Origin of the sequence: Sulfitobacter sp. F26204 (genome assembly GCF_026410305.1) — a bacterium.
Taxonomy (GTDB): domain Bacteria; phylum Pseudomonadota; class Alphaproteobacteria; order Rhodobacterales; family Rhodobacteraceae; genus Sulfitobacter.
The window spans coordinates 57338-115008 of sequence record NZ_JAPMLQ010000010.1 but is presented as its reverse complement, the minus strand read 5'-3'; the positions used below and the strand labels follow the sequence as shown (position 1 = coordinate 115008).

Genomic DNA, 57671 nt, shown 5'->3' with positions numbered 1-57671 from the left:
TGCCCAGAAATGAACTTGGGCCTTACCAGCTGCAAGCAGCGATCAGCGGCACACATGCACAAAGCGTTTCTTGGGAGCAGACCGATTGGGATGAAATTTCCACGCTCTATGAACTACTATACGTCCACCATCCTTCGCCAGTCGTGCGCATTAACCAAGCAGTTGCCGCATCCTACGCGCATTCGCCCGAGGTTGCATTGGACATGCTCAAAGAGCTTCGCGCATCGCCGAAAGTCAAAGACTACCAGCCGTATCACGCGGCTCTCGGAGACGTGTTAGCACGGGTGGGAGATTTTCATCAAGCAAGCACATGCTATCAACGTGCAGCTGAGCTTTCTGACAATGCGAAAGAAAAGGCGTTCTTGAACAATAAGTCAACTCAAGCACACCTTGCATCTGACGGATAGCAGCCATTGGCGCAGTCGCAGCGAATTCACACTATGTCCGCATCTTACCAGTTCATGCACAGTGCAGCGAATGTCCGGTTCGGCCTTGGTGCAGGGAAAGAGCACCTCAGCCCCCTGCCCCTCCGCGCTTACAACGGCGCTCTGATCCACTAGAAAAGATGAAGCCACATCAACAAAAGGCCCGGGTAGTTACGATAACTGGAAAGTATCGTTACCGCTCAGGAGCCCGGTTTCTCCGAAGCCGCACTGGAGTTGCATGAGGAATCTTTTTGAGAGCAGCATCAGATTCGTAACCAAAGCGACGAAGTTCTCGAAACACACCTGAATGCGAAACCAATAATATGTTCTCTCCGCTTGGAAGATCATTCAAAGCGTGTTGGATACGATCTCGAAAATCAGCGTCAGTCTCACCGTTTTTAGGGTGCGCTTCTTGACCCCTGTGAGATTTTGAAACGCCTTCATAAACACCCCATGACCGTTCTGCCCATGCGGGATCGATGTTTATCTTGTAACCACCCACGGCTTGAAACGGCGATATCGTCTGAAGGCAGCGTTTCAGATGGCTGCAAACGATCACATCAATCTGAAGCGTTTTCAGCGCGGCAACAGCTTGGATGGCCTCTTGCCTGCCTAAATCTGAAAGAGGGATGTCAGATTGGCCCATTGTCAGGTCCGCTCTATTCCAAGGCGTTTGCGCGTGTCTTAAGAAAATCAGCGTTGACGGCGGTGTCATTCGCGGCTTCCAAACATTCGTGTCATTTAGAGCAAGAGGGCTTTGATAACATCGTGTTCAGACCCAAACTCTTCAATCATCATCGCCAGAAGTTCGTCCTTAAAATGGCGGGCTTCGACAGATAGAGCCTTATAAACTTTCGTATTCAGCCCTTCATCTCCAGGCAATTTAAGCTGTGTTCGGATTGGCTCTTCGTTCAAATCGGATAGAAAGCGGGCATAGCGTGATAGAGGCTTTTCCATTGCGGGGCCAAACACCGCCTGCATGCGAGCGATCGTTGATAGTGCAAAAAGCTCTTCCAGCTTCCGGCGCTTCGCAACAACGTCTATATCTTTGGTCTGGCTCACCGCTGCGACACCGGCGAGATACAGGAGCATGCGTGAAAACCTTAACTTTACCAATCGGATTGCGCGCGGCTTATCCGCGGCGGCTGTTTTGTGCTCGAAATCAACACAAATCGTGCGCCAGTAGCGGATCACATCATTCAACAGAAATAGACACAGTTTATGTTCGTCCAGATCATCGGCGACATAGCGCTTTATAAGCTGTGTGCGTGTTTGTTTGAACAAGCCCTGGTTGAAGGTCCACTCCCCTTCCAGCAAAAACAGCATCCGTCGTGTAATGAAAATATTGGTATCGTCGTCACCTCCGATCGTCTCGAGGAGCTCTTCAATGTTCAGCGGTGTTTCAAAGACCCCACCGTGAGCGGGCATCACAAGGCCTTCTTCGTGTAACCGTGCTCTGTAAAGGTCTTGAGCGGCTCGGGCATCGTTCGCAGTTATGTTGCCATTGAACAAAAAGAACAGATCAATGTCAGAACCGCTTGTACATTCGCGGCGCGCGACACTGCCATTCACTCCAATCAAATAGCTTGGATTGTCCTTAAACATCGCTTTGGCGATGGTTCGCATAAGCTCCAGCTGACGTTCAGACTCACTTTTGCAAGCCGCTAATATCTGCGACGCGTCGCCGTTCTTCATCAAACTATCCCTTAACGAGTTCGTCGAGTTTTACGGACTGGCGAGAGCGGGTCTGTTTGTAACGTGCATTTATGTGGTGCAAGCCAACAAGCTCTATGCTGTCATCCACAAAAAACTTGCGATCATTTATATTTACATCAGCATCGAGCCAAGACTTTGGCAAATGCGACCGTAAATCATCTTCATGTTCAAGCACAACACTCAGGTAAGCAAACAGCTCTGGGTGCGACGCTCGGAAGCCCTTTTCAGTTTTTAGAAAATCATTTTTGCTGAACCTATCGATATTAGCCACCATGTAAGATTGGGCCACGGTATCGAGTAGCCGCCCGATTGGAGCGTTAATCACCAGATTGTAGACGTTGTTCTTCAAGTCCCAAAAGTCATCAAAATCATTTGTAGGGAGACGTCCAGATGTGGCCCACCGCCTAACAGCAGCGCTTGCACTACCAAATGCCGACCGTGGTCCTGCAAACGCCCGGCACCGCGTGATGCCTTCTAACGTGTCGATATTGATCGGGGATGAAAACAGAAAGGAATAACGACCGACATCTTCCCCATCTATTAGAGCCAGCACCTCTTCAGTATCGACTTCAAACTCACTCAAAATGTCCAGAATATGCGATCCAAACCGCGTCGTTCCCTTCACGATGTCACGTGTCGTCCGGTGATGGTTTGTGCCAAAATATTCTTCGAACACCGGCTCTAAGGTATGTGACAATGGGCCGTGACCAACATCGTGCAACAAAGCCGCACATATGAGCGTCTTACGCTCGGCCTCACCCATCTCAATCTCAAGCGCATAGGTTTCTGCCAGTTTGGCCACACCGATAGAATGCTCCAGACGATTGTGCCTGCGCCTATGAGGATCGCGACCTGACCCCTTTTTTACGTAGTCAATCGCACCTAAAAACCCGATACCTGCTAACCGTTTCAAAGGTTGCGTCGTCAAAAGAGCCACTGCCACATTGTCTGAAAGGTGAACGTCGTCGTCAGACCGCATCGTAGGCGACGCAAAAGCAGTATGCATCAACGCAGGCGCGCAGAGCCATGCTCTCTGCGTCTCACCTTCATGTTGATGTTTGCATTGCATTTGCGCCATCGCTGCGATTTTCCTACCAGTTCTAGTACAACATAAGCTGAAAGTCTTGACGATGCGATGGGCATCTCAGGATTCTTTTATCTGTCTATCTCGCAATTTCGTACCGAAGATTCGCATTCGACGCAAAATTCGCCACCGAACGAAACGATCAACCGCCATAAGCCGTGTCCATACTGGGCAGATAGAGTTCAACCACTCCACGTCGGCCCGCGATCCGGCCCAGTTGGATTACGACATCGATGCTGGACGCGCAGTAACGGCGCACTTCCTCAAACGTCATGTTGATTCCCACGGACATGATCATGAGCGCCAATCTATCGATCGCCTTGGGCGCGGTATCCGCATGTATGGTCGTGAACGATCCTCCGTGGCCGGTGTTGATCGCGTCCAAAAAGGTTTTACTTTCCTCTCCGCGTATCTCGCCAAGGATAATCCGATCAGGTCGCATTCTGAGCGTGCCTTCAAGCAGTTTGGCCGGTGTCGTCTCCCCTGATCCGCTCCTGCTGGCCTTCAGACATACCGAGTTTCTTTGCTCAGGGAACAGTTCATAGGCGTCCTCGATTGTTACAATACGCTCAGATGCCGGAACCAGTTCCAGCAAACCCCGAGCGAACGTTGTCTTGCCAGTTGACGTGCCGCCTGACACCAAGATGTTCAACCTATCTTCGACACAAACAGACATCGCGGCGGAAATATCACCAAGTCCCGCGAACTGCGACACCCGCTCAGCACGCTCCCGGCGCAAGGCATCAAGATCAACGAGTTTGCCGTGCAGCAATACTGCTTTCTCAAGCGAGATTTTTTTCTGACTATAGGATCGAAGCGTAATTGCGGTACCGCCCTCGATAACAGGGGAGGAAACAACCTGCGCCCGGAGCGGCCGATCCTCGAAGATGACCTTGCCCGAGAATATCGGCTTTTTCTCAGAAAATTGGGCCCCAACGGCAGAGGCGATCGACATCCCGAGATTATTTGCTTCCTCGGCAGCAAACATGTGATCTTTGTATTCAACCATGAATTCCCCGCCCTGACGCTCCAGCCAGACGCATCCATTCGGATTCACCGCGACTTCAACAACCTCCGGATCCTGCAAAACACCCGCGATAGGTTCCAGATAGCTTTGCAGAAATGACGTCGGGCCTGGCATCAGAAAAATTCCAGATCACGGTCCACCATCACAGTGATCTGTGCGCCCTGTTCAACGGCAATAATCGGTGGGAGACTCGCATATTCGTTTACGATGTTCGCTGTCGCACTGGTAAAGTTGTCCGCTACATTCTCTGCCGTTTCAGAACTCACTTCATTCGAGCTCGAACTGGCAGCAATCCCCGGGGCAGCGCCGATGAGCGAAATCAATGCAGCACCACCAAACCGTTGCCCAAAACGCGTGTTAACGCGCCCAGTGATCCCCGAACGCCCTTGATCATCTCCTCCGAAGGCTGAAATTTGTACGGATTGCCCATCTGGCGTAACAATGCGGGTCCAGCCAACCAAGATACGCGCTTGGCCTAATGAAACCTCAGAGCTGTATTGACCAATCAGCAGCGAGCCCGGAGGTATCAATTCCCGCGTCCCATCAAATGAGTAGACAGGATAGCTTACCATTGCCGTCACTGCCCCCGGAAGGCTCGAATCGACAGCATTCTCGAGCGTCGCTTGGATCATTGTCCCCTGCAGCACTGTATTGGCCGGATTTGCGATCAACTCAGCTTGGGTCACAGGAGCCGCTACCCCGCCATTTGAGACAAACTCCCTGTTTCTCTGATCTGGAGATTGTGGGCCAGCATCTGGTGATCCCGCCGCCGTAGGTTGACCCCCAGCATCACTGGACGATCCTTCATCAAAGACGACAGAGGCTGATTTGACTCTCGCTTCCATAAGAGCGCGTTGCGCTTCACGCGCTGCACGCAACTCCGATAGTCTTTCTTGCTCTCTCTGGTTTGCTGTCCGCTGCTCTTCGGCTGCAATCGCCGCCGCCGCCTCATCTTCACGCCGCTGACGATCCGCCTCCACCTGAAGACGCAGCCGCTCAAGTTCCACATCCTGTGCATTTGATGCACCCGCCGCCACCAAGGCCGCCAGGTCAGCATTCTGCTTTTGAAGCTCCTCAAGTAGGGTCTTTTGGTTGGCTCTTTGCTTTGCCGCGTCAGCCTCTGATTGAGCCAGTTTATTTTGGAAGCTGGATTCTAGCTGTTCAACGGCTTCAGCGTTCTGAGCCTGCGCACGTTGTAAGGCATCGGCCAATTGTTGCGCCATACTGTTGGATTCTGCCGCTGCCTCATCCGCAATGCCTCTCAATTGAGCTTGCAGCGCCGCCACCTGCCCTGCAAGTTCAGCATTGCGACCTTCCAGCGCTGCCCGTTGTTGATCGAGTTGATCAGTCAGCGGACCGATATCGAACGCTGGTTGTTGAGTATCAGTCGCCTCTCCGGGCTCGACACGCCCAATACGGCTTCCATCCTGCTCATCCTGAAACTCCTGACTTTCAGAAGTCTCCAGTACCGACGACAGCTGAGGTGCAATGATCGGATAGCCTATAAACCCAATTACTGCGGCCAAAATCAGCCCCAAGCCCACTTTTCCTGCACGTCCTATACCAGCTTTGTCTTCTGCTTTGATTTCATAGTCGGGTTCGGTCTCCATCTCAGAACTCCTTGCTGCTCAAAACAGAAACGACCGCTGGATCACCAGTAGATCCACCAGCGACACGCCTGATACAGACAACACGTTCGCCGATCCGTACGGAATATTCTGACTGGAGACCGGACACTTTGATGATCGACCCGCTTGTTGTGGAGTTGACCGTGGTTTCAAATCCCGCTCCATTTATGCCAAACACGCTTGGGCGAACGTCGCGCGGCATCTCAAAATAGGTGTGTCTCCCATCGTTCCAAACGCGAAGCGGGCGAAAGGGTGCCTCTCCCGCAAATTGGTACCCGGTATCTCTCGCCCCTGTTGCAACGACGCGTGGGGCGCTTTTTTCTTCAGGATACTCAATCACCACTCGAAACGTGTGGGTTTTGGTACGTCCTTCGGTTAGCAGGAACGATAAGGTCCGCCTATTTGTATAGATGGTCATATTGCTCGAAGCGCGCGCGACCACCGGCTTTACCGACACCGTGTTTCGGTTTGAAAGCACTTCGATTTCGTAGCTTTCTGAATCCCCAAGCAAAACTTGGCTGATACGCTCCCCTCTTCCCAGTTCAATCGCTGTATTGACCCTTAGGTGCGTATCAACGCGGATTACATCAATGGGGCTGAAGGTCACCTGCCGGACCCGGGCATCAGCTCCAAGGGATCGTGGCGCACGTTCAGCATAGGACGCAGAGGCACCCAGCATCAGGCCGATCATGACGACAGCAGCAAATTGTTCGTTAATATTCATCTTCAATTTTCCCCAAGAGTTTCGGCGTCAACCCGGTACGTCGAGACCACAAATCCCAGAGGGTTCTCCCAGACACGTTGAAGCTGGCGTTCCCGTCGCGGCTCAAACTCGAACCCAATGGTTGCAACAAACGCACGGGTGACAATCTGCTGACGTGTCCTGCGCAATGTCTTCTCAAAACGAACCTGTGCTACGAGCGGCTCCAGAAAGTTGATCGCTTTAACTGTGATGGTGACCTCGGCCCCCTGCCCGTAGATACGCGGCGGATAGTCCTGGTTGTTACTGCTGTCGGTCCACAGATTGCGCAGCGCCCTTTCAGCTGAACCGGTTGACCTGCGCTGAACGCTTTCCAGTCGTTGTTGGATGCCAGCAAGTATAAAGCTTTCGCGGTCCGTGACATAAGCGACAAGCAGAGCCTGTTTAATCGCTTCTTCATCCTGAATGCCTGTCGGCTGGACCTGAACGATGCGCTCCGCCTGTCCAGTTGTCTTGTCGACCAGGACTGTAAACACCTCTGTCGTTCTAAGCGGCATTAGCACCACCAGCGCAAGCCCGAGCAGAAATGCCAATGCAACCGCAATCCATGCAACAGTCCAGGCACGCCGCGCACTGCGGCGTGGTTCTAGAATCAAATCAATGTCAAAACCATGTTCACTCACGACACGCGCTCTTTCTTTTCTTTCGCATTCATTTCCGCTGCATTCTTTGAGCAAGGGAAATCACTGTGTTGGTACTGGCAAACCCTGCCCGCCGCGGGGCTGTTGCATCCCGAGCCAAGGGCTTACCCATCGCACGCTCTGCAGCTCCCCTTGCAAACCGCGTCCCAGAATCTGTTGCCGATGCCGCGCCAACACCAAGTGCTTTACCTTGCGCGTAGGTTGAAAACGCGATTGCCCCAAGCCCGATTCCAGTTTGCGCCAAGGATTGCGCTATCGATGGGACCATCAACATCAGCCCGGCACCAAGCATCATCACCACAATAAAGCTCACCATATCGCCAATCGTCTCAGCATTCGAAAGATCGGCGGGCGTAACAGCACCGGCAGTGGCTATCGTGAAACCAGCCATAGCCGCAGCAAGCATCGGGACCAGAGCGAAGCCAAGTGCAAGCTTTACGTAAGCTTCGAAGAATGGCGCACTTTGCTTAAACATGGTGGAAACAATGGCAAGTGGCGCAATGATGATAAGCACCCCGATCATCAACTTCGCAGCGGCAATCACAATAATGCTAATGGTTGCCATCAGTGCAGAGATGAGAAACATGACGACCCCTGCAATCGCACCTGCTAGGTACGATCCATTCTGGCTAATCGCATTGCCCACATCGAGGCTACGGCCATAGAGTTCGTCGAGCCCTTGGTAAAGATCCCCAACCGTTCCTCCCGTAACTGCACCCAAGACGGTAGCCCCAAATCGAGAAGGGGCTTCCGTTATGGCGTCATAAACTGCAAAGAAATTGCCAAAACTGCTCAGAAAAATCGCGACTAAGACAACACGCAGAATTAGGCTAATCCCGTTGGGCACCGTCATTGGGACTGCCTGAATGGCAAGGTTGGCACCTGTTAGGGCGACAACCAATACCGCAGCAACCTGAAAGACCGGCGCAACCGAACCAGCAACGGCATCAAACGCATCCGCTCCTATGCTGGCCACAGTGGCGTCAACTCCGCTCAGAACATCGTCGATAACAGCCATGTACTATTCCCCAGCACAGGTCTTGGCGACATAGTCCCGATGCCTTGCCGAGGTCAGATTTTCTTGTTCCAGCTTGAACTCGAGCAACTCTTGGAACTGTTCTTCGCTCATTGTCGCTGCCGTCGCGCCAAACATTTGAACCGCAAACTCGTCAAAAGTTGTCTGACCAGTGATGCAACCGCAGTCGCCGCGCGCCATTTGCTCCTGCCTGAGAAAAGTGAAGTAGGCCTGCCGAGCGGCAGCCCAGGCAAAGGGCTTGGACTGCAAGATGCCAACCCGGTCCGGCTCTCGTTCACACCCCTCCCGGTTTGGGTCGACAAAGAACAATAGTTGACGGCTTTGCATCTCCTTCATGATATTCAACAGTCTTGGCGCATCGCTATCATCGACAGCGCTGACTGCACTCTCTTGAAGCTCTAACGGCGTTAAACTCTTCAGTTCATCCGCAGCCAGTGACGACCCAAATTGTATTCCAACGAGCAATGTAAAAATAGCGCGAGACATCATTCTGCCGCTCCCGAAAAATCAAAGAACGCACGTTCCTTTGCTTGCTCAGCGGCCCAGTTGATCCCGTTTTGACCCGACGCCAGACCTTGCGCGGCGTTGAGCCGCCACATCTGCCCAAGCATGAAATTGGTCTCAGCAGCCATCCGCGTGTTGAGGTCGATGGATTCCTTCATCGTCGATTGGTTGGCAATCTGACCCACCAACCCGTCAATTCTCTCGAGGCTTTGCGCGGCCTCCTCATAGGAGAGTTGCGCTGCTGCGATGGCAGTTGCATTTGCCGCAGCCGTCTCAGCGATCAACCCATCCGCCGCATTGTCGGACGATGAAAGCCCCTGCAGCCGCTCTTGCGTAAACCCCGCACTTGCCATCGTTTCACGCATCGCATCGGCTGCACGGCGCTCCCCCATTGTCACATCACCATCAAGCAAATTGTCGAGCAGACCATCAAAGTCGCCGATAGACAGTGCGTTTCTAAAACCGCTTAGATCGGTAATCTTGGCTGCCCGGCTGCGGATGTCCTCAACTGAATTGTAAAGGGACGCGATCTCGTTCAATCCCGTGATGGAACCCAGAATGTTCTCAAGATTGGTAAGTTGCTCGATTTGCAACTCAACCTGCCTTTTGAGCTCTTCAATCTGTGCAATCTGGTTTTCTGCGTCGCGCAATGCGGCCTGAAGTTGCTCCACATTCTTTGCAAGATTGGTCCCGTCTATGACCGGGACACCCTGCGCCTGCGCCGAGATTGGCAACAACATGATGCCCAAGGCCATGATTGCTGCATTGATGCTAGCCTTCATCAGAGAACTCCCAGAATGTTGTGTATTGAAGGTCTTGCGCGGCAGAGTTCATTCCGGCTGCCGCTTCGACTTTGACGTGGGCCGCCCGCATCCGCAGGGTCAGAGCCATCAGCCGCGCACGCTCCGCCATCATGTAGGTATTGTGATCAACAGCCTGTTTGGCCGAATTTGGCTTGGCCTGACGCAGCAACTCGGAAACCCGACGCATTGCCTGATCCACCTGCCCGCTTTGATAGGCCCCATATCCGTTAGAGGCGTCGGCCCAATTCCCCCAGGCAGCGTTTGCACCGTCAATGCCGTTGAGGGAGCCTGTCATGTCCGCCCCTGTGATAATGCTCAGATATTCGTCATAGTAGCCCCGGATCCGGCGCACGTAATTTTGCGTTTCCTCAAACGGCGGTATGCCACCATATTTGTTCACATTGCCGGGCCCCGCGTTATAGGCCGCAAGGGCATGGTCTATCCGGCCATAGGTATTGAGCTGGGTGGCAATGTAGCGCGCACCTCCGTCCAGGTTTTGCCATGGGTCTCTTGGATCTACGCCGAGATCGGCGGCCGTACCCGGCATAAGCTGACAAAAGCCACGCGCACCGACATGGCTTACGGCAGCATTATTGAACCGGCTTTCCTGTTTGATCAAAGACTGAAACAGAATGCGCCAGGTGGTCGGCGTTAGTCCAACCCTTCGCACACCCGCATGGTTCTCGTACCGCGCCGCAGTGGTGATAATCATCTGCTCGACAGATGCATTGTCGCCAAACAACCGCTGCTGGTCCGGATGATCTTCCTCTATTGGAAATGTCGCGGCAGCACCTGGCATACCGCCGCCACCTGTCTCGAAACCGGAGATGTCAGTTGTGCCTGTTGTCTGTTCCAGAAACCGTTCAAAAGCGTCGAGCTGATCTTGTTCCAGCGTGCTCTGCTCATCCCGAGTGGTCAGCTTCGTCCCTTGTTCAGTGAAGTCACGCGCGCGCTCTGAAAGCCGCGAGATGGCGTTTGAAAGGCGGGTGCCATCCACAATCGGCACCCCCTGCCCCCAAACAGGACTGGCCAGCACAATCAGCAGACCGAATTTTGTGAGACCAATCCCTTTCATCTCAAAAATCCACAAACCCACAGTCGTCAGCCGATGCGACAGCTGCAAACCCGCCGTACAACGACACGCTGGTTCCGTCTCTTGTCACAAACGTGTCACTGATATCCGTCCTGCCAAAACAATCCGACCGTTTGCCCGTGCTGACCCCAGAGCAGCCCGCAACAACCGAGGCCAACAGAATTCCTGTGATCCACTTCATGCCATATGTCTCCAAAACTCGGTCTCCTTGCGCCAATTGTGAGGTGCGCGCTCTTCGCCGGTGCGCCCACCACCCAAAACTGTCAGCGCGCTTCCGAGGCCACCCAGATCCATGTCGACAAAGACGCTGTCACTTCCCGAGCGCACCAATGCGATCCGCATCGCACCGGCACCGCGTGATAGAAAATCTGCTTCGCGGTCGTTGAGCCGCAAGATTCTGTAATCCTCCGGGTTCGCACGCGCGTTTGGATACAGCACTTGCGTGGTCACGCTTTCCGCGATGATCTGCCCCACGGAGCTCTTTTCAAGGTGGCCCGGTGTTTGCGTCAGCATGATCACGACGCAGTTCTTCTTGCGCATCGTTACAAGCCAATCATGAAGGCGCTTCTCAAACATCTCGTCGTTCAGCATCTTCCACGCTTCGTCGATGACAATCATGGTCGGCTTGCGATCCTCGATCACCCGCTCAATCCGGCGGAAGAGATAGGCCAGAAGCGCCGAACGTTCTGTGCTAAGATCTAGAATTTCGGACATATCGAGACCGACAACCTCCTCACCGATTTCAATGGGCTGGTCTGCCTGCTTTGAAAAAAGCCAGCTGTAGCGACCCCCCAACGTCCATTCACGCACGCGCGCAAGCAGATCTCCGTCGTCATCAGTGGAGGTGACAAGGCTCTCCAACCCCCCAAATGTGCGCAAGCCTTCTTGCGCAGAGGTGATCTGGCGCACGGCGTTATTGATCGCGACGGTCTGCGTCGTCGTCAGTGGCTTGTTGCGGGCCAGAATGTCCGTCAGCCAATCGGTTAGCCAAGCGGCTCCGCGCTCGTCCGTCTCCGTCTGAAAGGGATTGAAGCCTGTCGCTTCACCCACTTTGATCGAACTATAGGCCCCGCCCATCGCCCGCACCGCCATCTCAAGACCCTGATCTTTGTCAAAGACCAAAACCCTCGCCCCAACGCGGCGCGCCTGCGCCATTAGAAACGCCGTTCCAATGGTCTTGCCTGATCCTGTTCGACCGAGCACCAAGGTGTGACCCGCACTTGGCTCTTCCAGCCGCTTGCCCGCTTCATGAAAATTGAAACGGTACATGCCCGATGAAATTGTGGGAAAGACGGTGATGACCTCTCCCCAAGGGGATTGATCTTTGACACGGCCGGGCCGTGCTTTGTGAAACGCTGCCATCTCGGAAAAATTGTCTGAGGATAATAGAGCCGTGCGCACCCGATGCGACCAATTGCCGGGGGCCTGTGCGAAGAACAGCGCGGATATCACACCTTTAAACGCCCAATAGTTCGCCCGTTCGCGGATCATTGTCGCCCCGGTTTCCTGCGCCGCACGCCAGACTTCGGAAGCCGCGATCTCAAGCTCTTTCGGGCTGTCGGCTGTGACCATCACGGACAGGTGGTGAATGCCGTACACCTGTCGCCCTGAAGCCACGTTGTCTGCCGAAAGCTCCAGGTCCTGCTGTTGCGAGCGGGCGGCATCGTCAGTCGCCTTCATCTGCCGTGCCACCAGCTTCATTTTCTCAACAACCGCGTTGTTGCGCTGCGGCGTGAAACTGTTGGTGATCACAATATCAAAGGGCAGTTCCAACGCGTCAAGCATGGTCGGCCAAGTGTTGGGGCTATAGGCCTGAACCCCGAACAAGGCACCAAACCGCTTTTCCTGACCATTGTCGATTTCAACGAGCTTGCCCTTGAAGGTGAACTCGCTGTTGACCCCGGCAGTAGAGAGAAACTGACCAGGCACAGCATGTCGAGGCTGATAGCTTTGGCCCTGAACAGCGCCCAAGAGCCCCAACCATTCCCCATCTCCCACACGCAACCGCCTGAACCCGACGCCCTGATGCATTCCTTCGAGCAACCGCATGGCTTCATTGAGCTTGTCTTTGCGCTCGATAAGTTCGGCGCGAAACTGCGCGTTCTCTTTCTTGGGCGAGAAGAACTTCGACAGGCCCAGTTTATCAGAGATGCTGGGTCGCAACAGCAAAGAGATCATGATCACGCGCCGTTTGAGATTGCGTGATGTGACATCTGACAGCCAACGTCGATCCACCTCGGTCGTAAACGCATCTTCATCAACAGGATCAAGATCGACCTTTTCCGGGATGGTGATCTTGTTGACGTAAAACCCGAATTGTTCTCCGAACTGCCCAACCTGACGGGCAAAGGCCTCGGCCTGCGTATCCACTTCACCATCATCAGATGTGAAGCTGTCGAGGCCCTCCACCACAGCCGAAGCCATCAGATCCCCTTGCCGCGTCAGAATGATCTCATCTGTAAGTGCTGACATATATGGCAGATGCCGCGCCGCCGGCTCTTCCTTGCTGGCCGCTTTTCCAATCAACTGAGCGGTATTTGATCCCGCCATCGACAGCGTGGGGCCATAGCTGTCCCCGCCCCGAATGGCGCGGTTCGTCGTGGGCGGCGTGGCCGTGTAGACGGTCGCCAAAATCTCGAACAATGCCGGATTGCGGTCCGCAATCACCCACAAGACCGGATAGGCTGCAGGGATCAGAAGCAGGAATTTCCACTCATCCAACCCGACAAAGGGGATGACAGCCGTCATCATCAGCCCAATGAAATATCCAATGGGCAACCCAAAGAACTTGGGAGGTCTTGTCAGTCCAAGAAAGATGGGTGTTTCGCGCATGGGCAATCACTTTGTCAAATTGGTTACGCCCTGCTCGCCTACGTCGAAAGCAGGGCGCGGGGGTTCTTACGGGGCGGCGAAACCGTCAATGATTGTCGCGGCGGAAAACACCAAAACGATGCCAAGGAAAATTGCCAAGAAGAGCGGCCAGTTGAGACGCCCGGTGAACATCATATATCCAGCAGCGACCAGGCCCAGGATGCCGACAAGCCGGCCAATTGGTCCGGTGAGTGCATCGACGACCGTTTGCAGCATGTTTTCCAACGGATCGAGGTTTTGTGCGAGCGCGGGCTGTGCAATCAAGACAAAGAGGGGGATCAGAGCCAATAGAGGCTTAAATCTTTTCATTATAAGTTCTCCTGAGGAATCGTTGCGCGATAAAGCGCAAACACTTTGACGACGTGTTCTTGCGTTTCGCGATAGGGCGGAATGCCGCCATAACGAGTGACGGCTTCAGGACCCGCGTTGTAGGCGGCAAGCGCCAGTTGAGCGGATCGAAATTTCAACATCTGGGCCAGAAGGTAGCGGGCCGACCCATGCAGGTTTTCTTCGGCATCATGCGGGTCAACCCGCAACACACGTGCAGTGCCGGGCATCAGTTGGCCCAGACCGATGGCCCCGGCAGGGGACACAGCTGATTGTCTGAAATTGGACTCAATACCAATGTTGGCCCGAAAGAGCGCGAGCCACTGCAGTCCAGACATGTCGACGACCGCGATCCCTGGATGATCGAGATATTGTGCAGCAACCCTGCGCACCATCGTCTCAACTTCTGCACTTCCCCGTCTTGGGGCGGTTAGGCGTGGCAATGTTATTGGGTTTGACTGGGCAGCGGCCTGTGAGGCGGGCCGATCAAGGTCCAGCACCCCTGACACGAATGGGCTGGATACTCTTGTGGTGTTTGAGAACTCACCTTTTTCAAGGTCTATAACATCGGCGCAGCCGATTGAAGCTGTTGAGAGGGCGGCGATCACACAAAGCGCAATGATCCAAAGAGTGTTAGCCGTTGTCCTCCGCAATTTCCCAAACCTCTTTTTGGCCTGCGGCAAGGGGGATATTCACAACGGTAAAGCCAAGTTCAACAGCAAGAGATACCAGACCGGATACAGTAACGATGTATTTTGGACTTGCGTCCCCTGCGACGACAACCAGTGCCCGCAAAGGCGCACCATCATCACCCGCCGTACACACGAAAAGCCGCCAAAGCCCCCGCCATACACCTTTATCCTTCTGTGCACCCTCGATGCATTCGACTTCCAACGTTCCCCCAGCCAAAACGTCCTCGCGGACCCCGGCCATCTTGCGCACAGACGATCTGTCTCTCATTTTCGACTCCCCAGAGCAGCAGCCAAAGCCACTTGTCTGGGTCATCTAACACCACCGTTCCAACCATCGCTAGCACTTCGCGCATAACAATAGTTTACGTACGCATCGTTAGGATACATATTTAACCTAGTCAATGCCATTTCAGGTTGTATGCTGAAATCAGACCACCAGGAGGCTGATTTCTTGTCTCTCTGTGACCTCAAATCCTTACGACGTTGGGAAATATCACCCCCATGACCATTCGCCACACTATCGAAAATCCATGAGTGCGCCGCCGGGTTCATTCACTCTATCCACGAAATTATCTGCCACAGGTGTGGCAGCTTCTTGCTTGTTTTCGCGATTCGACTTGGCCCTTCGACGCTCGGCATATGGCCTGTTGCTAAGTGTCTGCACCTTCCCAGTCGCCGCGGTCGCCCAGACTGTTTTTTGTCTGCCCCCTGCGGTCCCCCTTTTCCCAAACGATCCGCAGATGCTGAGTGAGTTCAGAGCAGAGCTCTCGGCCGAGTTCACCCAATATTTCACTGACGCTCAAGACTATCTCAACTGCCTGCAACATGCCCATGGCGTAACGCGCCTCGAGATTGAAGACGCAATTCGTGACTACACCACTCTCTTGGACACGCCCCCAGGGCAGTAATTGACCACCCGCTGCCCCACATCGCTCAAATCGGAGACCTGAATGACTGACTTTCTCAAAACCCGCTGCCTGCTCTTGGTGCTCGCCCTGTCCAGCCTTGTCGCAATAGCGCCGCGACCCGCCCAAGCCTACCAAGTTGATTGTGCGATCTTGTTGTGTTTGTCTGGCGGCTGGCCCGCCTCTGCACCCTGTGCGCATGCGCGCGCCGTATTCATACGCAGGATCACGCCTTGGCCTATTGAGCCGCCTCTTCAAATCTGGCGATGCCCGATGCGCACGGTGCTGAACACGCCGCAGAAATTGACACCAAGCGAGGCCTTCTTGCGCTATGCTTTTGAAAATGTTCCGGCGCAATCGATCCCGAACGACACGTTGCCGACGTTGATATCCCTTGGTGCAGGGTCCCAAGACAGGTCGGCACCAAATGATGTTGCAGACCAGACAGCCGCAATGCTGTTGCTGGTCCAGAGTATCTCTGACGACAACGGAACAGCCGATATCGATATTTCAGGTGCTGCATTTGATTTTGTAAGGAGCATCAAAGTATGGCGCGTGGATCATTATCAACACCGTGCGCAAGGCAGCGAGGGCGATTGCCAAGAGACCGACCGCACGTTCTTGGGCACCTACGGCCGACAAGGCGACTTCAATTGGGCAAGATCAAGCGCCCATCATGTGCCAGGGTGGATGGCCCTTTCGACAAGTTGTTACAGCGGCATGGGACTATATCGTGCTGTCGGCATTGAATGGCATGATTACGAGGGCCGACACGGCTATGAGTTGGTCCGGTACTAACCTCGCGCCTATGATCCAGATGATGCTATGTTTGCGCCATAAAACAGGCGGCGGTCGGAAGCTTGCCGTCGACAAACCCGCTTGTGTCCAGGTGCAACACCGGTGACGCACCTGGCGCAATTTCAAACAGGTGGTCAATCACCGCATCTTCGCCCCTGAAGCTGATCGGGGCTGCCACAATGTCCAATGTGTCGGGATCGACGAGAAGAAAGGTTTCGCCAGCCTTGTCAAACAGTGCGCGGTAAAGCGGACGCCCTGTCTTCTCATGCCCGATTAAACCATAGGAAATTGTGAACGGCTCTCCTTGGCTGCGCCACGCATCCACGCCTTCATTGGTGACCAAATTGAGGGGTACACTCGGTACAGGCACATCGTTCATAATACTTCACGGTCTTATGCTTCGGCGTTAAACAAAAGTGTTCATAGACTTTTGCAAAAATGCTGCAAGAACAATCGTAGGGAAGTGCGAGGTGTCACTTTTCAACCACGGGTTTGTAACGGGTTGGGTTCGATGCCACTGGTGTTACGCGCGCGTCAGATCAATTGAGTTATCCGCAATCACAACCGTCAAAGGCTCGGGACAAGCCAAAACCGCTACGACGGTCGGCCAGATTCAGGGGCGGCCTCTCTTCTCAAACCACTTGCGACAAAACCCAACAAACGCCCGGTCCGGGTTTTTTGGTGCGTCAAGACCACCATCGCTCATCCAGGCCTTCCACTCGCCTTCGAGATGGTAGATGTCCCACCCCGGTGCCGCGTCGCGCGCCTCTTCATAAGTCGCAGCTTCCAGTACGATGCGCGCCGCCGCCTCGACCACCTGAACTTCTTTGTACATCGTCCCCCGATTCACAAAGACGAGCAGATCCGTATCTCCTTTGAAAGAGACCGAATAGTCGGGAAGATGATCATGTTCGACCAAATGCCGCAAGGACCGTCTAAACTCTTTCAGCGAGGATTTTGACCCGGATTTCTTATGCAGCAGATCCAAGTTGATGGACCACGTCGGTTGGCGACCACAGTGTTTGCGGGCAATCTCATAGACCCGGCGTTCAATCGGTTTGCGCAGCCTGAAGTAGTCCTTATGCAGCGTCAGCACTTCCTGCGCGCGGATCGCATTGAACACCCACTCGGAAAGTTTAAGCTCACACCACAGCAAGCGCCCATCATTGCCGTGCTTGCGTCTGATAGAGGCCGCATCGATCAGGCCGAATGTATCGTATTGTTCCTCGTCGCCGGTTTGAATGTTTGTGCTGATCCGCGTGCCCGCCAAACGGTCCACCGCCTGCACAAGAGCTTGATAGTCTTTGCCAGACGTTCCCCGGTTGGCAAACACCAGCAGATCACGGGAGTTCAGGCGGACGCGCCGAGACACCTCTTCTCCATCCCGCAGCTTATGCATGATCTGGGAAATACAATAAATCAGGATGTCCTTGTCATAGATCGTCGCCAACCCCTTCACACTGGGTGTGATCTCTACCCAATGACCGTTATGCTCGTAGCGTCGAACAGCTGTTTCAGGCTTCTTGGAGAGTGAATAAAACGGATGCTCCATCTGCGGCATCACATCCTTCAGCACTGCATCCGCCACATCGCAGATGAACAGGTCATCTTGCGGGTGGCGCTCCGGTAGGAGCTGCAAATTTGGATTCGGGGTATTAGACACCATGTGGATAACTATTCGGGGTTTCACACACCTGTCAAGAGATTCGGGGTATTAGACACTTGGAGACCTGCATTCCGGCTAAATGTCGCTTTACACTATAAAATATGCAATCGGCTGGTTCGGGGTTTTACACACCGCGGCTGGGTATTCGGGGTTTCACACACCATTGCCTGATTATTAAGGGCCGAGGCCATCTTTCGGGGTATCACACACGCTCCTCTGGTTCGGGGTTTTACACACCAAGTCGGGCTGGTTCGGGGTTTCACCCACCGATGCTGGAACATTTGCCCGATAACGGTCTAAAATTGAGGCATCAGAAACCGAATCGAACAACCAAACGATGGGCAACCCCCTCAACGTGTCTGCAGATCCACCGAGCCCGATTCGGGGTAACACACACTATGGTTCGGGGTATCAGACACCTCCATTCGGGGTAACACACACCGCTTGTCCAATTTTATTATTACGCACCAATGACTTATCTAGATTTTCAGTGCCTTAACACACTATATAACACATATATAACACAGCAAACCGACGGGCTAATTCGCTCAAATAACCACTTAGAAGTTAGGAACGTTGAAAATGCTTAGAAAAAGGAAGCAGAGGGTCGCGTACCGGATTGGATCAAGTAAATAACTGTCATATTTCTGCCCTGAGGCCCAAAGTTCTCGCGACAGACAAGTTCAAACATGAAAAGTAGTTTCTGTGTCCATCATTCCATTGGGCCAGATTGCCCAAACAAGTGAGCCTCGTGAAGCATTTCTTCGGTTGGCATCTAAGGATTGCCCGATGAGCGTTTCATGGCCCCTGCCCCGCAAGTCGGGGCACCTTGCTCTAGGCCTGCGCCGATAAATCGGCTCCACCCCAGAACACCGCACGATACATCTCCGCTGTTCCAATAGTCGTTTGACCATCTCAGCAAACTGAGCTGCCCAATCTCCTTTGGCTCATGCAGACCTGCATGTACGTCGATCTTCCTCAGGAGGGTTACGATCAAATGGGGCGCTGCGCGGTCCCTGCGGGACCTTGCTGGGGAATGAAGATGGGCCGGGTGCTCCAAGGTCTGGAAGACGGGGGCTGAATCCGGCGGACGGAAGGAAAGTAAAAGCAGGCTTCTTTGGGGGGTGATCCTGACATTTCGGGATCGAACCAACCAATAAAGGAAGCATCATGACAACCCAAATGACATCCCAACAGATTGAAATCGGAAAACTGGAACAGCATCCCGCCAACGTGCGTGCTCAATCCGTCGAGGCTTATGAACCCGAGAATATTGTACATCTTAAGGCCAGCATTGTGACGCTCGGCCTCATCCAGCCTCTGGTTGTGCAGAAGATCGGGTCGAAATACGGTGTTTTGGGCGGCGGTCGTCGTCGCGCCGCTCTACAAGAACTGGCTGCTGATACCTCTGAGAAGGCATTTACAAGCAAAACGAAGGTCGAATGTCGGGTCGTGCCCGCCGATTGCGATCTGACAACTGCCATCTCCCTGGCTGAGAACATCACCCAGGCCCCAATGTCGCCGATTGACCAGTTTGAAGCCTTTGCGCGGATGATGAAGACCGACAATCAGTCGATCGCCAGTATCGCGATGACCTTCGGTACGACAGAGACTGCCGTCAAAGAACGCCTCCGGTACGGGCTTGTTCATTCCAGCATCCGCGAAGCAGTCCGGGCCAAGACACTCACTCTGGATGCCATGAAGGCATTTGCCGATCATCCCTCCCCGGAAGTCCAGTTCGAAGTCTTTGAGGCGTTGACCCAGGACGGGGCGCGGCCGCATGCACATCAGATCAAGTCCACTTTGCGCGCCCGTGGGATTCAAGTGGGTGACGCGTTGGGTGCGTTCATCCGGGACGACTATGAAGCCAAAGGAGGAGGAGTTGCCGCGGACTTGCTCGACGAGCATTCGGTCCTTGAAGATATGGATCTGGCCAAAAAGGTTTTGGTCGAAAAACTTCAGGTGGCCGCCGAAGCCGAGCGTGACCGCCTTGGGTTTGCCTGGGCAGATGCAGCGGGTGAGCATGATTACCAGATGTTCAGTAGCTATGGCCGCGTCTATCCAGCAACAATCGTGCCGGACGCAGCAGGTCAAGCGCGACTTGGGGAGATCGCAACGCTGGTTTCTGCTCTGGAAGATCGCCAGTCTGCCGAAGAGATCAGCCAAGACGAGGCGGACGAGATCTATGATGAAATCGATACGCTAACCGAAGAGGCGGATGAGCTGCAAACCGGGTATCTGCCGGATGACCTCAAGAACGCCGGAGTGTTTGCGACCTGGAACCACAGCAATGTCCATCTGACGGTTGGTCTGATCCGCCCAGAAGATCAAGCCTGCGCAAATGCGACTTCTGGAGGTGACGGAAACATAGCGCCAAAGGATGTGACCAAGAGCGACGCCATTACCTATTCTGCAGCACTTTCCTCTGACCTGCAGATGGAACGGGCGATGGCTCTGGGAGCCGCCTTGGCATCCCATCCTGAAACCGCCACGGATTTTGCCCTGTTCAAGATCATCAACGATGTGCTCTGCGCTGGTGCTCGTACCTACGCCATCGACTTGACGGTAACTGCTCAGCATCGCACTCACGCCAAGCTCGATGAGATTGACCGAACCGCGCAGGAGCAAATGGACGTGATCCGCGAAACGCTGGATCTAAGCTGGGCCGATGAAACCCGCTCACCTGCCGAGCAATTTGCCAAGTTCCGTGCGCTTGATGGCTCCAAGAAGGCCGCACTTGTCGCGTTCGCTGTCGGGCTGACGGTCAAACCCTGTTTTGCGCGCAACCGGACCGCAGACGTCCTGATGTACGACCTTGAAGCAGAAATCATGCCCGATATCCGCGCGCACTGGGCCCCGAATGCAGCGCTCTTCGGTCGTTTCAAAAAGGCACAGCTTTTGCATATGCTGAATGCAGACCTCGGTCTGACCCAAGAAGCACTCAATCTTGCCGGCTCCAGCAAGAACGACGTGGTCACCTTTTGCGATCAGCTCTTTGCAGAGCCTTTTGCAACCCTGACCGACGCACAGCGCACGGCCGTGGCCACATGGTGCCCGCCTGATATGCAAACCGTCACGCCGGTTGCAACAGTTGAGACCAGCGATGTCCCAGATCACGTCGAAGATCACGCCAAAGCCGCCTGATCACTGGCAAGGCCCAAAGGAGCGTTGTTTCTTTGGGTCTTGCCCCAGCACATCAAAAACAAATCCCCAAATACAGATCTTCGGAGATACAAATGGCCCTGCTCGAATTCGCGACCCCTGAGGTCGCCAAGATTATCAAACACGCACAAAGCTGTACCAGATATATGCGCAAATGGGACGGTGAGGTAACGCAACCCGGCCTGATCCTTTCCGTCGCTCAGGGCGTTTTCCTGATGTCCAATGGGCTGGATGCGACCTCGATCAAGGAAGTCGGCGCGCCGGACACCAATGGAATGCAGGTTTATGCGCACGGGAAGAACCCGCAAGTTGATCCCAACTGGGTTGCTGAGGTGACGGCAATTTTTCGTGGCTATACCGGCATCTATCACCTCGACACTATTCAGGCGGCGCAACAGATCATCACGCGCGGGGACCCGACCTTGATGCTCTGCGTGTCCAACCACGTGATCGATGTGTTTGATCCCAGAAAGCAAACGCCCTTGATCGGTCAGATCTACAAGACGCCATCCGGTCTCGGAGGTGTGTTCCACGTCAAAATTCTGGATCTCACAGCGACCCATGCATGGGTTCGAAATCACGGAAACAGTGACGATTTTGACGATGCTCTGCCCTACCGCGTCCCGCTCGATAAGATCTATCCAATTGAGATGAAAGGAGCTGCGTGATGGGGTGGCTTTTTTATACCGACCAGCGCATCCGGGGTCATGCTCAAGAAAAGGCAGAAATTACACGGATTTGCACTTTTGAGAACGATACATTGTGCCAGATGCCCCTTAGACTGAGCAAAGTAGGGTCTGTCTGGTATGTCGCTGTCAGATCTTTACCAAGACCGGGAACGTCGTTCACGCAAACCCAATATGTTGCAGGCCCGGACGGGGCATATACATTCGCGGCTGTGTTTCTGACCGGCTATGATCAGGGGTGCTTTGGTTACAAGGATATGGATGAGACCATGGGCCCCGTGCAGGCACGCGCACCCCTTGGGCTTATCGCGTGTCTGTCAGAAATCTCTGACCCGAAGTCCTATGCGCACGGTTGGCGGCAAAAATGCAAAGACTGGGCCGCGATCCCAAACTACCAAGAGGGTGATGAAATACATCTCGCGGCACCTGTCACCATCACCGATGGATCAACCGTTCAGGACGTCCGACGCACGCATTACAAGCGCCGCGGACGGCGGATGACCTGTTTTGCAGACATCAAGTCGGGGACCTTGGTGCGGCTTTCCAAAGAGAGCCTGGCAGGGTCGGTGTTGATCAAAGGGGCCGTGTCGACTGGCTCAGATGTGTTGGCCGAGTTTTATGCCCGTCAACGAGAGAGGTGATCTCGGCGCATTAGATTACAGAATTTTTTCCAAGCCGCCGGACCTCTCCAAAAGAGGAAAGGCGGCTTTCTCTTTGGTGAATTTCAAACCCCGAAAGGAAAAATTCCATGTCAGACCCCAACGCATCCGCAACATCTGAAGCTCTGAGCGTTCTATCCTTGCGCCAATTGCTTCAAGCCACGGCACTTTTGGTGACGCGGGGAAGTCTACGCAGCGCTGACCTTGCCAAAACAATGCGCGTCCACTTCGGCGGCAGTGACGCTGCCGGGCACTGGGACTGGCGCATGGCCTATGACGTGATGCAAGCAGCGGCAAATTTGGCGCTTAAGGACGCCATGTCCCCAACGCCGCCGCGCGCATTGGCGCAGCTGGCACAGGGCCTGCTCACCGAAACGCGGCGCTCTGAGGATCAGATCCGTTTGCAGCAATTCTCAACCCCCCTGCCCTATGCCGCTCTTGTCGCACATGCGGCCTGTGTCAGAAAAAGTGACCTCGTCCTCGAGCCGTCAGCTGGCACAGGTAGTCTGGCGGCCATGGCCGTCCGTCACGGAGCGGACATTCTGCTCAACGAGATAGATCCATTTCGGGCAGCACTGCTGGAAGCAATCTTTGATTTGACGCCGAGCATTCATGACGGCGAGCATATTGATGACCTGTTGCTCGATCCCCGCAAGCCAAGCGTCGTCTTGATGAACCCGCCGTTTTCTTCTTCCATTGATCGCAGCAATGATCCACATACCGCCGCCAAACACCTTGTCGCCGCATCAAAACGGCTGGCCCCCGGGGGCAGGCTGGTGGCGATCATGCCGGCACGGTTCACAGCACAAAGCGTGCCAGCCTACTGGACGCGGCTCACGGGGATCCTCACGCCAAGGCTCGCTTTGAACATTCCAGGGTCGGTGTACCGAAAGATGGGCACAACGGTCGATACGCAAGTTCTGATTTGCGACAAGGTGGCGTTAGATGATCACGTCTTTGAGCAGCGCTCAGCCGACACCCTCGAAGAAGCCTTTGCCCTGCTCGATAAGACCCTACCTGAGCGCAGCGATGTTCAGCCGGGACCTTCCGCCGGAACCCGATCACCAATTCTGACCATCAACAGCGACGCTTTGCGGCGCATCGGCACTTCGAGCAAGGCGTCGGGTCTGTCGACTGGGGTCATGATCGGGCCAAAACACGCGCTTGCGCCGGTCGCCTATGACGTTTTGGCCGCACCACGAGAAAACCCGCCAGTCTCCGATATCTATGCACGTTATGCACCGCAAAGGATCGACATTGCGCAGGCCCGTTCTCACCCGACGCCACTGGTGGAAAGTCTGGCCATGGCCTCTGTTGCACCGCCCGCACCCGCCGCGCGACAAATCGCAGAGCTCCAATTGCCAAAGCGCATCACGTCCGAGGGAGTGTTGTCGGACGCCCAACTGGAAACAATCATCATGGCCAATGACGCGCATGAGCGTAATCTGCCCGGCAAGTTTACCATCAACGACAACAACACCCAGTTGGTGCGCAAGGACGATGATCCCCAAGCGACGGCCTACCGCTTGGGGTATTTCCTTGGTGACGGAACGGGGTGCGGCAAAGGCCGCCAGGTCGCAGGTCTCATCCTAGCAGGATGGCTGCAGGGCCGCCGCCGTGCGGTTTGGGTTTCCAAATCTGCTACATTGATCGAAGATGCGGTTCGAGATTGGCATGATCTGGGCGGCTCACCCGCGGATATTCAATCCCTGTCCAAGTGGAAACCTGAGCAGGACATTTCTATGGCGGCAGGAATTCTCTTTGTCACTTACGCCACCTTGCGCTCTGCGGGCAAAGGCGGGAACACGCGGCTCGATCAAATCCTTAAATGGCTCGGACCTGATTTTGACGGTGTCATCAGCTTTGATGAAGCACATGCCATGCAAAATGCGGCCGGTTCCGAGGAAGGGCGCGGTACAAAGCCCTCCCAACAAGGCCTTGCGGGATTGCGATTGCAGTTAGCCCTGCCCCGCGCGCGCATATTCTACGTTTCGGCAACGGGTGCTACAAATGTTCACAATCTTGCCTATGCGTCACGTTTGGGTCTCTGGGGACAAGGCGCTGATTATCCGTTTCCAAGCCGCGAGAGCTTTGTCTCAGCCATGGAAGCTGGCGGGGTTGCTGCTATGGAAGTTGTCGCGCGTGATCTCAAAGCTCTGGGGCTATATACCGCCCGTGCCTTGAGTTTTGATGGTGTTGAGTATGATGTTCTTGAACATGCTTTGAGCGCAGCGCAAATCAAAGTGTATGACGCCTATGCGCGTGCCTTCAAAACCATCCATCAGAACTTGGATGCCGCTCTTGAGGCCACAGGTGTGGTTGATGCGAGTGGCAAAACCCAGGCCTCCAGCGCCAAGGCCGCCGCGCGGTCACGTTTCGAGAGCACCAAACAGCGGTTTTTCAACCACCTTTTGATGGGGATGAAAGCACCCTCCATCATTGCGGCCGTCCAACAAGATGTGGAGGACGGTTGGGCGGCTGTTGTTCAGATCGTTTCTACCGGAGAAAGCCTGCTCAAGCGGCGCCTTGACGGTATGGATCCCGAAGATGAGCTGGTCGAAGGCGCGCTTACGCCGCGTGATTACGTATTGGGATATCTCGAGCAAGCCTTCCCTATCCATACACAAAAGCTTGTTGAGATCGATGGAAATGTGATTGCCGAACCCCTCAGAGATGCCAACGGCGATCTCGTTGTGTCGCGCGAGGCGCTTGGGCTGCGCGAGGAGGCGATGGTGGAGCTCATGTCATTGGCACCTATCCCAGCCGCCCTTGATCAAATCCTTTGGGCCTTTGGGGCAGATAGCGTTGCAGAGGTTACCGGCCGTTCTTTGCGACCCCTTAAAGGCACGGATGGGACGCTCTACATCGAGAACCGCAGCGCAAGCGCCAATTCTTCTGAAACCGGTGCGTTCATGGGAGCCGAGAAGAACATTTTGATATTCTCGGATGCGGGCGGCACTGGACGGTCATACCACGCAGCGGAAAACGCTACGAACCAGAAACGGCGCAGGCACTATCTGCTTGAACCGGGCTGGCGCGCCGATGCCGCCATTCAGGGGCTGGGACGGACCCATCGCTCTGCACAGGTGAGTGCGCCTTTCTTTCGTGTTTGCACCTCCGATGTGCACGGCGAGAAGCGCTTCACTGCAACCATTGCCCGCCGCCTGGATAATCTGGGCGCATTGACCAAAGGTCAGCGGGAAACCGGTGGTCAGGGGATGTTTCGCGAAGAAGACAACCTTGAAAGCCCGATCGCTCGGCACGCGCTGCGTGGCCTTTATGCCGATTTGGCCCATGATAGAGCATCGTCGATGCGCTATGAAACCTTTACGGAGTGGACGGCACTCAATCTGATGGATGGTGAGGGGGTTTTGCTTGATGATCTTCCGCCGATTCAACGGTTTCTCAACCGCGTTCTCGCGCTGCCCATCCATATGCAGAACGCATTGTTTGAAGAGTTCATGGAGCGCATTGCAACGCAGACCGCACGTGCGCGCGAAGCCGGAACGCTCGATCTGGGAGTTGAAACGCTGCGCGGTGACCAGATTGTCCAGACGTCAGGTGAGGATCTCTGGACCTGCCCCCAATCCCACGCTGTCACGCGGATTATCGGTCTTGAGGTCACCAATCCGGTTCATGTGCGCAGATCAGGCGAGGCACTCGAGCGGGCCGGGCGTCGCGTACCGATGATCAACCACGCGTCGGGCCGTGTTGCCCTGATCGATGGGGCACCAATGCAAATCTATGACGAGGATGTTGTCACGCTGATGCGCAAGACAGTACGACCAACGGGATCGAAGTTGATTTTGGAAGAGGCGTTTGAGAAATCTGCTTGGGAAGAAGTCGACGTTGGCGAATTTGCACGTCTTTGGGATGATGAGGCCGACGCGCTGCCCCGCGAGGAGACAACCAAACTCTTTTTGCTCACCGGCCTGTTGTTGCCGATCTGGAAAGATATTCCAACCCGCAATGAGCGTATTTACCGGGTGTCTCCGCGTGGAGGTGGCGCGATGATTGGCCGGACGTTGAGTGAGGATGGGGCCGCGGCCCTTCGTGCACGTTTCATGAAAGGGACGCCGCAGACCCCGAATGAGATGCTGACAGTTGCACTTGGGTCGACCACTCCTGTTGATCTGGGTCACGGGCTTTATCTGCGGCGTCGCCGCGTTGCGGGCGAGACACGTCTTGAAATCGAGGGTGCCGATGGACCAACCACCGCCACCCTCAAGTCGATGGGTTGTTTTACTGAAATCATTGCTTTCCAGTTGCGGTTATTTGTACCGCACGGTGAGGGGGCAGATACCTCGGCGATCCTGGCCCGCATAACGGGCCAGAGCAGTGACAATTTAAGAGCAGATGCAGCCTGAGGCATGCTCTGGGCTGAGAACCTGTCCGAATACGTGCCGTGTGGGGGTGGGCCAGCGTGTCATCGCCCACATACGGGGATGCATCTGACGGTGCGCAAGAAAGTTAAAGCAAGCTTTTTTAGTTTTGGGTTCCATGAGGGACCTGAAAGAGAAACCGTGCGGCAGATCGAAGTTCGGCTGGCGCGCACCAATGAAGGATACTTCCCATGTTCGCAGGAACTCTCACCCAAACTACAGTCCGTGACATTGTCTCGTTTAACGGCAAATTGCATGCGCGGGACTTCGATATTGCCATTACGCTCAACCCGGTTGCGAAGACATCCCCCAAATCTCCTGATTTCGAAGTGACAGCGATCAATCGCACCCGTCGCACAATTCGGATTGGATCGGCGTGGGACCAGATCAGTGACAAAACCGGGAACCGCTACATCTCGTTGCAAGTTGATGTCGGAAATGGTCCGTTTCGGGTGAATGCAGTGCAGACCGAAGAGGCACGCAAAGCCAAGAGCAACGACTTTGACATCATTCCATTTGTTGCAAACAGTGTGATGAAGTCTGGTTCGATCAGCGGTGAGTTGACTGCGATGGATGCAGATAACGCATTTGCGGGCTATGTGGCCAATATGATGTTCGATCTGAACTTCATGTTGATCGAGAATGAGTACAAGACGGCTGAAAAGCACCCAGACTATCGCATTGAAATCAGCTCTCCAAACGGGACAGCGATCCGCGTTGGGTCGGCCTGGCTTGCCACGAGCGAAAAGACCGGCAACGATTACATCTCGCTTCTGATCAACACGCCTGATGGGGATTTGCGGGTCAATGCAGTCCAGAATGAAGAACAGCGTGGCGGGGATACATTCTCAATCATTCCTTTTGTTGAAGCGGGTGAGACTGTTGGCTCGACAGCTGGTGGGTTGGCTTTGGTCGCGTAAGTACAGTTAAAATGTAGGGCGGGGCGCTTGAGGCTTCTCGAGCGCCCCTTTTTATGTCAAAAGTGTGCCTTTTGACGACTAAATACGACGAAATTTGGATTATTGCGGATTTTTCAGGAATATGCTTGCTAAATCAGGAATATTTGTTGATATTCAGGATAACGGCAGAAATTGCCGGATTATTCCAAGGAATCTACGATGGAACACTTCTCGGTCATTCAAAGCATTATCAGATCTGGATTGGCCGGTGATCAAGACGGATTAGACAAACAGGTGCAGCGGTTGTTGACGCGGCTTGAGAAAGCCGGACAAACCAAAGAGGCCACAACGGTGCGCAGACTGTTACAGTCTGCGACGGACACGAAAGAGTTAACCCCTAGTCGTGTTGAGGTTTCTCGGGCGATGATCACAGGCGAAGTGCTGACGCCGGATACGAACCCTCCCATCGACCGTGAAACAGGTGCGCAGCTCTGCACAATTGAGTTCCCCGGAGCACAGCGGACGGCCCCAATTTACGAGGTGGATGTCAGGGAAACAATTCAGGGACTGCTGGACGAGTGGACCCATCCGGAAGCACTTCGCTGCGTCGAGGTGGATCCCACACGTTCTTTACTTATCTTTGGCCCCCCAGGATCAGGTAAAACGATGACGGCATACCACATCGCGCAAAATCTGAACCTGCCTCTCGTGATGGCTCGCATTGACGGTTTGATTTCATCGTTTTTGGGTACGACGGCGCGCAATATTGCCAATTTGTTCGAATTTGCCAACCGATACGCGTGTGTGCTGTTGCTAGACGAGTTTGATGCATTGGCGAAGCAGCGTGACGACCCGCAAGAAATTGGCGAGATCAAGCGTGTCGTAAACACGCTTTTGCAAAACCTCGACCTGCGGCGTGATCATGGAGTGACAATCGCGATCACCAATCATGATCGATTGCTCGATCCTGCAGTCTGGCGGCGTTTTGAGACACATGTCCATATCGGGGAACCGAACATGGAAGCCAGTATCCGACTGGTGAAACGGTTTTTACTGCCGATCAAACCCGATGAAGCGACCGTGAGCATTATCGCCTACTGTCTTCAGGGCAGGTCTGGGGCGGATCTTCAACGCATTTGCACATCAATCAAACGTACCTTGGCGTTAAGCGGTAAGGAACATAGCGGGCCGGGTATTTTTCAGGCCCTGAGTGCCGTCCTAGCGCGCCTCCCTTCTCATGACCATGCCCCCGCAAAGCTACTGGCAACCGATCCGGACGCGTTTGTGAGCTTGATTACGAACGACAATCACTTCGCCATTAGTCAGCTGGAGATTGCGGCGGCCACTGGGATAAGCAAATCCAAGATCAGTGAGCTTAAGAAGTCCAATCGTCATGTTGCTGTGATGGAGGCGTCTCATGCCAAATAATCCCGTTCAGATCATCCTCAACGATGCCGATTTTTTGCGCGCCCCGGATCCAGGTCAGGGCGGTGGCAATAAAGACTTCTTTGAAAAAGCAGACGTTGAGTTTGATCGCCATAAAAAGCAACTGCTGCAGTCGATTGACGGCATCATTGCAGCCATTCAGGCCAGCCCCTACGGGCCAGCCGCATATCTGAAAGTCCAGATGCGGGAAGCTGCGTTGGCAAAATCGTACCGCCCAGTGTCCTGGCTCTTCCAGAAAGACCAGTTTCCCTGTGTCGGTGCAGACGCCGTGGGAACGCTCTACTTCAGGGCACCCCTTGTTTATCTTGCCGGTCTTAGGCGGCGGATCGAAGAGGCGGAATACACCGTCACAATCAACGTGTCCAAGAACACCGGCCAGCCCTACCCTGCAACATCGATTGCGCGGTCCGAAGCGGGTGCGATCGACAGCATTGAAATCGCTCCGGTTTCAGGGAAGCGACATTTTTCCACATCGGCAGCCATGCAGATGTTCGAAGACCCTCGCACAGTATCTGGGTATCATGTGGAGCTTTTCGAAACGCCCGCCCGCAATGTCATTGCCGATGATCCGCTTGGGTATGGCGCATTGCTGACAAGCCTTCAGAAGATCCTGCTCAGCTTTGGATCCGGGGCCCGCACACTTTTGGCCTCCAAGGTCGGGCGCACACCCGTCCTTGAATTTCAGCTGACGCGCGGGGATGAACCTGCATTGGTCGACAACCGTCTGGGACTGTCGGGTCGTGACGTCTCCTCTATTGCGCGTGGCGGGCCGGTGGATATGTCACCGGAACGTCATGATAACGCGCTGGCAACGTTGGCCCATCATCCATTGGTACGTGCTATCCGGCCTCCGCTCCAACTCCAGCTTGGCGCTCAGGACGCACATTTGCCGCAAGACACTGCGACAGCATCCGGAAGTCAGGTCACGATCCCGATGCCCGTCGAAGGCGCGCCTTACCCGATTGTGGGTATCGTAGATTCGGGTGTATCCAACGTTCTTGCAGCGTGGCGCAAGGGCCGGTTTGATTTCTTGAGCGAGGATGAGTTCGACGAGAAACACGGCACAAGTGTCGCGGGGATTCTCACTCTTGGTCAGACCCTAAATGATCCAAAAGTCGCCTCTGAAGCGAGCGGATGCGTGATCTACGATGTGCCCCTGTTTCCTAAGGGTCCTTTTATGGACAAATACCTGAACGGCTTTTCTGATTTTCTCGAAGAACTGGAGCAGGCTGTTGCCGAGGCAAGTCAGGACCACGGCGTTAAGATATTCAATCTCTCCATCAACGTCACCTCTGATGTGGATCGGCACAGATATGGCCTTTATGCAGCGCGGCTTGACCAGATTGCTGACACATATGGGGTGATCTTCGTGAACTCCGCGGGGAACCTGCCGGTGGGCCAATCGCGTGCGCCTTGGCAAAAAAAGCCCAGCGATGTTGTCGCCTATTTTGCATCACGCACGCAGGCCGATACGATTTTCCAGCCTGCGGAAAGCGTGCGTTCAATTTCGGTGGGCGCATTGAATCCGCCAAACACATCGCAAGTGCCGGGTGCACCGGCCATCTATTCAACACGCGGACCAGGTCTGCAGGTCGGCGTAAAACCGGATGTTGCAACATATGGAGGTGCTGGTGGTGTTGGTCCTGGAAATGCGACCGGACTGACAACGATAACGCACACGGGCGTGTCACAAGATGTGGCAGGCACAAGCTATGCAGCACCGCTGATTTCAAGAACCCTTGCAGGACTGGACCGCGAAACCCAAGGAGGGCTGGGGACCGAAGCATTACGGGCGATGCTCTTGCACCATACGGACACACCCGAACCCCTGACCAAGCGTGGCATGAAGGACATAAGCCGCCAGTTTGCAGGTTACGGACAGCCGTCAAGTGTTGCGAGTATGCTGGAGACCGATGATCACGAAGTGACCATGGTTTTCCAAAGCAGGCTTACTGTGGGTGCGCGCAAGCCCGCAATATTGCGTTTTCCGTTTTCGTGGCCACAAAGCCTTGTAGGCGCAGGCAGTGTCTGCTCGGGTCTGGTTAAGATGACCCTTGTGTATTCGCCGCCACTGGACCCCGCCTTTGGAGCAGAATTTGTACGTGTTAATCTCGAGGCCACGCTTCGCCAACGACAGATCAAGAAAAACCAGAATGGCCAGTATGGCTACACGAGTCAGATTGATGCGCGTTACCTGCCCAAATCTTCAGGTCTTGGTGTTCCGGAGAAAGCGCTGATCGCACATGGTCTCAAATGGTGGCCTTCAAAGCAATACGGAAGCAACCTCATCGAGCGTGGTGATACCTCTGACTGGCGTCTGGAGGTCAGCAGCCTGGTGCGGGCTGAGGCGGAATTCCCAGTTGAGGGGGTCCCTTTTGCAGTTCTAGTGACGATTAGGGACCCCGATGGCACAAAACCCATTTTTGCGGAAATGCGGCAGTCGCTGCAGGCCAGCAGGGCAAATGCGCAAGACATCAAAGCTGCGGTACGGCTGCGTCCACGTGGGCGGTAGCAAGGGAGGATATTTGCTATGGAGACGGTCAGCGTATCTGGTGCACGCAAAGGTATTACATTGTACAATGAAGATACGTCCCTAAACAGGGACCGCTTTTACCGCGTTTGCCTTTCGCACGGACTTCTGGGTGGTGACGTTGTTGAGCGCCAATGGGGGCGGCTAGGAACTTGGGGCCGATGCCGGCTGGATTGTTATGAGGATCGCACCTCCGCCTTGCGTGCAATTCATGCGCTGATTGATGCCAAGTTGCGTCGTGGCTATCATCTTCGTTGAAATATGAGAGCTTGCGCCGGTGTCAGTCCGTAAGACATCGAATTGAGACCTTGCAGGCAGCTGTATCATCCTGCGGTTTGATCAGATGGAGGAGTGGATCTTTGGACAGCTATAGTTTTGAACGGCTAAAGGCGCACATCCTACCGTTGTCAGTCGCGCAAGAATTCGATGCGGCACGCACGGAATGGGACCTTGTCGCAGTCGAAGTTTCGGAAGAGATGGACAATTGTCCCTGCGGGCAGGATATCAAAGAACATTGCTTCATTGCAAATCGCCTGACCGGGCATCAAACCTATGTGGGAAATGTTTGCATCAACCGGTTTATGGGAATCTCGACTGGTAGCTTGTTTGCGGGCCTAAAGCGGATCGCGGAAGATGACAGCGCCAATGCAAACGATGATTTGATCGAGTATGCCTATAAGAAAGGCTACCTCTATGATGCCAAGGAGCTCGCGTTCCTCAAGCAAACGCGGCGAAAGAGGAAACTTTCCACCAAGCAGCTTGAGTGGAAACGCAAGATCAATCGCCGCATTTTAAAAGGGACGGTGGTCGCACGCAGGACCGAGCGGTAGCGGCTGTGATACTTTCCTTGTTCGAGGGACATTGCACGCAGCGAGCTTAACCCATTGGGTTCATCATCTCGAGCTGGGAGAGAAAACAATGTACAGGCTTTCGCCTGTCGCACATTCGGGCATGCGCCCTCAGAGCGATGTCGCGTCCAGCATCCCGGTTTGACAGGGCCACGAGCACTCCGGTCGGTGGCCGCGCGGGCGGACTGCGCTCTGGTCTGTTTTGCGAAGAGGCAAAACGATCCCGTCACTTCGTCCGCCCGCGGCGTCCCCTTCCTGCGTTTGCCTGCGTCAGACCTGCCAAACCTACCCTAAATCACACACACACATGAGAGCGGTATCATATCCTCCGGATGCGCTCCCGAATCAGCTCGCGTCAAGGATCACATAACTTTTCGGCGACGACAGTGATCGTGGCAGCGATTGTTCAGGGTGGTGAGATTCCTCTGTGGTGGGAGGTCGCGCTTCGAAAACTTATATGCCCAGCCAAGCTGGCGGCTACGCCGTCCCTGACCCGACCAGATTCGGAGCAAAAAACTTGGACATGCCCCCGCGCTCATGCGGTTGGCCCAAACCAAGCTTCAGGAGATACTTCATGGCTTACGACACAGCATCCACATACGAGACAATCGAACTCTTTGGCCTCACTGAAAGAGATGCACAGCTGCCCATTCCGAATGACGACGTTCTCGAAGACGCCATTGTGCGCGAAACCTTCGAGGCCATGCTCGGCCAGCTTCGCGGAACAGGTCTGGAAGCGGAAATTGAACCCCTCGCCCACGGCCTCGCAACCATTCTGCAACGCCGCAAGGTCAACCTGACCCGCGAACTCGACAGAACTGCCGACAAGATCAAGGCTTTGGCAAAATCACATGATGGATCCGAGATATCCGAGACAGCCCTTGAGGATGCACAAGAAAAGTTCATCCAGATCCGCGATGTGACCGCCGCTTTGGGCGTCATGAGCGAAAAAGCTGCCGAATGTTACGAGCAGGAGACAGGGCACGCCTTTATCCCTGCATCGGGATCGCGGGCAAGCGCTCGGGCGAGGGAAACAGGGGCGGTCTTTGAAGCAAAACTGCTCCTTGAACAGCATGACCGCGAAACTGCCGACAGCTGCAAGATCCAAGGGGTACCTTTGATCGTATCGGGTGCAACCGACTGGACAGACGTGGATACGATCTTCCGCTATCTCGACCGGGTTCGTAACCGGATCAAGCAAAACCGCAATCAGGAGATATTCCTCTGCCATAAGGGCGGCAAGGGTGCAGAGTTGATTGCAGCATCCTGGGCGCGGGCGCGTGGTATCCATCAGGCGAAATTTGATCCCCGCTGGAAGGCGCACGGACGTGCCGCACCGTTCAAATGCAACGACGAGATGCTTGACGACAAGTTCGCCGCTGCGGGCGTTGTTTTGTTCGGCGGCAATGGGGTTGCCCTCAATCTCGGTCAGAAAGCCGAAGACAAGGGCATCACGGTTATGCGGATTGCAGACCCGGCAGGCACATCTAAGCCGAAATCCAAGTCCTGATTTGCAGAAATGGTCGCCAGCCTTGAGGGGTTGGCGGCCCTTTTTTGTACTCACGCTTTGGCCTGTAGAGCCAATGATTATCCGGATTTCTTGATGATCAAGTGCTCAGTCAGACAGCGCCGCTTCCATGGTTGCGGCGAGACGATATCCGGCTTGTGTCAAACGGGATATAACCACGGGTCCGAACCGGTCGAGATATGCCTCATCCATCACGACGGTGCGTTGATTATCCTCATCGCCATTATAGCTGCGCAGGGTCTCCGAATACCAACAGGCATCTCCTTTCTTGATACAATAGTGCACCTCGGCTTGACGGATTTGATCAAAGCTCTCTGCTGCCCATTCCCATGGCTCTGTAGCAACCCAACCCATGATCGCGTCAGGATCTGCGTCTTCTATCATCCAGTCCGCAGCACGGTACATTGGCGTGAATTCTGCATATTCATCCGCGTTCGCAGGCTCGCGCACGAAGATCACCCGTCTTTCCACGAGGCATCGATCCCAAACAGCGTGCAAATTGCTTGCGCCGCATCGCCCACGTTTGTTCACAGAGTTGCCGCCCCGATCATCCGAAAACGAGACGTGCATTGGTTGATGAATATCACCAATCCAATGGCCGAGAGCCAATGCCGCAGCAAGTCTTTCGTCATTGGGCAAACTTGTGTCACCCAGCCGTTCCGCGTCCAGCTCAATTGCACTCAAAAGGCAGTCGCGTCCGCCGGGGCATTGTGCATTGTCGACGCGACTCCAATCTCTTGGATAGTTGATATAATGCTCGCTCGGGCGTTGCCGAACCTGGTCTTCACGCAGACATCCATGATTGAAAGATGGATAAAGTGGATCGCCATGCTCGTCCTCAAAGCTCTGGTTTTCTATCAGTGCGTTTAATTTGTCGCGGGCATCATCTGTAAGCTGCCGGTAAGCGATTTCACAAACCAGGACATGGCCGAATTTGCTCCATGCCTGCGCTTGTGATGGAAGCACCCACGTGAGTGCCATTATGATCAGGGCCAAGTCTCTCATTTGCTTCAACATGAATTCTTTCCTTAAAACACGCCCCTTCACCCAATTGCAGTGGGGCCATCGATCAAAAGATACGATGAGGATACCCCGGATCTGGTTATTGGCAAAATTTGGCACGTCAAGTGCTTGGGTATGACGTTAAATTGCATGACAACGATGTTTATGGCACCTCAGCTTGACCAGCTGAACGGGCTCTAGGCTGCGCCCGAAGCCACAACAAATGTGTCTTCGCCCCTGCGGGTGACGATCCCTTGTGCGGGCCCATGTACGGTCGGTCAGCTTGAGCCTCTTGAGCAACCTTTCTTATCAGGGAGCTACATCTCCGCCGCGCAGAGCGCGAATGGCTTCGTTTGGCACACCCCCCTGCCCGGCTTTGGCGCGGCGACAGGGTCATGGCACCGATGGGGAATCTCACAAGCAGATCTGTATTTCACCAAGGCCACGGGCATATCGAAGACTGCATCTTGCGGAGGCAGCTATGATCTTTGGTCCATTGAGAGAACCAGTGACAAGATTGCGGTGTTGTCGCGACAGTTCTGATCTGCCTTGTTTCTTTTGAGATGAATGGGTTGCTGATCTCAGCGGGGTCGTTCCCTGCGCTGCGCTTCGGCAAGCAGAAATACGGCTTCCACCCCTTCGGTGCGGACCCTCCGCATTTCAACTTGCGACCCCGCCTTAACCGATCAGCTTGTTAACCCACATCGAAACAAGGAGATCAGAAATGACTAACTACATCCTCACAGTTCCCGTCACTTTCACAAAAGACGGCAAAGAACAGACCAGCTACCGCCGCGTTGGTGCAGTCTTCGAAAACACCAAGACCAACGGTGGTGAAACCTTCCTCTCTATCAAGCTCGACTACCCCGTCGGCGTTACCGAACTGGTCGCCTTCATTCCCAAGCCAAAAGGCAAAGAGGAAGGTGTCACCGAAGACTAAGAACCTACCGGTTCTGGAGCGGCAGAAATGCCGCTCCCTTTCTTGTACCAAGAAATGCTGCGCAATCACCCAGTGGTGAACGTCCATGTGCCATGGCCGCTCGCATGGAAGTGGACGGATGGATCAGTCGACGCCATGCGCCGTCCCATCCGATTGGTTTTTGTCCTTCCGCACGTTCACCCCGCCTCTCGGCAGGGCTCAGGCGCATGCGTGGTTGGGTTGGGAACTGCCCTCGGAGGGTGCAATCGGTTAGGGCGGCGGGAAGGGAAAGTGAAAGAGGGCTTCTTTTTGGGTTGATTTTTAATCTGTCCAAAGGAGTCCCAGCAGATGTATTTCGAAGATGATGACGACCTGATCGCCGCGCTTGATGGATCACGCACGGCTACTCACCCACCCGAGCTTGACCGGATTGCGGACGGGCGGTGCGATTACGACGCAACCTTTGCCCTGATAAACCGCTACCAGGCAAGCTCCGCCCACGCACAAATTGGCTTCAAAGCAGGCCAGTGGTTTGAAACGACCGAAGAGATTTACTGGTATTTTCTGGAATGCCTGCCGCCGCTTCATCAGACCTCTATCGGGTTTGTGATGATGGAATGCACAATGGGTGACCTCTATGAGGCATTCTTTGAAATAGATGGGCGTTTTTATTGCGCAGTGGTCACTTGGCCTGGTCCAGCGTCCTTTGAGGCGTCCACTGTAGCCTTGGTGCAGGAGGTGCGGTCATGAAAACGAATATCATTGCCCACGTTGCACTTACCTTTGAGTTTTCTGCACCATCTGGCCCAGCCGATCAACGATCCATGGTCGAAGACGATATCGGCCGGTTGACCGATGCAGACAGCACCTCAGGCGTCGCGTGCACCGGCTTTAGCGTCACATCGATTGAAACAGCAACACAGAATAGCGCTGTCAGCCGAACCCATGTCATTTGCGCGACCTGTGGCTCAGAAAATGTCCGTGCAGATGCTTACGCATCTTGGGACGCAGACACAGGTGAGTGGGTCCTTCATTCCATCTATGACGAGAAATTCTGCGAAGTCTGCGAGACAAGCACATCGCTGCTGGAAGTTGACGAAGCCACGGGTTTGGAAGTGCAGGCCTTTGGCATGATCTACTGCGATGACGGCGCGCGTTTGGTTCAGGGCCGCGAGCAGCCAGAGTTTTACGACCTTATCGTCAAAACGATGGCGGTAGCGGGTGGGGAAATCCTCACCCTGCACGAGTTCGACGACATGAACCGCTTGGGGGTCGAGAAATGTCTCGCGGATATGGCAATGCTATATCCATCGGCCCCAGTGAGTTGCTTTTTCGGTGATCTGGTCGGCTCTGGTCGCACCAACCTGCCTTCGTAAAGGCCTTTCAGCTTTCAAGGCCTTGGGGGCTTCGCCCCCCCGCGCCCGCAATGCAAATAGACGGGGCCGTGTCCTCGGCTGACGCCTGCGGGCCGCACCACCCCCATCGATTTGCATTGCGTTTGCACCCCCCACCCTCGCCGGGAGCAGGTTTTGAACCAGGCGCCCTCGCGGGCTTTGTTCAAAACCAACTCCATGTTTTTTAGGAGGCCAAAATGGCTAAGTCGAAATTCGACGTTTACGATCACGTTACTGATCAAATCATTACTCAAATCGCAGCGGGCACGCCGCCGTGGCGCAGGCCCTGGACGGGCGGTGCCATTGGTGCGGCAATGCCGCTGCGGTGGAATGGCGAGGCGTACCGCGGCATCAACGTTGTGATGCTCTGGGCTGTGGCCGCCGAGCAGGGTTATGTGTCAAACCGTTGGTTGACCTACCGACAGGCGCAAGATTTGGGCGGGCAAGTCACCAAGGGCCAAAAATCTTCAACCGTTGTCAAATACGGCACTTTTGACGGCGAAAAAGAGAGCAGCAGCCTCATTGACCCGACGTCTGCTGCGACAGATGCCAAAAAGATCGGCTATTGTCGTGCTTACCGCGTCTTCAACGCAGACCAGATCGAGGGGCTCGACAAGGCATTTTACGTGAAGCCCGAACCGCCACGCAATCTGGGCACAAAGGCCGATGCCGGTCTTGACGCCTTCTTTGCTGCCACTGGCGCAAAAATGGAGACAAGCACGGAGCCTCGCGCCTATTATGATATTGCGCGGGACAGGATTCACATGCCGCCGATCGAGACATTTCATGACGCGGCGCGTTATTACGGCGTTCAGGGGCACGAGCTTGTGCATTGGACGGGGGCAATCAAACGGCTGGACCGATTGGGCCGCTTTGCAGACCGCAAGGCCTATGCTTTTGAGGAATTGGTGGCAGAGATCGGTACCTGTATGCTTGGCGCCCATATTGGCGTGGAACCTGATTTTGGGCAAAGTGCCGCGTATGTCGAAGGCTGGCAGGCAGCTTTGAAAGAAGACAGCCGTGCGATTTTTCGGGCAGCCTCAGAGGCGCAAAAAGCCGTCGATTACATTCTGACGCTCGCAGAAATACCTTTGGGAAAAGCTGCTTAATGCCCCTGCCCCGCCCCAAAACGGGGTGGGGGATACCTTTGATGATCTTGCCGCCACCTCAACGGCGGCTTATCCAGTGCGTGCGGATTAGAGGTAGTGGGGCCTTTCTTAACCCTGCGGGTCAAGGCGTGCCCCACGTTGCGCTGTTCGCGCAGAAGTCGCGAGGCCATGCCCGCTCCGGCGCATTTATCTTGAAATGCGATCCCGAAGCTGGCAAAGGGGCGAGCAACGAAAGATATTTAACGTTATGAAACACATCTATCCTGCCCTCTTGGTTCTTTTCGCTGGAACCCCGGCGATTGCACAAACAGAATGGGAAAGGGCCATTGCGCGTGGCCTTGAGACCTTCACCCTTCGTCAGGGCGAAGGCACGGTTACGTTGACTTGTGATCCTGATCGCGTCTTCGGAAGCAATGTTACCAACGCAAGCCTGCGTGTGGTCTTCCCAAAGGACCTCGCGCCAAGCCGGTTTGTAATTCTGGCATCGGACGGCACGCAGGTTTCCTTTACGATGACCGATGGCGGTGCAAATGAGGTGGGCGTCGACGCGCTGGACTGGGACAAGATGGTTGGAATTCTCAGTGCCGGTGGCGCGTTCGCATTTGTGACGGGTCAGGATGCGCTTCAGTTCGAAAATGTGACCCCCCTGCCCGACCTCAAGTGCTGATCAAAGTGCTGAGACAAGGATATCGAACTCCGCGCCGACAAAGGCCGCCACCAGACGGTTCACGGAAATGACATCAAGCGGGTCGGGGATGAAACCACGCACTCTGGCTTCGATCTCGTCGTCAACCACCAGCTTGACGGGCATTAACGCCACACCATTGTCAATGCGTTGCTCAAAAAGCAGTTTCATGGATTTGGACGTGGCCTTGAGGTTGTTTGCGCCCGCCCTCTTAAGAAAGGCCGCGCGGGCCTTCGGCAACAAGGCGCGCTTGATGTAATCTGTGTCCGTGCCCAACTTGATGGCTGCCTTCTCTAAGGCCTTCGAGGTTGCCAGAGAGACAGGGACACCGACACTTATGCGTTGCTCCACACGGGGCGCTGGCGCATCCGATTCCGGTGTGGTTGCCTGCGCCTTTGCAGGTGCTTGCATGTTTTTGGGTTCCGCGGAGGCTTTTGGTGCGGTTTTTGACTTTTTTGTCTTGGGATCTGACGCAGGCTTATCCACTTTGGCTTTGCCGTTCGTATCGTCTTCGAGGGATGTCGGTTCAGGCGGAGGCACCGCACCACCCGTCCGTTCTTCCCGCATTTTAGCCTGGACGGCTTCGCTTGAGCGCTCGCGCTCGCGCACCGCATCATGTTCAGGGGTTTCAGAGGGGCTTGGGGCAATTTTCATAGGTGGGCGTCTGGCCATTACGCGGCACTCCCTTTGATTTCGTCATAAAGGCTGATGCAGATCACCGTCAGGTCTTCAAAGTTGTTTGCCATTAGCGTGCCGCCCTTCGCTGCGCGGTGAGCGTACTGAGCGACGGGCAAGGGCCCGTGATGCAAGAAATGCTCGAACAATCGGCTATTGGGGAGCATGGTGTCAAAATGCGGGGTTTTGAGCAGATTATCCAACACCACTTTGTCATGCTGTGGCAGTTTGCTGCCCCCTACCCTTGCGGCGGCGTTAATGATCTTTGTGGGGACATTCGCCAAAACCGAACGTACTTGAGGAAAAGAATCCTCGTCCGAAATCGTTTTGGACAGATCTTCCATCCATTTGAACGCACTCAGCACCAATCGCCATTCCGCTTGTGCAGGCTTGGCGGGAATAACGACGATATCTGCCACAAGGGCTAGATCATCGGTGTCCTTGTATGTCCCTGGCCGAGTGTCGATGATCAACAGATCAGTGCCCGCCGCCTCGAGGGCTTCGACCTCGGCATAAAGATCTTCAACGCTTGCTGGTGGTTGCTTGATTGTCAGAGTTACAGGCCAGGGAGCTTTTTTGACCCGGCCCCAATCGGCTTCTTCATAGGCGGTTTGCCAGCCGAGCAACTGCTGGTTCACGTCGCCATCGAACATACAAACCTTCTCTCCTTTGGCGAGCGCTGCGCTCGCCAATGACATGGCGACAGTTGTCTTACCTGAACCGCCCTTGGTTTGAATGAGTGTGATGATTTGCATGCCGAGCCTCGTTTGCCATGTGCCTATGCGGGCTTTTGGCGCAGTGGCCGCCCGTCTTTGGGCCCGAGTGGAGCACGGACCCATTGGGGATGTGGAATAATGGGCGTGTGGGGATCAGTCAATAGGGCGATGTGGTTTTCTGGGCGAGCGGGTTCCGGGACGTGTGGACACGTGGGCAGCTGATGCTGCGGGGAATTGGAGTTCCGGTGGCTCGGGGGTGAGGCGTCGTGGCAATGTGGATACTGAAAGGCTTGGGCAAGCGGAGATATGGAGATACGGCTAGAAGGGGATGTGGCTAGCCGGATATGTGGAGAGGTGGCCGTGAGGCTGGATGGAGATGTGACGTAATGGCGTAATGGAGAATAGGTAACAGGGGGAAGTGGCGTTGTGGATTGGTGGGCAAAGGACTTTTGGGCGATTTGGAGGTGTGGGCGAAAGACCGAGAAAAATAGACCGAAATAGAGCTCAGTTTACTCGAGGCGGCCACGGACTAGTGAATTGGGCACGGAGGCGTTCGTTTGGACGAAAAAGCGCCTCGAGAATGAATTTCGCCCGCCTCGCGGTCTACATACGCGCGCCCTCTGATTAAATTTTGCCTGACGGCAAAAAACGAGGGCGAGACACGGAATCATTATACACTGTTCGTTTTCTCATGCGAACCCTTCTGCGAAGGTGAGAAAAGCGGTATATAATGATACTTGGCTGGAACTGTGGTATGTGTTATTGATTTGGCACACACTGACACAAGGTGCGCTGAGATGCCGACTCGCCCAAAGATGACCGATGAGGAAATAGAGGTAATTCAAGAACTTATCTCTGAGGGGATGGGAGACAGTGCGATTGCGGCACAGGTCGGCCGTCATCGAACATCTGTCGTAAAAGTTCGGGCCGGGACGCGACGCAAAAGCGTCACAACCGGCGGAAAGCAGCTCCAGGTGCGCCTGACAGATGAGGAATATGCCGCGTTCAAAAGCGAAGTTGATCGGCTTGGCATCACTCTTTCAAAGGGTGGACGCAGACTGGTGCGGTATTCTTTGGGTGTTTTGGAGGTAGATGCACGCGAGATTGATGCGCTTGCAAATTTGCGTCGTGAACTGAATGCGATTGGCAGTGATCTTAATCAAATGCTAAATTTGGCAAGATCTGGCGCTCTGGAAGTAGGCGGTGAAGACGAAAGTCTTTTGGAGCGTCTGGATTTGAAGGTCGATGATATGGTCAATCAATTGATTGCGTTTGTAGGGGCAGGGCGGCGCAAAACATTTGTGCGGGCCGTGTTCCCGCCGGAGGGGCCGATAGATGGGTGATATCGAGACAGTCCAAGAGGCGGTCATTGGTCATGTGCTGCCTGACATTGGTAAACGGCACCGAGGTACATTTGGCGATCATCCGGCGCGCAAGCGGTTGGGCGGCCCTTCTGCGCGCTCGGCGCGGGCATTAAGCGGAAATGTTCTGCGCATTCCTCAATCGGTGGTAAAACGCGTTCCAGCAGGGGGTGCACGTAGCACCAAGGAGCTAAAGCGGCAGTTGGAATACGTCACACGCGATGACGGTGTAAAGGCAACCTGGATGAATATGAACGGAACCGAGCGGGACCTGTTCAAAAATACGGTAGCAACCACCATCCCTTTGTGGGCGAGTACATGGTCAGGGGCTCCCAAGCGCGGGCATACCGACCACATTATTTTGAGCTTTCCACATGGCACAGATGTGGAGGTTGCTGAAAGCATCGCACGGGAATGGGGGCAGGCGGTCTTTGCCAATGGTGAGTTTGGGGACCGCTGGCAGTATATTGCAGGGCTACATCAGGATACCGACCATGTGCATGCGCATTTTGTCGTCAACAAACGTGGAGTTGAGTGGGGCCAGTTTCTTTCTATCAGTATGAAATCGGAGTTGAACTACGACATCATGCGAGAGTTACATGCAAAAATCTCAACAGAACAAGGTGTTGCGATGAATGCGTCGTCGCGGTTGTCCCGCGGTATCATTGAGAATGCTCCGCGAGAGACTGACTATAGGGCTGCGCACGCGCAGGGCACCACAGTTGAAGTTGAGCCGCTTTCGACGGTCTCGCGTATGAAACGAGAGGCGATGATCCGTGGGTTCGCCCGACAGTATAAAGGCTTGAGTGGTCTGGCCGGTCTCTCGGGTGATCAGGAGCAGGGTGCTGGCTTTATGGGCCGTTTGAAATCGCTGTTTGAAACGGCGTCGCAAAATTTGGATGAAGGAATGACTTTGATGACCTCAACAGACGTGGACGTGCCGCCTGTCGATCCCGGTACCCGTTTGGCCGAAGCTCAAGGGCGATTGGTTGAAACTGCTCAGCAGGCGTGGTCCGACATTCAGAACATGAAGCCTGGATCTGAGAAGATTCAGCTTGAGGCCGAGTTTGCCGAACAGGCGAGATCATTGCGAGAGGCGGCAATTCTTGAGCCGTTCTTTGATCGTCATACCCGGACTTTGGAGGGTGCTGACGATCCATTTGCCAATCTTGTTGTGCGCGGGCTGCATGCAGCAAGAGATACGCTGCTGGAAGAGGGCCGCGATGGCTCCGGGGTCGATGCGTTGTTCGACGGCATACGCGAAAAGCTGCATCAGACTTTTGCACAAGACGATGAAAGATTGCAGCGTGTTGGTACGTCCGGTGCCGAAATGGTTGAACGTTTTTTGCTTTCCGACAGGACGGAAGCTCAGGTTGCGGCATGGCGTGATCAAGAGAATGGTGCCGTCGGGGCACTCTATCTGGAGGCAGAACGTGATCTCGCAAAGGATGGTGCGCGGATTGTTGAAGATTATGAAGTGCCGCGCGACCTGCAGGAGATTATCGCCCGCGATCAGCTGGCACAGGCAGAGCAAGACAAGCGACTTTCGGATCTTCCGGCAATCGAAGCCATCGTTGATCGGCTCAGCAGTGAAATGTCGGAAGACGATCTGCGTAATGTCAGGGCAGGGGATGCAACGTCGCTCAAAGATCAAATCAAAGACCCAGCTGTGCGGGCTGCAGTTGCATCAGAGTTGAAGAATGAAGCTGATCTTGCTGTGGATCCTGCGTCCCGTTACAGCGAACCGGTTGATCAGTTCCAGATGTTGGCGCGAACCACGCCTGCGCATGCAAAGGAGCGGGCCACATCGCGTGATGCAAGGCCAGATCTTGCAGACGATTACGGGCTTTGAGGTAGCGCAATGATACAAGGTATGGAGACGAGGTGGCGCTACGTCTTCGCCACCCTTGGTGGGGTTGTGGCGGGTGGGTACATCGGGTCGATGGTCGCCACTATATATATAGTGTTGGCCAAACGCGGGGATCTTAACTCGATAGATCCCATGGAGCCATGGTTCCTTCGGTATCCATTGTCATTGCTGCAAACGACGCCTGATTTGCTCAATGGAGCATTGATTATCACCGGTGCAATCACAGCGGCACTCACGATTGTTGGTGTTGCGGGGGTCTATCGGGGCAGCCTTACTAAATATGATGACGCCCATTTCCAAAGCAAAAGCGAGATGCGTAAAAACAAGATGATCGCTGACATTACAGGCAATGGTTTCATTTACGGCAAGCTCGGGAGCCCAAAATCAGACAAACCGTATGTCTCTGCTGATCCGGACCGGTTCCCCCATGCGATCATGATTGCGCCGACCGGGCGGGGCAAGGGCGTGGGGTTTGTGAAGCCGAACATGCTGCATCACGGTGGCTCGGCGGTGGTGCTTGATGTCAAAGGCGACATCTTCAAGGATACCTCCGTGCATCGCTCAAGGGGCTTGGGCAACAAGGTTTGGTATTTCTCGCCGTTTGACTATGTTGACCAACCTTCACCTGATGGGAAGCGATCAACGGGCCGTGTGACACGGACCCATCGATTCAATCCATTGGCCCGAATTGCTCAGATGACGTCTACCGACGAGCAATACACGGCACTTAATACACTTGCGGATTTGTTCCTCGTCGTCGAAGGCGATTCCGCAAAGAGCTTCTATCAGGCAGGCAAACGATTGTTTGTGGCTTGCTGCCTCTTTGCAATCGAACAGGACAAGCCGACACTTGGATACGCTTCGGAAGTTATGGGGGGAGGGGGGTCGCGGGCGGATAACTACCGCAAGCACGCAGAGCTTACCAACATTCCCATCGTTGCACGGACCCTGATTGAGATGGCGGACGAGACCCAAAAGATCCTCGACAGCTATATCTCGGTAATAAACGGCGCGGGCTTCGAGTTGTGGAACGATCCATCTGTGGTGAGGGCCACGTCGGAAAGTGACTTTGATTTTGCAACATTTAGGTCTGACCAGCAGACGTTATATGTTGTGGTGCAGCCGGAGCACTTGACCACACTTGCACCCTTGATCCGGTTGCTTTTTGCTGATGCGATCGCATCTCTGCAACGCCGGGAACCAGATAAAGACGAGCCCCATACGGTTATGTTCTTGATGGATGAGTTTGATCAGCTTGGAAAACAGCCATTGGTTCTGAACAGTATTAAAACAATCCGTTCCTATGGCGGACGCTATTTTATTGTATCGCAAACTGTGCCTGGGCTGGACCTGATCTATGGAGAGGCTGGTCGGCGCTCTTTGCTCGGCGGTGCCGGGATACAGATATTCATGACGCCGCAGGATGACAGAACCGCGGAGGTCATATCTACCTCTTTGGGGAAACATACCATCGTATCTAAGAGCGAAAGCCAGCGACGGATCAAAGATCTGGACGACAGTGCGAATGTCAGCCGGAAATCGGAAGAACGGCCGTTGATCTCATCGAGTGAAATTCTGCGGTTTCCGTTGGATGATGTGTTGATCCTGCCCGAAGGCCAGTATCCAATTAAAGCCAAACACATCCGGTACTATGAGGATCGCCATTTTGGTCCGATTGATAAGGCACGCCAAGCCCATCCATTGCCGTTTCCGAAACTTGACCACGAACGCAAGAAGGTGGTGCCGAAGTTGAGCACAGTTGCGACAAATACTGGGACAACACCCGAGAATACCGGTGACACCGAGAAAGGTGAATTCATCGAAGAGGTTCAGGTTAATTTCGCCAAGATGTCCGCACGCGCCACAAGAGCCAGTGGCCCTAGAAAGCCGCCGACGGCTGCTAAAAGTGCCGGCAACCTATAGATTTTAACCGCCAGGATATGCGTTCACTCAAACACATTAGCTGGCGAGCTCCCATTATATCAAAGCGCTAGGTTTCCTTGGCCATGATGCTGGTATGACTAATATCAGCATCAAAAAACACATCGGTTGTTTCTCCATCGTTCCAGGAATAACGCCATCCAACCACACGGGGTAACAGTTTGGATTCGTCAGATAGAAGGTAGGTTGGCACTGCGGACAGCTTGAGAGGTTTCGTTTGCATGGTTTCCCTATCTTGATCTCTGGTATTGAAAGAGCGTGGTCATTCCGGTGTTGCTTGTTCTTTCACCGACATCTTGGTGGACCGGAGAAGGTGACCAGATGAGATGGCGGAAAGACGCGTTTTTGGAAAGTTAAATGCCTTCGGCTGATCTGTTGATCCTTGGTGACCGATAGCCCTGGTTCGGGGCGCAATAAACACCAGAGTCAGCGCTTTTCTAACAATTGCGCAGGATCGACTTCCAGGGCACCTGCAATTTTATCAACTAAATCCAGCGTTGCGGAAAACTTGGAATTCTCGACGCGGCCCATATACCCCCGACTTATCCCTGCACGCAGCGCCAATTCTTCCTGACTGATGCCTAACGCACGCCGCTGGTCTAGAATATTATGAGCAAGGCGGTCGCGTGATTTCATATGACGCAATGCGCCATAGGGCCACGTATTTCACCACGCGATATATATCACATTCGAAACCAGGAGCGTCAATTTTGAAACTCTAGCTATGCTTGCAAATATAGGTGGAAAAAATGTTGTGACGTAACTATGGACCTGTTCGCCAATGCCGTATCAAGCCGATTGCGATAGTGCAGGAGGTCTTCGAGAAGGAGCATTCCAACCGCTGCTCTGTGGCGAGGCGCGCAAATTGGCCAGCGGGAAACTGGGTGTGATCTGTGTCAACAAAAGAGCGGAAAGCTAAAGGTTAGGAACGATGATCAAAGAACCAAATGAGAAAACAAATCCTAACTACAAGAACTATTTAGATGATTTCCATTGGGTGAGCGATCTCCGACCTTACTGACGCCTCCGGGCAAGCTCTCTATAAAGGGCGGGCTGGGACACCCCTATGCCATCAGCAACACGCACCCATCCCCCTTTCGCTGGTTTACCGAATAGGTCCAACCAGGCGTCCAATCGGTCTGAGACGCGCCGGAGTCTGAGTATTTCAATGCGGGCGCGTTGGGCCTGAACCTCACGGGCGCTGGTTTCGATCAGACCGAGAGCCGCTTTGGGTGATTTTTGGAGTTCCGCCAGAAAGGCAGCCTTGGGCAGGTAGGCAACAATTGCGGGTTGGCGGACGATTGCATCGCAATGGTAAGCGTCCGCAAATAGCGAAGCTTCCGCAAGCGCCATGCCTTCCGAAGCGATATGTAATGTTAATGCCGACCCATCTGTCATGGGGCGTTCCAACGCAATTTGGCCGGAACGCACAAGATACATAGATTCCACAGGATCCTCGCGACGGAACAAAGTTGCACCCGCTTTGAGACTACGTTCCAAACTTCCATCAAAGATTTTTTGCCATTCTAACATGATAGATATCATACAGGGTTCAGGTGAAAAGTCGTAGACCCAAACGAAAATTATTGATGGAGACGGCCATGAAACCTGCACTTACCATAGCTCTTGCAATCCTTTTGGGAGGCGCAACTTACATCTTTGCTCAGACAGTACAGAATGATCATTCGCAAACGATGGATCATGGCACACATATGGACGATGACAGCTTTGCTGTGTCCCTTCTTACAGAACCGGGTCAAGGCGCGTTTGCGGCCTTGTCGGAGATCATCATGGTGCTTGAAGCTGATCCGGAAACGGACTGGTCGCAAGTCAATCTGGGTGCCTTGCGCGACCACCTTGTGGATATGGATCGCCTTGTGACCCATACAACAGTCAAAGAGCTGGAGTTGACCAACGGCGTTCGTGTATTAGCAAGCGGTGATGCTGATACGATCGCAACTCTTCGCCGCATGGTGCCAGCCCACGCCGCCGAACTTGCTAAGGATGGCCGCTGGGATGTCGAAGTCAACGAAAGTCCTGAAGGTCTGGAGCTGACAGTCACCAGTGCTGATAGTGCGGTCATTGCGCGGATCAAAGGTCTTGGGTTCTTTGGGCTGATGGCAAGTCAGGATCACCACAAAGAACATCATATGATGATGGCGCGTGGTGTAAACGCCCACCGAAACTGAAACGCAAACACTGCTTTTCTGGTGCCGCAATCTCACGACAAGCATGTCGCTCACGGATAACCTTAAAAAAAACAACTTTCTGGTAGTCGCGCCCGCACTACATAGCAAGAGGGCTGCTGGTTCAGCGTCAAACGTAACAAAACAGTGGAATGGATGAAGCGAGGTCAATTTGCGTCTTGATGCCTTTGATCCTTCGACCTTTATTTCACATAGTCACGCTCAAGTTACCAGAATGCACTTGACCTCCACCAACTGGAAGGCTGCATAAGTGCTCCCATGAGACTAATACTGCACCTTTTCCTGATTCTTATCCTGACTATTGGCGTGGTAGTTGCGCCTGAATATGGTTCGGCCAAAGAACCCAGCATGGCAATGCAGATGGACGGTCAGAATCAGATTTGTGCGGGATGCCCGTCAACTGATGGTGCGGGCATTATCTGTGACAGTGGATGTACTGTGCCCTGCGGGCTGGGCGGTTCATCTGCAATGATTGCGCCGCAGAAATCTTCAACACAATTTCCTAAGCCATTCGGTCTCATGCGGTCGAGCATTGATCTGTTGCTCCCATTAGGGACAGCACCGGCACTCGATCCTTTCCCCCCGAAACTTCCGATCTAGTACATTCTCGGCCTTGCAATCTGCAGGGAGACTGAGCGGTGCATCGCCCCTGTGTGGCTGAGCGCAGCCCAATTTAGATCAGGAAAGTCTCGATGAGCAAACAAGTTCCAATGACACGAAGAGGCGTGCTTTGCACCGGTGCGGCGTTCGCTTCACTATCGCTTATGTCGCCGATGCGGGCAGCGGTGGCGCAGCAATCCGACGAGCCGCTTCGTTTGCGCGCCGCACCCTCGAAGGCCGGACTGCGCCCTGCACCATACGGCTTGACTGACGTCTGGAGTTATAACGGTGCCGTTCCCGGTTCGGAAATCAGGGTCCGTCAAGGCGACCGGATACGCGTTCTGGCTGAAAACCGTCTGCAGGAGGGGACGACCATTCATTGGCATGGCATTCGTACGCCAAATGCGATGGATGGGGTGGCGTTTCTTACACAAGACCCGATCCCGGTTAATGGTGATTTCCAATATGAGTTCGACGCTCTGGATGCGGGAACATTCTGGTACCACCCGCATCAACGCAGTTTCGAACAGTTGGGTCGCGGCCTTTATGGTCCGCTGATTGTCGAAGAGGCTGAACCGATCCGCGTGGACCGTGATGTGACCTGGATGCTGGATGACTGGCGGATGACAAACGACGGTCAGCTCTCGAATGATTTCGGCAATCAAGGCGATGCTATGCATGGCGGTCGGATCGGAAACACTGTCACGATAAATGGCCAAATACCTGATCGCATGGCGGTTCAGGCTGGTGAACGTATTCGCCTGCGCCTGATCAATGCGGCAAATGCCCGGATATTCGGGTTGGATTTTGGCGATCTTGATCCTGTGGTAATCGCGATGGACGGCCAGCCCGTTGTGCCGCACGCACCAGATGACGGGATTATCGTCATTGGACCCGCTATGCGCGTTGATGTTGTGATCGATTTTACTGGAAAGCCCGGCGATCTTCTGAGCGTGAATGACGTCTATTACAAAGACCTCGAATTCCGGCTGGTTGATTTTGCCTATGGCTCTGATGCTTTGCGGAAAACGGTGCCGGACTGGTCAATGGTCCTTGCGCCTAACCCGTTGGCTGATCCCGACATCAAAAACGCGACACGGCATCAGATTGTCTTCAATGGCGGGATGATGGGGCAGATGATGATGGGCGATGGCATGGGGTCGATGATGGGTCAGATGCGTCAAGGCAATATCTGGTTCATCAATGGAAAGGCCGCGAACGGACCCATTATGGACCCGCTGCTGACACTGCCGCTTGGGACTTCACATATCCTTAAAATGGAGAACCGGACCGCTTGGCCGCACCCGATCCATCTTCACGGCCATACTTTCCGCGTGATTGCTCGAAACGGGCAGCCAACACGGCACCTTGAGTGGCAGGATACCGTCATGATGGCACCACGCGAAAAGGTCGACATCGCCTTTGTGGCCGACAACCCCGGAGACTGGATGTTTCACTGCCACATCATGGAGCATCAGGCCGCAGGTATGATGGGGGTTATCCGCGTCGAATTGGATGCGACAAAATCTTAAAAATACGCAGAATTAACGGAAGAAAAGGAAGAAGATCATGAAAAAACTGTTCGGATCTACCAGTCTGGCTGCTGCAGGAAGTGTTGCCCTATTGGCAATGAGCCTGAATGCGGCACCCTTGGCTGCTGAAACGGTCACGCTCTACAAAAACCCACAGTGCGGTTGTTGCGAAAGCTATGCTGATTACCTGCGTAAAAATGGCTTTGAGGTAGACGTCAAACCAACCCATGATCTTGTGCAGATCAGCAGTGATGCCGGTATTCCGGAAGACTTTCAGGGATGCCATACGTCCTTTATCGGGGATTATGTGATCAGTGGTCATGTGCCCATTGATGTGGTCAACAAGGTCATGTCTGAAAAACCCGACATCGTCGGCGTCACGCTGCCCGGGATGCCGATGGGATCACCCGGTATGGGCGGCGCAAAGCAAGAGCCATTCAAAGTTTACGCCATTGAAGAAGGCGTGGACCCGACGGTTTATGCGGTCGAATAGGCAAACCAATTGTCCGGCGCGAAACCGTGCCGGACAATTTTTAGAAACGCGAAGGATGAAGAGTATGATGATGGATGGTGGAACGATGGGCGGCGGCATGATGATCGGTATGGGTCTCGTGTGGTTGCTATTCATAGTGGTGCTCGTGCTCGCGGCAATCGCATTGGTAAAATATATCCGCTCTGATGACAGTAAATAAAATGCTGCACGATGCGTAGTAGCGGCGCTGCCAGTGGCGACAGCTTGCTGTCGATGGGGTTGATCTGGGCATTTTGTGTCTTGCTGATACTGATCGGGCTTGCCGCGATTGCGCTATTCTGCATCTGGCTCCGAAAAAGGTGGGTGAAAAAATGATAAAGTGGCTTGGTTTATGGGTTCTCACATTGGCGGCGGCTGGCACGGCAGAAGCGCAAGATAGTGAACTTTTAGAGGGTGAAATACTCTATCAGGAAAACTGTGCCAGCTGTCATGGCGCAAATCTGGAGGGCCAGCCCGACTGGCGCTCGCGGTTGCCAAACGGAAGGTTGCCTGCACCACCCCACGATGCTTCGGGACATACCTGGCATCATGCCGACCGCGTGTTGACAGACATCATCACACGGGGAACGGCGGCGATTGTAGGGAACGGGTACGAAAGCGACATGCCAGGATTTGGGGACACACTTTCGAGCGAAGATATCGAAGCGATCCTCGATTACATCAAGAGCACATGGCCCGATCGTGAAAGGGTGGCGCAAGAAGATGTAACGCGTGCCGACATCGAGGCGCAGCAATGAGAGGTGCGGACAAATCAATGCAGCAAAAACGGCCACGGTATCGCGTCTCAGGTCTTGTCGTGGCGCCTGCTGTCACTTTTGTACTGATGGCGTTTTTCGCCTGGGGGTTGTTCAACCGCGACGAGGCGCTGCCCTCGGCGATGCTTGATAAGTCCGTACCCGAATTCTCGCTCCCCCCCGTCCTTGGCAGGGACGACGGATTATCGACACAGGACCTAGCCGGGCATGTTTCAATGGTGAACGTGTTTGCATCCTGGTGTGTTCCATGTCGCGCGGAACATCCGCTGTTCATCGAGCTTGCCGAAATTGGCGAGGTACCGCTTTATGGTATCAACTATAAGGACCCGCCCGAACAGGCACGGGCATGGTTGGATGAACTGGGTGACCCCTATACCCGCATCGGCGCGGACAGAGATGGCCGCGTCGGCATCGAATGGGGTGTCTACGGTGTCCCGGAAACATACGTCATCGCCGCTGATGGAACCATCGCCTATCGCCATGTCGGGCCTATCACACGCAAAGTTTTGAAAGAAACAATCATGCCGATCGTTCGCGAACTGAAATCTTCAGCCCCTGAGAAGGTAGCACAATGACTTCGCTGAAACTGACAGTCGTTCTTTTCCTCGTTTGGGTCGGCGGGGCAATTGCAGCGCCACAAGGCTTTGCGCTTCATGATGAACCGCAACCCGTAATCAACGTGCGCTTCTTGCTTGAGGACGGCACACGCAAAGATATGGAATCGCTGCAAGGCAAGGTGCTTTTGGTAAACGTCTGGGCCACCTGGTGCATTCCGTGTCGCGAAGAAATGCCGACGTTAGACGCATTGCAGGCGACGCTCGGCGGCGACAATTTTGAGGTTGTTGCCCTCTCTATCGACCGCGCCGGTCCGCCGGTTGTGCGGAAGTTCTATGATGAAATCGGTGTGAAACATCTGAAAACGTATGTCGATAAGACCATGTTGTCAGCCACTGCCTTACGCACGGTCGGTTTACCAACGACAATCCTGATCAATAGACAAGGTCAGGAACTAGGGCGGCTTGTCGGACCGGCAGAATGGGATGATCCTGAGATGATAGCGTTCCTGAGGGGGTTTATCGAATGAGTACTATGGGAATTTCATCACGGCACCTTGACCCTACAGCAACTGGAATGATCGAACGCCCAACATCAAAAGGCAGCAACCAGATGGTTCAAATTTCACAGCATGACACTGGCAGCGAGGATGCGTCAGTCATTGGCCGTCGGCCGCAATGGATGACGCGCAGGCGCTTACTGCTTGTTAGTGTAATCATTATGATCGGGAGCGGATTGGCCCTGAATTGGGGATGGCTGACCGCAGCAGGGCTTGCGCCGATCCTTGTATCGCTTGCACCCTGTGGCGTGATGTGCGGACTGGGGCTTTGTATGAAGGGCGGGACTGGCACAAGTTGGTCGAGCCGGCTGAGTGGTATTTTTCGATGAGCCTTGCGTCCACCCGGTCAATTGGCAGGCACGGGGCACAGATTTCACTGCGTGCCCTGCGCCGCTATTATTCAGTGATCATCCCCGCAAACCTGATCTGGGAATTCGCGCACATGCCGCTCTATACGATCTGGAATGAGGGCAGCTGGGGCGAGATTGTTTTCGCGGCGCTTCATTGTACAGGGGGAGACATTCTAATCGCGATGAGTGCGCTCATGCTGGCGTTGATGCTGGCCGGTCAAGGCTGGCCCTTCGCCCGACAGACACGCCAGCAGGTGACTGTTCTCACTGTTGCATTCGGCCTAGCTTACACGCTGTTCAGTGAATGGCTGAATATTGTGATCCGGGCGGCTTGGGCCTATTCGGATCTCATGCCAATTATTCCTATTCTCGATGCGGGACTGTCGCCTGTCTTGCAATGGACCTTTATCCCGATAGCCGCCTTTTGGTGGGCTTCGCGTCCTTTCAATGCAGATGAGTTATAGCGATGGATATTTCTGGTATTGGTATCCTTGCGGCCTTTTTGGCGGGGGCCATATCGTTTCTGTCACCCTGCGTTCTTCCCTTGGTGCCTGGCTATGTCTCTTTCATCGCCGGTCAGCCCGGTCTGCGCACGACCCGTCAGGTTGGGATGCGGGCACGGGCCGGAGCTTTGGGGTTAAGCGCCTGTTTCGTTCTGGGGTTCTCGACGGTCTTTATCGCCCTTGGGGCCGGTGCCAGCGCGCTCGGATCGCTTTTGCTGACATGGCGGGCTGAACTCAATTATCTTGGTGGTGGGATCATCATACTGTTTGGTTTGGTTATGCTGGGCGTGTTCCGCATTCCGGCATTGTCGCGTGATACCAGGTTGAACCTCAACATTCCGGGGGGACGTCCATTCGGGGCTTACGTGCTGGGTCTTGCATTCGCCTTTGGTTGGACACCCTGCATTGGTCCCATACTCGGAGCGATCCTGACGCTGAGTTCGACCTCAGGCGGGATGTCTGACGGTATCTCGTTGCTCGCAATTTACTCGGCAGGGCTTGGTATCCCGTTTTTGCTTGCCGCGCTTTTTACCGATGCTATTGCAGCGCGCATCCGGGGGATCAGCAAAGCGGGACGCTGGCTTTACATGGGAGCGGGGATTGCCATGGTCGTTATGGGAGTTGCGGTCATCACTGGGCAGCTTTCACGGTTTGCGTATTGGCTGCTTGGCACCTTTCCCATTCTTTCGACGATCGGATAGATCTGAGTGAGCAGTGCAGATCCTGAGTTCTAAGGGATTATCTGCTGGGATGCGCGTTCACCTTTTAAGATATACAAACTTTTGACTTGCACCTCTAGTTACTGAAGCTCCTACACCGGAAAGGAAAAGTGTTAAAGGACGCCAAGATGCCACATGATGCCGCTCACGATCACGAAGAAGATACTTGCTGCGGCGCATCCGCGGATACATTGGCGCAGCCAGCGCCGCCGCCAAATTCAGGCCGCAGTTTTCGCGTAAATGGGCTCGACTGCGCGGACGAAGTTGCGATCCTGAGCAAGGTTGTCGGGCCGGAGGTTGGAGGGAGTGAGCATCTGGCTTTCGACGTGATCAATGGGCGTATGACCATCCTCGAAGGCGCCAAGCCGCTTAGCGATGACAAAATTATCAAGATCGTTGGCTCGACCGGAATGAGCGCGAAAATGTGGAACGCCGAAAGCGCCGAAGCGGATCAGGCGGAGCATTTCGCCCGCCAGCGTCTGTTCACAGGTCTGAGCGGCGGTTTGTGGGCGGCGGGATTCCTCTACCATATCGTCGAGACCGGGGCAGGGGGTGCGTTACGGCTGTTTTCTGGTCATGGCGAAACCTCAATGCCTCTGATCGAGATGGGTCTGTTTTTGCTGGCAGTCGTGTTCGGTGCCTGGCTGGTCGCGCCCAAAGCCTGGTCGGCTGCGCGCCGGTTGTCGCCGGACATGAACCTATTGATGATCGTCGCTGTGGCCGGTGCGATCGGACTGGGTGAATTCTTTGAAGCCGCGACGGTCGCCTTCTTCTTTGCGCTATCTCTCACGCTAGAGTCTTGGAGTGTCGGGCGGGCCCGCAATGCGGTTTCGGCCTTGCTTGATCTGGCACCACCGACGGCGCGGGTCATTCGTGCAGATGGGTCTGAGGCCGATGTTCCTGCAGCAGAGGTTGCCATTGGAGATCGCTTTGTTGTGCGGGGCGGGGATCGAATTCCGCTTGATGGCGAAGTGACCGAGGGTCGCGGTGATGTCGATCAGGCCCCGATCACTGGTGAAAGCGCGCTGGTCGCCAAAGAAACCGGCGATGAGGTTTATGCCGGTACGATCAACGGTGACGGAACAATGACGGTTAGGGCGACAAAAGCCGCAGGCGATACCGTTCTGTCGAAGATTATCCGCATGGTAGGAGATGCGCATTCGCGCCGAGCCGAGGTCGAACAATGGGTCACGAAGTTTGCGCGCATCTACACGCCTATCGTCATGGTGCTGGCGGTTCTAATCGCCGTTGTCCCGCCGCTTCTCTTTGCAGGGGCGTGGAACTATTGGTTCTATAACGCGCTTGTGCTGCTTGTGATCGCTTGCCCTTGTGCGCTTGTGATCTCCACGCCTGTTTCCATCGTTGCATCTCTCGCGGCGTCGGCACGCAACGGCGTGCTGATCAAGGGCGGCGCCTATGTCGAAGCCCCCTCACGCCTGACCGCACTGGCGATGGACAAGACCGGAACGATCACCATGGGTGAACCGGAAGTCGCGGGTCTGCATCCCTTGGGTGGCACTGCCGAGCGTGACCTCTTGAGTGCCGCTGTTGCGCTGGAAGCCCGCTCATCCCACCCGCTGGCACGCGCTATCCTTGCGCGCGGTGAACGCGACGGATTGAAGCAATCGGTGGCTACGGACACGAAAACTGTGCCGGGTCGCGGCGTAGAGGGATCATGGGAAGGGCAATCTGTGTGGCTTGGTTCCGACCGCTTTGCCACCGAAAAAGGACTGGGTGATACCATTCCCCGTGACCTATTGGAACGGATTGAGGGAGCTGGAAGTACGCTTGTTGCCGTCGGGTCCGGGGATCGTTTGCTGGGTCTAATCGAATTGCGCGACCGCATTCGGCCGGATGCAAAGGGAGTGGTGGCACGCCTCCATGCCCAAGGGGTGAAAAAGATCATCATGTTAACGGGTGACAACGAGCGCACAGCGCGCGCCGTAGCGGCAGAGGTCGGCATTGACGAAGTTCGCGCAGAGCTGCTGCCCGAGGACAAAGTGACGGCGATTGAGGAGTTGGTTGCCAACTACGATGTCGTGGCGATGATCGGCGACGGTGTGAACGATGCACCGGCTATGGCGCGGGCACATTTCGCGATTGCAATGGGTGCTGTCGGATCGGATGCCGCCATCGAGACCGCCGATATAGCCCTGATGACGGATGACATCGCCAAGGTGCCGTGGCTCGTCGGTCATTCACGTCGAACAATGAATATCATTCATCAGAATATTGGCATCGCACTGGCGACCAAGGCGCTGTTCGTCGGCTTAACAGCTTTCGGGATGGCAACGATGTGGGGTGCTATCGCTGCGGATGTCGGCGTTTCCCTGCTGGTCGTAGCCAACGCGCTGAGGCTGCTTCGGGCCAAGAAGGATCGGTCCGACCCATCAGGGGGCGAGAAAATTGGAGAAACGATGGCACAGGGTGCCTTGGTGCATGGGCATTGATTTCAAAAACCCCTTTGTGCAAATATTAACTGAGCCAATAAGAAAAAGAGGTCGAGCAAAAAATGATACGTACAACACGCCGTTTCGCCGTTCTGGGTGGGTTGGCTCTTACTTTGGCTGGCTGCGCGAACAAGTTTCGTACTTATAACGGTCCAGAGGTCACGCGCTTGCAGATGTTCAAGGGCGATCGAACCCTCTTCCTTTACAACAATTCAAAGGTCCTGAAGACGTATAAATTTGACCTCGGCTTTGCACCCGCGGGTCCCAAGCAGTTTGAAGGTGACGGAAAAACACCGGAAGGCTCTTATACTGTCGACAAGCGCAATCCAAACAGCATGTTCCATCTGTCTGTCGGGATATCCTATCCGAATGAAGCGGATATTGCTTATGCAGCCGCACAGGGCCGCAGTCCCGGTGGCGACATCTTCATACATGGTGGGCCGCGATTGGGTATTGACCCAATCAAACCCGACTGGACAGCAGGATGTATTGCAGTGTCTGATCGCGAGATAGAAGACATCTACGCAATGGTTCGTGACGGGACGCCAATTGACATCTTCGCCTAGGTTTTCGTAAAGATCTGCAGTTTTGTTCAAATGAACCTTAAGAGAATGATTGAGACAACCATTGCGAAAAGGCCAAATACGAGTGCGGAACTCACTGCGTATTGAGCAATGTCTTTCTTGTTACCACCGCGCTTCTTCGCAAGATACGCACCCCATATGGCTCCAGCCAAAGCTGCTATTATCGTCATCATGATACGCTGTCCTTTCTAAAGTTGAGTATTGCCGCCATCGCTAGGCTCATTGCAAAGACCAACCAGAACATCACCTGTCCATAGCTCGAGAATGGTGTTGGTGAGAGCGCCGCAGGCAAAGCGCCGTCCAGTATATTGGTCTCGCCCAAACCGAGATGCGAAATCAGGCGACCATTACCATCTATGATGGCTGAAATGCCGGTATTGGCTGCGCGGATAAAAGGAAGCCCCTCTTCGACGGCACGCATTCTCGAAGATGCTAAATGCTGGTTCGGGCCAATTGATGCGCCGAACCAGGCGTCGTTCGTGGCGTTAAAAATCCATTCAGGCCGATCTGTCGAATTTATAATTTGTCCGGGGAAGA

55 protein-coding genes (2 of these 55 running past the window's edge) are annotated in these 57671 nt (G+C 54.4%); 31 read left to right on the top strand and 24 right to left on the bottom strand.

The window, feature by feature from the left end:
• Positions 1-407: the end of an RNA polymerase sigma factor gene (locus tag OS190_RS18575; RefSeq protein WP_267160195.1), read on the top strand. It extends 856 nt beyond the left edge of the window; the window shows 407 of its 1263 coding nt (coding positions 857-1263); its start codon lies off the left edge, out of view; its stop codon occupies positions 405-407.
• A 211-nt stretch (positions 408-618) separates the two neighbouring features.
• On the opposite strand, the gene OS190_RS18570 is transcribed toward OS190_RS18575, so the two are convergent.
• The 15 genes from OS190_RS18570 to OS190_RS18500 all read right to left on the bottom strand — a co-directional run bounded on the left by OS190_RS18570 (position 619) and on the right by OS190_RS18500 (position 14875).
• Positions 619-1140, bottom strand: coding sequence for a histidine phosphatase family protein (locus OS190_RS18570; RefSeq protein ID WP_267160194.1), 522 nt, complete (start codon positions 1138-1140; stop codon positions 619-621).
• A gap of 26 nt (positions 1141-1166) precedes the next feature.
• A complete protein-coding gene (locus OS190_RS18565) occupies positions 1167-2120 on the bottom strand; it encodes a nucleotidyltransferase domain-containing protein (RefSeq protein WP_267160193.1) in 954 nt (317 codons plus the stop codon).
• 4 nt (positions 2121-2124) lie between these two features.
• Positions 2125-3219, bottom strand: coding sequence for an HD domain-containing protein (locus OS190_RS18560; protein WP_267160192.1), 1095 nt, complete (start codon positions 3217-3219; stop codon positions 2125-2127).
• A gap of 148 nt (positions 3220-3367) precedes the next feature.
• Complete coding sequence (locus OS190_RS18555) at positions 3368-4366, bottom strand: ATPase, T2SS/T4P/T4SS family (protein WP_267160191.1); 999 nt, start codon at positions 4364-4366, stop codon at positions 3368-3370.
• Positions 4366-5862: a TrbI/VirB10 family protein gene (locus tag OS190_RS18550; protein WP_267160190.1), complete on the bottom strand. Its 1497-nt coding sequence runs from the start codon at positions 5860-5862 to the stop codon at positions 4366-4368. The genes OS190_RS18555 and OS190_RS18550 overlap by 1 nt, the downstream gene beginning before the upstream one ends.
• 1 nt (position 5863) lies before the next feature.
• Positions 5864-6604 (bottom strand): TrbG/VirB9 family P-type conjugative transfer protein, encoded by a 741-nt coding sequence (locus OS190_RS18545; protein ID WP_203243549.1) that lies wholly within the window; start codon positions 6602-6604, stop codon positions 5864-5866.
• Between the two features lie 2 nt (positions 6605-6606).
• A complete protein-coding gene (locus OS190_RS18540) occupies positions 6607-7263 on the bottom strand; it encodes a VirB8 family type IV secretion system protein (RefSeq protein WP_219581376.1) in 657 nt (218 codons plus the stop codon).
• 28 nt (positions 7264-7291) lie between these two features.
• Positions 7292-8299, bottom strand: coding sequence for a TrbL/VirB6 family protein (locus OS190_RS18535; protein ID WP_203243547.1), 1008 nt, complete (start codon positions 8297-8299; stop codon positions 7292-7294).
• A gap of 3 nt (positions 8300-8302) precedes the next feature.
• Positions 8303-8806, bottom strand: a complete 504-nt coding sequence (locus tag OS190_RS18530) for a hypothetical protein (RefSeq protein ID WP_267160189.1) — start codon at positions 8804-8806, stop codon at positions 8303-8305.
• Complete coding sequence (locus tag OS190_RS18525) at positions 8803-9603, bottom strand: type IV secretion system protein (RefSeq protein WP_267160188.1); 801 nt, start codon at positions 9601-9603, stop codon at positions 8803-8805. The genes OS190_RS18530 and OS190_RS18525 overlap by 4 nt, the downstream gene beginning before the upstream one ends.
• Positions 9593-10699: a lytic transglycosylase domain-containing protein gene (locus OS190_RS20520; protein ID WP_323370738.1), complete on the bottom strand. Its 1107-nt coding sequence runs from the start codon at positions 10697-10699 to the stop codon at positions 9593-9595. The genes OS190_RS18525 and OS190_RS20520 overlap by 11 nt, the downstream gene beginning before the upstream one ends.
• Before the next feature lie 195 nt (positions 10700-10894).
• On the bottom strand, positions 10895-13549 hold the full coding sequence (locus tag OS190_RS18515) for a VirB4 family type IV secretion/conjugal transfer ATPase (protein WP_267160187.1): 2655 nt from the start codon (positions 13547-13549) through the stop codon (positions 10895-10897).
• 66 nt (positions 13550-13615) lie between these two features.
• Entirely contained in the window at positions 13616-13897 is a 282-nt protein-coding gene (locus tag OS190_RS18510) for a TrbC/VirB2 family protein (RefSeq protein ID WP_267160186.1), read from the bottom strand.
• Positions 13897-14310, bottom strand: a complete 414-nt coding sequence (locus tag OS190_RS18505) for a lytic transglycosylase domain-containing protein (protein WP_323370737.1) — start codon at positions 14308-14310, stop codon at positions 13897-13899. The genes OS190_RS18510 and OS190_RS18505 overlap by 1 nt, the downstream gene beginning before the upstream one ends.
• 238 nt (positions 14311-14548) lie before the next feature.
• Positions 14549-14875, bottom strand: coding sequence for a hypothetical protein (locus tag OS190_RS18500; RefSeq protein WP_203243541.1), 327 nt, complete (start codon positions 14873-14875; stop codon positions 14549-14551).
• A 682-nt stretch (positions 14876-15557) separates the two neighbouring features.
• Between OS190_RS18500 and OS190_RS18495 the strand changes: the two genes are divergently transcribed.
• The gene (locus OS190_RS18495; protein WP_267160185.1) at positions 15558-16310 is read left to right on the top strand and encodes a hypothetical protein; all 753 of its coding nucleotides are present in this window, start codon (positions 15558-15560) and stop codon (positions 16308-16310) included.
• Positions 16311-16335: 25 nt separating this feature from the next.
• On the opposite strand, the gene OS190_RS18490 is transcribed toward OS190_RS18495, so the two are convergent.
• Entirely contained in the window at positions 16336-16689 is a 354-nt protein-coding gene (locus OS190_RS18490; protein ID WP_267160184.1) for a hypothetical protein, read from the bottom strand.
• Between the two features lie 234 nt (positions 16690-16923).
• On the bottom strand, positions 16924-17976 hold the full coding sequence (locus tag OS190_RS18485) for a replication initiator protein A (RefSeq protein WP_267160183.1): 1053 nt from the start codon (positions 17974-17976) through the stop codon (positions 16924-16926).
• Between the two features lie 1170 nt (positions 17977-19146).
• On the opposite strand from OS190_RS18485, the gene OS190_RS18480 reads away from it, so the two are divergent.
• From OS190_RS18480 to OS190_RS18440, 10 genes are all read left to right on the top strand, one after another.
• A complete protein-coding gene (locus OS190_RS18480; RefSeq protein WP_267160182.1) occupies positions 19147-21120 on the top strand; it encodes a ParB/RepB/Spo0J family partition protein in 1974 nt (657 codons plus the stop codon).
• 92 nt (positions 21121-21212) lie between these two features.
• Positions 21213-21806 carry a DUF3085 domain-containing protein gene (locus tag OS190_RS18475; RefSeq protein WP_267160181.1) on the top strand — a complete coding sequence of 198 codons (594 nt, stop codon included), beginning with the start codon at positions 21213-21215 and terminating at the stop codon, positions 21804-21806.
• Positions 21806-22465, top strand: coding sequence for a DUF6927 domain-containing protein (locus OS190_RS18470; RefSeq protein WP_267160180.1), 660 nt, complete (start codon positions 21806-21808; stop codon positions 22463-22465). Before OS190_RS18475 ends, OS190_RS18470 begins: the two co-directional genes overlap by 1 nt.
• Before the next feature lie 107 nt (positions 22466-22572).
• The gene (locus OS190_RS18465; RefSeq protein ID WP_267160179.1) at positions 22573-26850 is read left to right on the top strand and encodes a strawberry notch-like NTP hydrolase domain-containing protein; all 4278 of its coding nucleotides are present in this window, start codon (positions 22573-22575) and stop codon (positions 26848-26850) included.
• Between the two features lie 206 nt (positions 26851-27056).
• On the top strand, positions 27057-27785 hold the full coding sequence (locus tag OS190_RS18460) for a DUF736 family protein (protein ID WP_267160178.1): 729 nt from the start codon (positions 27057-27059) through the stop codon (positions 27783-27785).
• Positions 27786-27983: 198 nt separating this feature from the next.
• A complete protein-coding gene (locus OS190_RS18455) occupies positions 27984-29192 on the top strand; it encodes an AAA family ATPase (protein ID WP_267160177.1) in 1209 nt (402 codons plus the stop codon).
• Positions 29182-31722, top strand: coding sequence for a S8 family peptidase (locus tag OS190_RS18450; protein WP_267160176.1), 2541 nt, complete (start codon positions 29182-29184; stop codon positions 31720-31722). The genes OS190_RS18455 and OS190_RS18450 overlap by 11 nt, the downstream gene beginning before the upstream one ends.
• 18 nt (positions 31723-31740) lie before the next feature.
• Positions 31741-31998 (top strand): WGR domain-containing protein, encoded by a 258-nt coding sequence (locus OS190_RS20610; RefSeq protein ID WP_416237425.1) that lies wholly within the window; start codon positions 31741-31743, stop codon positions 31996-31998.
• A 101-nt stretch (positions 31999-32099) separates the two neighbouring features.
• Positions 32100-32570: a hypothetical protein gene (locus OS190_RS18445; protein ID WP_267160175.1), complete on the top strand. Its 471-nt coding sequence runs from the start codon at positions 32100-32102 to the stop codon at positions 32568-32570.
• Between the two features lie 592 nt (positions 32571-33162).
• Complete coding sequence (locus OS190_RS18440; RefSeq protein WP_267160174.1) at positions 33163-34098, top strand: DUF2493 domain-containing protein; 936 nt, start codon at positions 33163-33165, stop codon at positions 34096-34098.
• 105 nt (positions 34099-34203) lie between these two features.
• On the opposite strand, the gene OS190_RS18435 is transcribed toward OS190_RS18440, so the two are convergent.
• Positions 34204-35238 carry a S1/P1 nuclease gene (locus OS190_RS18435; protein ID WP_267160173.1) on the bottom strand — a complete coding sequence of 345 codons (1035 nt, stop codon included), beginning with the start codon at positions 35236-35238 and terminating at the stop codon, positions 34204-34206.
• 604 nt (positions 35239-35842) lie between these two features.
• Here OS190_RS18435 and OS190_RS18430 point away from each other — a divergent pair.
• The 5 genes from OS190_RS18430 to OS190_RS18410 all read left to right on the top strand — a co-directional run bounded on the left by OS190_RS18430 (position 35843) and on the right by OS190_RS18410 (position 39207).
• On the top strand, positions 35843-36058 hold the full coding sequence (locus tag OS190_RS18430; RefSeq protein ID WP_203243527.1) for a hypothetical protein: 216 nt from the start codon (positions 35843-35845) through the stop codon (positions 36056-36058).
• Between the two features lie 327 nt (positions 36059-36385).
• Positions 36386-36787, top strand: a complete 402-nt coding sequence (locus OS190_RS18425) for a DUF1419 domain-containing protein (protein WP_219581395.1) — start codon at positions 36386-36388, stop codon at positions 36785-36787.
• Positions 36784-37413, top strand: coding sequence for a hypothetical protein (locus OS190_RS18420; protein WP_267160172.1), 630 nt, complete (start codon positions 36784-36786; stop codon positions 37411-37413). The genes OS190_RS18425 and OS190_RS18420 overlap by 4 nt, the downstream gene beginning before the upstream one ends.
• 215 nt (positions 37414-37628) lie before the next feature.
• Positions 37629-38540 carry an ArdC family protein gene (locus OS190_RS18415; RefSeq protein ID WP_267160171.1) on the top strand — a complete coding sequence of 304 codons (912 nt, stop codon included), beginning with the start codon at positions 37629-37631 and terminating at the stop codon, positions 38538-38540.
• Between the two features lie 247 nt (positions 38541-38787).
• A complete protein-coding gene (locus tag OS190_RS18410; protein WP_267160170.1) occupies positions 38788-39207 on the top strand; it encodes a hypothetical protein in 420 nt (139 codons plus the stop codon).
• On the opposite strand, the gene OS190_RS18405 is transcribed toward OS190_RS18410, so the two are convergent.
• Both OS190_RS18405 and OS190_RS18400 read right to left on the bottom strand, forming a co-directional pair.
• Positions 39208-39897 carry a hypothetical protein gene (locus OS190_RS18405; protein WP_203243709.1) on the bottom strand — a complete coding sequence of 230 codons (690 nt, stop codon included), beginning with the start codon at positions 39895-39897 and terminating at the stop codon, positions 39208-39210.
• Entirely contained in the window at positions 39897-40655 is a 759-nt protein-coding gene (locus OS190_RS18400; RefSeq protein WP_203243521.1) for a nucleotide-binding protein, read from the bottom strand. The genes OS190_RS18405 and OS190_RS18400 overlap by 1 nt, the downstream gene beginning before the upstream one ends.
• A gap of 758 nt (positions 40656-41413) precedes the next feature.
• Here OS190_RS18400 and OS190_RS18395 point away from each other — a divergent pair.
• The 3 genes from OS190_RS18395 to OS190_RS18385 are packed head-to-tail and all read left to right on the top strand — an operon-like array spanning position 41414 to position 45770.
• Positions 41414-41959, top strand: a complete 546-nt coding sequence (locus OS190_RS18395) for a plasmid mobilization protein (protein ID WP_267160169.1) — start codon at positions 41414-41416, stop codon at positions 41957-41959.
• On the top strand, positions 41952-43829 hold the full coding sequence (locus OS190_RS18390; RefSeq protein ID WP_267160168.1) for a relaxase/mobilization nuclease domain-containing protein: 1878 nt from the start codon (positions 41952-41954) through the stop codon (positions 43827-43829). The genes OS190_RS18395 and OS190_RS18390 overlap by 8 nt, the downstream gene beginning before the upstream one ends.
• 21 nt (positions 43830-43850) lie before the next feature.
• Positions 43851-45770 (top strand): type IV secretory system conjugative DNA transfer family protein, encoded by a 1920-nt coding sequence (locus OS190_RS18385; RefSeq protein ID WP_267160167.1) that lies wholly within the window; start codon positions 43851-43853, stop codon positions 45768-45770.
• 67 nt (positions 45771-45837) lie between these two features.
• Here OS190_RS18385 and OS190_RS18380 read toward each other — a convergent pair whose 3' ends face one another.
• From OS190_RS18380 to OS190_RS18370, 3 genes are all read right to left on the bottom strand, one after another.
• A complete protein-coding gene (locus OS190_RS18380; RefSeq protein WP_267160166.1) occupies positions 45838-46011 on the bottom strand; it encodes a hypothetical protein in 174 nt (57 codons plus the stop codon).
• 203 nt (positions 46012-46214) lie between these two features.
• Positions 46215-46424, bottom strand: a complete 210-nt coding sequence (locus OS190_RS18375) for a helix-turn-helix domain-containing protein (protein ID WP_267160165.1) — start codon at positions 46422-46424, stop codon at positions 46215-46217.
• Between the two features lie 378 nt (positions 46425-46802).
• Positions 46803-47321, bottom strand: coding sequence for a Crp/Fnr family transcriptional regulator (locus OS190_RS18370; protein WP_267160164.1), 519 nt, complete (start codon positions 47319-47321; stop codon positions 46803-46805).
• 68 nt (positions 47322-47389) lie between these two features.
• Between OS190_RS18370 and OS190_RS18365 the strand changes: the two genes are divergently transcribed.
• The 11 genes from OS190_RS18365 to OS190_RS18315 all read left to right on the top strand — a co-directional run bounded on the left by OS190_RS18365 (position 47390) and on the right by OS190_RS18315 (position 57116).
• Complete coding sequence (locus OS190_RS18365; protein ID WP_267160163.1) at positions 47390-47977, top strand: hypothetical protein; 588 nt, start codon at positions 47390-47392, stop codon at positions 47975-47977.
• 710 nt (positions 47978-48687) lie between these two features.
• Positions 48688-50127 carry a multicopper oxidase family protein gene (locus OS190_RS18360; RefSeq protein ID WP_267160162.1) on the top strand — a complete coding sequence of 480 codons (1440 nt, stop codon included), beginning with the start codon at positions 48688-48690 and terminating at the stop codon, positions 50125-50127.
• A 37-nt stretch (positions 50128-50164) separates the two neighbouring features.
• The gene (locus OS190_RS18355; protein WP_219581405.1) at positions 50165-50620 is read left to right on the top strand and encodes a DUF411 domain-containing protein; all 456 of its coding nucleotides are present in this window, start codon (positions 50165-50167) and stop codon (positions 50618-50620) included.
• Between the two features lie 64 nt (positions 50621-50684).
• On the top strand, positions 50685-50819 hold the full coding sequence (locus tag OS190_RS18350) for a hypothetical protein (RefSeq protein ID WP_257884454.1): 135 nt from the start codon (positions 50685-50687) through the stop codon (positions 50817-50819).
• Positions 50820-50970: 151 nt separating this feature from the next.
• Positions 50971-51396, top strand: coding sequence for a c-type cytochrome (locus OS190_RS18345; protein WP_267160161.1), 426 nt, complete (start codon positions 50971-50973; stop codon positions 51394-51396).
• A 17-nt stretch (positions 51397-51413) separates the two neighbouring features.
• Positions 51414-51989: a DsbE family thiol:disulfide interchange protein gene (locus OS190_RS18340; RefSeq protein ID WP_238937152.1), complete on the top strand. Its 576-nt coding sequence runs from the start codon at positions 51414-51416 to the stop codon at positions 51987-51989.
• The gene (locus OS190_RS18335; RefSeq protein WP_203243511.1) at positions 51986-52498 is read left to right on the top strand and encodes a TlpA family protein disulfide reductase; all 513 of its coding nucleotides are present in this window, start codon (positions 51986-51988) and stop codon (positions 52496-52498) included. Before OS190_RS18340 ends, OS190_RS18335 begins: the two co-directional genes overlap by 4 nt.
• Before the next feature lie 355 nt (positions 52499-52853).
• On the top strand, positions 52854-53342 hold the full coding sequence (locus OS190_RS18330) for a hypothetical protein (protein WP_267160204.1): 489 nt from the start codon (positions 52854-52856) through the stop codon (positions 53340-53342).
• A 2-nt stretch (positions 53343-53344) separates the two neighbouring features.
• Positions 53345-54082 carry a cytochrome c biogenesis CcdA family protein gene (locus tag OS190_RS18325; RefSeq protein ID WP_267160160.1) on the top strand — a complete coding sequence of 246 codons (738 nt, stop codon included), beginning with the start codon at positions 53345-53347 and terminating at the stop codon, positions 54080-54082.
• A 146-nt stretch (positions 54083-54228) separates the two neighbouring features.
• The gene (locus tag OS190_RS18320) at positions 54229-56550 is read left to right on the top strand and encodes a heavy metal translocating P-type ATPase (protein ID WP_267160159.1); all 2322 of its coding nucleotides are present in this window, start codon (positions 54229-54231) and stop codon (positions 56548-56550) included.
• A 62-nt stretch (positions 56551-56612) separates the two neighbouring features.
• Positions 56613-57116, top strand: coding sequence for a L,D-transpeptidase family protein (locus tag OS190_RS18315; RefSeq protein ID WP_267160158.1), 504 nt, complete (start codon positions 56613-56615; stop codon positions 57114-57116).
• Positions 57117-57303: 187 nt separating this feature from the next.
• On the opposite strand, the gene lnt is transcribed toward OS190_RS18315, so the two are convergent.
• Positions 57304-57671, bottom strand: the 3' end of a protein-coding gene (lnt, locus tag OS190_RS18310) for an apolipoprotein N-acyltransferase (protein ID WP_267160157.1). It continues 1171 nt past the right edge of the window; only the last 368 of its 1539 coding nucleotides appear in the window; its start codon lies off the right edge, out of view; the stop codon is at positions 57304-57306.

Coding starts and splice junctions, on each gene's coding strand:
- OS190_RS18570 (WP_267160194.1), bottom strand. CDS start 1,140: ATGACACCGCCGTCAACGCTGATTTTCTTAAGACACGCGCAAACGCCT.
- OS190_RS18565 (WP_267160193.1), bottom strand. CDS start 2,120: ATGAAGAACGGCGACGCGTCGCAGATATTAGCGGCTTGCAAAAGTGAG.
- OS190_RS18560 (WP_267160192.1), bottom strand. CDS start 3,219: ATGGCGCAAATGCAATGCAAACATCAACATGAAGGTGAGACGCAGAGA.
- OS190_RS18555 (WP_267160191.1), bottom strand. CDS start 4,366: ATGCCAGGCCCGACGTCATTTCTGCAAAGCTATCTGGAACCTATCGCG.
- OS190_RS18550 (WP_267160190.1), bottom strand. CDS start 5,862: ATGGAGACCGAACCCGACTATGAAATCAAAGCAGAAGACAAAGCTGGT.
- OS190_RS18545 (WP_203243549.1), bottom strand. CDS start 6,604: ATGAATATTAACGAACAATTTGCTGCTGTCGTCATGATCGGCCTGATG.
- OS190_RS18535 (WP_203243547.1), bottom strand. CDS start 8,299: ATGGCTGTTATCGACGATGTTCTGAGCGGAGTTGACGCCACTGTGGCC.
- OS190_RS18530 (WP_267160189.1), bottom strand. CDS start 8,806: ATGATGTCTCGCGCTATTTTTACATTGCTCGTTGGAATACAATTTGGG.
- OS190_RS18525 (WP_267160188.1), bottom strand. CDS start 9,603: ATGAAGGCTAGCATCAATGCAGCAATCATGGCCTTGGGCATCATGTTG.
- OS190_RS20520 (WP_323370738.1), bottom strand. CDS start 10,699: ATGAAAGGGATTGGTCTCACAAAATTCGGTCTGCTGATTGTGCTGGCC.
- OS190_RS18515 (WP_267160187.1), bottom strand. CDS start 13,549: ATGCGCGAAACACCCATCTTTCTTGGACTGACAAGACCTCCCAAGTTC.
- OS190_RS18510 (WP_267160186.1), bottom strand. CDS start 13,897: ATGAAAAGATTTAAGCCTCTATTGGCTCTGATCCCCCTCTTTGTCTTG.
- OS190_RS18505 (WP_323370737.1), bottom strand. CDS start 14,310: ATGGTGCGCAGGGTTGCTGCACAATATCTCGATCATCCAGGGATCGCG.
- OS190_RS18500 (WP_203243541.1), bottom strand. CDS start 14,875: ATGAGAGACAGATCGTCTGTGCGCAAGATGGCCGGGGTCCGCGAGGAC.
- OS190_RS18495 (WP_267160185.1), top strand. CDS start 15,558: ATGACTGACTTTCTCAAAACCCGCTGCCTGCTCTTGGTGCTCGCCCTG.
- OS190_RS18490 (WP_267160184.1), bottom strand. CDS start 16,689: ATGAACGATGTGCCTGTACCGAGTGTACCCCTCAATTTGGTCACCAAT.
- OS190_RS18485 (WP_267160183.1), bottom strand. CDS start 17,976: ATGGTGTCTAATACCCCGAATCCAAATTTGCAGCTCCTACCGGAGCGC.
- OS190_RS18480 (WP_267160182.1), top strand. CDS start 19,147: ATGACAACCCAAATGACATCCCAACAGATTGAAATCGGAAAACTGGAA.
- OS190_RS18475 (WP_267160181.1), top strand. CDS start 21,213: ATGGCCCTGCTCGAATTCGCGACCCCTGAGGTCGCCAAGATTATCAAA.
- OS190_RS18470 (WP_267160180.1), top strand. CDS start 21,806: ATGGGGTGGCTTTTTTATACCGACCAGCGCATCCGGGGTCATGCTCAA.
- OS190_RS18465 (WP_267160179.1), top strand. CDS start 22,573: ATGTCAGACCCCAACGCATCCGCAACATCTGAAGCTCTGAGCGTTCTA.
- OS190_RS18460 (WP_267160178.1), top strand. CDS start 27,057: ATGTTCGCAGGAACTCTCACCCAAACTACAGTCCGTGACATTGTCTCG.
- OS190_RS18455 (WP_267160177.1), top strand. CDS start 27,984: ATGGAACACTTCTCGGTCATTCAAAGCATTATCAGATCTGGATTGGCC.
- OS190_RS18450 (WP_267160176.1), top strand. CDS start 29,182: ATGCCAAATAATCCCGTTCAGATCATCCTCAACGATGCCGATTTTTTG.
- OS190_RS20610 (WP_416237425.1), top strand. CDS start 31,741: ATGGAGACGGTCAGCGTATCTGGTGCACGCAAAGGTATTACATTGTAC.
- OS190_RS18440 (WP_267160174.1), top strand. CDS start 33,163: ATGGCTTACGACACAGCATCCACATACGAGACAATCGAACTCTTTGGC.
- OS190_RS18430 (WP_203243527.1), top strand. CDS start 35,843: ATGACTAACTACATCCTCACAGTTCCCGTCACTTTCACAAAAGACGGC.
- OS190_RS18425 (WP_219581395.1), top strand. CDS start 36,386: ATGTATTTCGAAGATGATGACGACCTGATCGCCGCGCTTGATGGATCA.
- OS190_RS18420 (WP_267160172.1), top strand. CDS start 36,784: ATGAAAACGAATATCATTGCCCACGTTGCACTTACCTTTGAGTTTTCT.
- OS190_RS18415 (WP_267160171.1), top strand. CDS start 37,629: ATGGCTAAGTCGAAATTCGACGTTTACGATCACGTTACTGATCAAATC.
- OS190_RS18410 (WP_267160170.1), top strand. CDS start 38,788: ATGAAACACATCTATCCTGCCCTCTTGGTTCTTTTCGCTGGAACCCCG.
- OS190_RS18405 (WP_203243709.1), bottom strand. CDS start 39,897: ATGGCCAGACGCCCACCTATGAAAATTGCCCCAAGCCCCTCTGAAACC.
- OS190_RS18400 (WP_203243521.1), bottom strand. CDS start 40,655: ATGCAAATCATCACACTCATTCAAACCAAGGGCGGTTCAGGTAAGACA.
- OS190_RS18395 (WP_267160169.1), top strand. CDS start 41,414: ATGCCGACTCGCCCAAAGATGACCGATGAGGAAATAGAGGTAATTCAA.
- OS190_RS18390 (WP_267160168.1), top strand. CDS start 41,952: ATGGGTGATATCGAGACAGTCCAAGAGGCGGTCATTGGTCATGTGCTG.
- OS190_RS18385 (WP_267160167.1), top strand. CDS start 43,851: ATGGAGACGAGGTGGCGCTACGTCTTCGCCACCCTTGGTGGGGTTGTG.
- OS190_RS18380 (WP_267160166.1), bottom strand. CDS start 46,011: ATGCAAACGAAACCTCTCAAGCTGTCCGCAGTGCCAACCTACCTTCTA.
- OS190_RS18375 (WP_267160165.1), bottom strand. CDS start 46,424: ATGAAATCACGCGACCGCCTTGCTCATAATATTCTAGACCAGCGGCGT.
- OS190_RS18370 (WP_267160164.1), bottom strand. CDS start 47,321: ATGTTAGAATGGCAAAAAATCTTTGATGGAAGTTTGGAACGTAGTCTC.
- OS190_RS18365 (WP_267160163.1), top strand. CDS start 47,390: ATGAAACCTGCACTTACCATAGCTCTTGCAATCCTTTTGGGAGGCGCA.
- OS190_RS18360 (WP_267160162.1), top strand. CDS start 48,688: ATGAGCAAACAAGTTCCAATGACACGAAGAGGCGTGCTTTGCACCGGT.
- OS190_RS18355 (WP_219581405.1), top strand. CDS start 50,165: ATGAAAAAACTGTTCGGATCTACCAGTCTGGCTGCTGCAGGAAGTGTT.
- OS190_RS18350 (WP_257884454.1), top strand. CDS start 50,685: ATGATGATGGATGGTGGAACGATGGGCGGCGGCATGATGATCGGTATG.
- OS190_RS18345 (WP_267160161.1), top strand. CDS start 50,971: ATGATAAAGTGGCTTGGTTTATGGGTTCTCACATTGGCGGCGGCTGGC.
- OS190_RS18340 (WP_238937152.1), top strand. CDS start 51,414: ATGCAGCAAAAACGGCCACGGTATCGCGTCTCAGGTCTTGTCGTGGCG.
- OS190_RS18335 (WP_203243511.1), top strand. CDS start 51,986: ATGACTTCGCTGAAACTGACAGTCGTTCTTTTCCTCGTTTGGGTCGGC.
- OS190_RS18330 (WP_267160204.1), top strand. CDS start 52,854: ATGAGCCTTGCGTCCACCCGGTCAATTGGCAGGCACGGGGCACAGATT.
- OS190_RS18325 (WP_267160160.1), top strand. CDS start 53,345: ATGGATATTTCTGGTATTGGTATCCTTGCGGCCTTTTTGGCGGGGGCC.
- OS190_RS18320 (WP_267160159.1), top strand. CDS start 54,229: ATGCCACATGATGCCGCTCACGATCACGAAGAAGATACTTGCTGCGGC.
- OS190_RS18315 (WP_267160158.1), top strand. CDS start 56,613: ATGATACGTACAACACGCCGTTTCGCCGTTCTGGGTGGGTTGGCTCTT.